Annotated in this window: 32 protein-coding genes and 1 pseudogene; 3 read left to right on the top strand and 30 right to left on the bottom strand. The window is 42.4% G+C overall.

Translation table 11 applies throughout. The features are described 5' to 3' along the window. Positions 1 to 804: a helix-turn-helix domain-containing protein gene (locus HUJ21_RS18050; RefSeq protein WP_291371962.1), complete on the top strand. Its 804-nt coding sequence runs from the start codon at positions 1 to 3 to the stop codon at positions 802 to 804. Between the two features lie 221 nt (positions 805 to 1,025). Then, the gene (locus tag HUJ21_RS18055; RefSeq protein ID WP_291371963.1) at positions 1,026 to 1,289 is read left to right on the top strand and encodes a hypothetical protein; all 264 of its coding nucleotides are present in this window, start codon (positions 1,026 to 1,028) and stop codon (positions 1,287 to 1,289) included. Positions 1,290 to 1,491: 202 nt separating this feature from the next. Here HUJ21_RS18055 and HUJ21_RS18060 read toward each other — a convergent pair whose 3' ends face one another. The 30 genes from HUJ21_RS18060 to HUJ21_RS18205 form a co-directional block, all read right to left on the bottom strand. Further along, positions 1,492 to 1,674: a hypothetical protein gene (locus tag HUJ21_RS18060; protein ID WP_291371964.1), complete on the bottom strand. Its 183-nt coding sequence runs from the start codon at positions 1,672 to 1,674 to the stop codon at positions 1,492 to 1,494. Positions 1,675 to 1,818: 144 nt separating this feature from the next. Continuing rightward, on the bottom strand, positions 1,819 to 2,322 hold the full coding sequence (locus HUJ21_RS18065; RefSeq protein WP_291371965.1) for a hypothetical protein: 504 nt from the start codon (positions 2,320 to 2,322) through the stop codon (positions 1,819 to 1,821). A gap of 284 nt (positions 2,323 to 2,606) precedes the next feature. After that, the gene (locus HUJ21_RS18070) at positions 2,607 to 4,196 is read right to left on the bottom strand and encodes a family 16 glycoside hydrolase (protein ID WP_291371966.1); all 1,590 of its coding nucleotides are present in this window, start codon (positions 4,194 to 4,196) and stop codon (positions 2,607 to 2,609) included. Between the two features lie 37 nt (positions 4,197 to 4,233). Beyond that, a complete protein-coding gene (locus tag HUJ21_RS18075) occupies positions 4,234 to 6,417 on the bottom strand; it encodes a PQQ-binding-like beta-propeller repeat protein (RefSeq protein WP_291371967.1) in 2,184 nt (727 codons plus the stop codon). Positions 6,418 to 6,686: 269 nt separating this feature from the next. Then, a complete protein-coding gene (locus HUJ21_RS18080) occupies positions 6,687 to 8,150 on the bottom strand; it encodes an AGE family epimerase/isomerase (protein ID WP_291371968.1) in 1,464 nt (487 codons plus the stop codon). Between the two features lie 270 nt (positions 8,151 to 8,420). Beyond that, positions 8,421 to 9,029, bottom strand: a complete 609-nt coding sequence (locus HUJ21_RS18085; RefSeq protein ID WP_291371969.1) for a Uma2 family endonuclease — start codon at positions 9,027 to 9,029, stop codon at positions 8,421 to 8,423. Between the two features lie 242 nt (positions 9,030 to 9,271). Next, a complete protein-coding gene (locus HUJ21_RS18090) occupies positions 9,272 to 9,880 on the bottom strand; it encodes a Uma2 family endonuclease (RefSeq protein WP_291371970.1) in 609 nt (202 codons plus the stop codon). Between the two features lie 88 nt (positions 9,881 to 9,968). Next, the gene (locus HUJ21_RS18095; protein WP_291371971.1) at positions 9,969 to 11,897 is read right to left on the bottom strand and encodes a sulfatase-like hydrolase/transferase; all 1,929 of its coding nucleotides are present in this window, start codon (positions 11,895 to 11,897) and stop codon (positions 9,969 to 9,971) included. Then, positions 11,894 to 13,528 (bottom strand): sulfatase, encoded by a 1,635-nt coding sequence (locus HUJ21_RS18100; RefSeq protein WP_291371972.1) that lies wholly within the window; start codon positions 13,526 to 13,528, stop codon positions 11,894 to 11,896. The genes HUJ21_RS18095 and HUJ21_RS18100 overlap by 4 nt, the downstream gene beginning before the upstream one ends. A gap of 280 nt (positions 13,529 to 13,808) precedes the next feature. After that, positions 13,809 to 15,440 carry a sulfatase gene (locus HUJ21_RS18105; protein WP_291371973.1) on the bottom strand — a complete coding sequence of 544 codons (1,632 nt, stop codon included), beginning with the start codon at positions 15,438 to 15,440 and terminating at the stop codon, positions 13,809 to 13,811. 90 nt (positions 15,441 to 15,530) lie between these two features. Beyond that, entirely contained in the window at positions 15,531 to 17,240 is a 1,710-nt protein-coding gene (locus HUJ21_RS18110) for a RagB/SusD family nutrient uptake outer membrane protein (protein ID WP_291371974.1), read from the bottom strand. A 19-nt stretch (positions 17,241 to 17,259) separates the two neighbouring features. Further along, positions 17,260 to 20,433, bottom strand: a complete 3,174-nt coding sequence (locus tag HUJ21_RS18115; RefSeq protein ID WP_291371975.1) for a SusC/RagA family TonB-linked outer membrane protein — start codon at positions 20,431 to 20,433, stop codon at positions 17,260 to 17,262. A gap of 346 nt (positions 20,434 to 20,779) precedes the next feature. Beyond that, positions 20,780 to 22,366 carry a sulfatase-like hydrolase/transferase gene (locus HUJ21_RS18120; RefSeq protein ID WP_291371976.1) on the bottom strand — a complete coding sequence of 529 codons (1,587 nt, stop codon included), beginning with the start codon at positions 22,364 to 22,366 and terminating at the stop codon, positions 20,780 to 20,782. Then, positions 22,353 to 24,176: an arylsulfatase gene (locus tag HUJ21_RS18125; protein WP_291371977.1), complete on the bottom strand. Its 1,824-nt coding sequence runs from the start codon at positions 24,174 to 24,176 to the stop codon at positions 22,353 to 22,355. Before HUJ21_RS18125 ends, HUJ21_RS18120 begins: the two co-directional genes overlap by 14 nt. 19 nt (positions 24,177 to 24,195) lie before the next feature. Further along, positions 24,196 to 25,692, bottom strand: a complete 1,497-nt coding sequence (locus tag HUJ21_RS18130; RefSeq protein WP_291371978.1) for a RagB/SusD family nutrient uptake outer membrane protein — start codon at positions 25,690 to 25,692, stop codon at positions 24,196 to 24,198. A 28-nt stretch (positions 25,693 to 25,720) separates the two neighbouring features. After that, positions 25,721 to 29,128: a TonB-dependent receptor gene (locus HUJ21_RS18135; RefSeq protein WP_291371979.1), complete on the bottom strand. Its 3,408-nt coding sequence runs from the start codon at positions 29,126 to 29,128 to the stop codon at positions 25,721 to 25,723. Positions 29,129 to 29,275: 147 nt separating this feature from the next. Then, positions 29,276 to 30,307, bottom strand: a complete 1,032-nt coding sequence (locus HUJ21_RS18140; protein ID WP_291371980.1) for a FecR family protein — start codon at positions 30,305 to 30,307, stop codon at positions 29,276 to 29,278. A gap of 15 nt (positions 30,308 to 30,322) precedes the next feature. Then, positions 30,323 to 30,979 carry an RNA polymerase sigma factor gene (locus HUJ21_RS18145; RefSeq protein WP_291371981.1) on the bottom strand — a complete coding sequence of 219 codons (657 nt, stop codon included), beginning with the start codon at positions 30,977 to 30,979 and terminating at the stop codon, positions 30,323 to 30,325. 289 nt (positions 30,980 to 31,268) lie between these two features. Then, entirely contained in the window at positions 31,269 to 31,877 is a 609-nt protein-coding gene (locus HUJ21_RS18150) for a Uma2 family endonuclease (protein ID WP_291371982.1), read from the bottom strand. A 21-nt stretch (positions 31,878 to 31,898) separates the two neighbouring features. Continuing rightward, positions 31,899 to 33,536 (bottom strand): sulfatase, encoded by a 1,638-nt coding sequence (locus HUJ21_RS18155; RefSeq protein ID WP_291371983.1) that lies wholly within the window; start codon positions 33,534 to 33,536, stop codon positions 31,899 to 31,901. A 133-nt stretch (positions 33,537 to 33,669) separates the two neighbouring features. Continuing rightward, positions 33,670 to 35,124, bottom strand: coding sequence for a RagB/SusD family nutrient uptake outer membrane protein (locus tag HUJ21_RS18160; RefSeq protein WP_291371984.1), 1,455 nt, complete (start codon positions 35,122 to 35,124; stop codon positions 33,670 to 33,672). 4 nt (positions 35,125 to 35,128) lie between these two features. Continuing rightward, a complete protein-coding gene (locus tag HUJ21_RS18165; protein WP_291371985.1) occupies positions 35,129 to 38,323 on the bottom strand; it encodes a TonB-dependent receptor in 3,195 nt (1,064 codons plus the stop codon). A gap of 876 nt (positions 38,324 to 39,199) precedes the next feature. Beyond that, positions 39,200 to 40,555: a Gfo/Idh/MocA family oxidoreductase gene (locus tag HUJ21_RS18170; protein WP_291371986.1), complete on the bottom strand. Its 1,356-nt coding sequence runs from the start codon at positions 40,553 to 40,555 to the stop codon at positions 39,200 to 39,202. A 622-nt stretch (positions 40,556 to 41,177) separates the two neighbouring features. Next, positions 41,178 to 42,590, bottom strand: a complete 1,413-nt coding sequence (locus HUJ21_RS18175) for a sulfatase (protein ID WP_291371987.1) — start codon at positions 42,588 to 42,590, stop codon at positions 41,178 to 41,180. A 52-nt stretch (positions 42,591 to 42,642) separates the two neighbouring features. Further along, the gene (locus HUJ21_RS18180) at positions 42,643 to 45,291 is read right to left on the bottom strand and encodes a DUF4962 domain-containing protein (RefSeq protein ID WP_291371988.1); all 2,649 of its coding nucleotides are present in this window, start codon (positions 45,289 to 45,291) and stop codon (positions 42,643 to 42,645) included. After that, positions 45,288 to 46,010, bottom strand: coding sequence for a DUF1961 family protein (locus HUJ21_RS18185; protein WP_291371989.1), 723 nt, complete (start codon positions 46,008 to 46,010; stop codon positions 45,288 to 45,290). Before HUJ21_RS18185 ends, HUJ21_RS18180 begins: the two co-directional genes overlap by 4 nt. Positions 46,011 to 46,269: 259 nt before the next feature. Continuing rightward, positions 46,270 to 48,072 (bottom strand): RagB/SusD family nutrient uptake outer membrane protein, encoded by a 1,803-nt coding sequence (locus HUJ21_RS18190; RefSeq protein ID WP_291371990.1) that lies wholly within the window; start codon positions 48,070 to 48,072, stop codon positions 46,270 to 46,272. 32 nt (positions 48,073 to 48,104) lie between these two features. After that, positions 48,105 to 51,395, bottom strand: a complete 3,291-nt coding sequence (locus HUJ21_RS18195; protein WP_291371991.1) for a TonB-dependent receptor — start codon at positions 51,393 to 51,395, stop codon at positions 48,105 to 48,107. Positions 51,396 to 51,584: 189 nt separating this feature from the next. Beyond that, entirely contained in the window at positions 51,585 to 52,679 is a 1,095-nt protein-coding gene (locus tag HUJ21_RS18200) for a FecR family protein (protein ID WP_291371992.1), read from the bottom strand. A 561-nt stretch (positions 52,680 to 53,240) separates the two neighbouring features. Continuing rightward, on the bottom strand, positions 53,241 to 53,840 hold the full coding sequence (locus HUJ21_RS18205) for a sigma-70 family RNA polymerase sigma factor (protein WP_291371993.1): 600 nt from the start codon (positions 53,838 to 53,840) through the stop codon (positions 53,241 to 53,243). A 393-nt stretch (positions 53,841 to 54,233) separates the two neighbouring features. Here HUJ21_RS18205 and HUJ21_RS18210 point away from each other — a divergent pair. Beyond that, positions 54,234 to 54,703 (top strand): annotated as a pseudogene (locus HUJ21_RS18210) (hypothetical protein); the annotation flags it as partial.

The following is a 54,703-nucleotide window of genomic DNA, read 5'->3' on the forward strand; positions in this document are numbered from 1 at the left end:
ATGAAAAAGTCAAAAAACTTTTTTCCAGGAAACCTGAAATTTCTCCGGGACCGGAGGGGGCTGACCCAGCAAGGGCTGGCAACAGACCTGGAACTGACCAGGTCCAAACTCAATGCGTTGGAATCCGGGCAGACCAAGGCGCCTGCTCCCGAGGATTTTCTGGCGATATCCAGCTATTTCGGTATCAGCATCGACAGCCTGATACGGGTAGACCTGCGCACACTGGGGGAACTAAAATTGCGGGAGCTGGAAGCGGGAAACGACGTTTACATGCGGGGCGGCAACCTGCGGGTGTTGGCCATCAGCGTGGATAAAGGTAACCAGGAAAATGTGGAATACGTACCCATCAAAGCCAAAGCAGGCTACCTTTCCGGGTACAACGACCCTGAGTTTATTGCCTCCCTACCCCGATTTTCCTTACCCAATCTACCGAGACAGGGTACCTACCGGATATTTCCTACTGTGGGGGATTCCATGTTGCCCATTCCGGGGGGCAGCGACATCATCACGAGGTACCAGGACGACTGGACGGCCCTAAAGCCGGATACCCCCTGTGTGGTGATCCTGAGTGGACAGCAGGACTTTGTTTTTAAATTGGTGACCTTACAGGCTGAAGGGCAGCTACTCCTTCGCTCCCTGAACCCCATCTTTGCCCCCTATACCGTGCCTGTGGACGAGGTAGCAGAGATCTGGAAGTTTCATGCCTATACCAGCAAAGAAATCCCCGAACCCGAAACCGACCTGCAGCAGCTGGTCCGGGCGGTCCGGGACATGCAATTGGAGCTTAAGGGGAAGAAGAGATAGGGAGTTCAATGAATTTTCATATATAATAACTGCAGCTGAAGCAGTAGGCAATTGACTATAAGGATCCAGGTTCTAAATGAATATTACCTCAACAGGAATCTGGCTTTAGCAAAAAGAATACCTTATATCTAACCTTCCATATAGCAGGCCCATTTGTATGCCGAATTGGAGGTTGACTTTTTAGCGATTGCTTATTAGATTTAATAAGTAATTGATATTGCATGTTGCAACTAATCGATCAAAAGAATGAAAGTTGCCTTCCAAATAATTCACCTTTGGGAAGAAGCCTCATTCCGAGTTTGGATAGCCCACTCAATCAAATCATGAACATTTCCTTTAAAATCAAAAAACTAAAAAACCGATTTATAATTGGGAGTGTAGCCATGGCCACTTTATTTATGGCATTTGGATCCTACGGGTCTTTTAATCCATTTGAGATCGGTTTTTACACCTCCATAGGGGCTGGGATAGGTGGTTCTATGTAAGCTATTATGGGTTTAAATGGCTGCTGGGTAGGAATAAAACCTAAATGATTTGTTTATTCACCTCCTGACAAAATACATTTCATCCGTAGGAGGTTCAAAATAGTGGACCTGCTATTTTTTTTTGCCGCTAAAGCCACCGACCTGATGGTAGTTAACCAAAATTTTAGTATTTGGTATTACCAATTTAGGACACAACCCTGAATTAACTTTGCTGCTTTTTCCTGTTTACAATAATAAACCAGTAAATCAAGGTACCTATAAAAACAAAGGCACTAAATAAAATTCCCCAACCGTACAGGTAATGATCAGAAAGGACTTTTAACGCAGCAAAAACAATGACTCCCAGCGCAGCTAATCCTAGAATAACTAATATCTCTTTCATCATCTATTTACTTATTTCTTTAATGGCACATCCTAATGCAGCTCCAACTACACAAAAGGGACTTAATACCCAACACCCAAACGTTCCAACCGGGTCATCATCCCAATCATCAAAAAGCTTATCTATAGCACTATCCATACAATTTCCCTATCCTTTCAAGCTCGGACGGTCTGAATTTAATCCCAACGCTTCTGAATTATAGATAAATTGATTTCCGCTATTCAAAGATTTGAATGAAATTGAAGGTCTACTTCTATCTTTAGCATTATATTCATTAAAATTAGCCAAAATAAAATCAGCTTCTTTTCCGGAATCCAAGACTTGTACGAACACTTCTTCATATTCATCTTGAAAGGTAAAAGAAACTGCTGACCTACCATTTTCAAATTCAAACAATCCAATATCTCCTAAATTATTTGAAACTCTCAATGATATATTAGGCGGTTTCTTATCATTTGATTTTTGATTTAAAGAACTTAATGCGCTAATAACTAAAGGGTCTTCTGGAGATAGATTTTTAAAATTCTTCACATGATTTTGAGCATCGCTTGAATTTTGAAAATTAGAATTAATATCTTCTTCCATAAAATCACCACAAAACCAAAACAACAACATAGGAAAAACTAAGATCAGTTTAACAGTAGGTTTCATGTTATTAAGAATAAAGTGATAACAAGACCAATCAGGCTCGTAAATTACCTGGCTACTCACTTGTTTAATGTCGTTTTTCACTTTCACATCGCCGACGTTGGGTGGCAAACCCTAAAAAACCCTTATATAATATGGTGAAATTGTTTATTATATTGACAAAATGATGAATTTAAAATAATAAAATAATAAATAATAATTAAATTTTTACATTGAAAAAAATTAAAGTCTTCACTTCTCTTTAAACTATGCTATAGTATTTTAAACACCCCAGAATACTAATTTTATTAGTTTCCTCCAAAAAAATCCTTCCAGGCCTCCGCCTTCAGGGCCTTGTCTTCGGGGCCGGTATAAATTAGCAGGCGGTAGCGGATGGTTTCCGATTCTCCGGCTGCCAGGCCCCAGTCACCCAGTATTTGCCGGGAAGGACCCAGGCCCATTTGGCTGTCTACACGCCAGGGTGTGGGGAAAGCCGCATTGTCCGGATGATCCAGGATGGCAATCCGGGCAAAATCCTCCCTCCCATCCAGCTTGATGCCTATATCGCTCCAGATGGCCCGCTGACCTTCCAGCTCCATCCCTTCCTGTCCGGAAGCACCCAGGATTTCACCTATGGTCTCGGGCACCCAGGGCATGCGTACAAACAGGCCTCCCACATAAAATTTACCCATTACCACCTCCTTTTTGGCTTCCCCCTGCCATTCCAGGTCCAGTACGTAGCGGTCGGCATAGGCCTGTAGGGACCAGTTTTGGGTTTCCACCATAAGAACCTCTCCTGCTTCATCAAGCATTTCGTATATGGTCTGCCAACGAACTTTCTCCCCGCTGTCCTGCTGCACACTTGCCGATATCCGCCGCCAATAATCCCGGTTCCAATTCATAAAGAAATCGCGCTCATTTACCCGCTTCAGGCCCCAGTAAATGCCGGTTTGGTGGGGATGGTGGTCCGGGCGGTATTCGGTCAGCTCTCCCTTTCCATCTGGTGCCAGAATGGGATGCAGGTAGGGCCGTTGGTCCGATATTGTCCGTTGGGTCAGGATGGGTGCTGTTTTGTCTGCTGCACGCACGGCGATACGACCGGCTTGCCGATCCTGTTCGATGCGAAGGGAAAGGGGGTTCTGTGCCCGGGGCTCCCCGGAGGAAGGCAGCAAGCTGACCACCAGAACCTGATCTTCCATTGGTCTGAGCGCCAGGCTTCCCTTTTGGATTCGGATATTGCGAAACCGGATGGAAAAACTACCCTGGGGATCGTTTTCATTGTTGGCATGCAGTTGCAGGCCAATAAATCCCCGGAGGTAGCGATCGTCTTCCAAATGGGCAACGGGCACCCCGTTTACCCAGGTTCGGATAATGGGACCGACCGCTTCAATGCGGTAATGGTTCCATTGAAAACCGTCTTTATCATCCCTTTTGAAGGCCCCTTTAGCTGCCGGACCCATTTTCTCGGGCGGGTAAATCCAGCCCCGGTCGGCTCCTTCTTCATAGATGGCCCCGCTCCATTGCTGGGGCTTGGGATCTACTTCCATCTGATAGCCATGCACCCGGCCGCTTTTGTATTCCGGGTAGCTCTGGGATCGAAATTGAATGCCCGAATTATTCATCAGCGTATCCACGGAGACTTCCAACTCGAGCACAAAATCACCGAATTGCTGCTCGGTGCACAAAAATCCGTTGGGCTGACCCGGAACGGTGCTCCCGACGATCATTCCGTCCCTTACCTCCCATTTATGGGCTCCATTCAATTCCTTCCAGCCGCTAAGGTCTTTGCCGTTGAATAGGGATTGCCAGACCGGTTCCTGAGCCGGCATTGTGAATGGTGCAAGGAAGCCTGTATAAAGAAGCAGTAAAAAGGAAGTAAGGGTTGGTGATTTCATCATTATTTTAGGTTTTTGTGAAAGTATACGCCTGGTTTCATCAATCGGGCAGGGCGAAGGCGATGACGGAATCTCCGTGAGGGGTACCGTTTTTCCCTCCCCCGCCGGCAGTAATGACCAGGTACTGTTTTCCAGCTACCTGGTAGACGCTGGGAGTGGCATAGCCTCCTGCGGGGAGTTGGTATTCCCACAGCACCTGTCCGGAGAAGGTATCAAAAGCCCGGATTTTTTCATCCGGAGTGCCGGCAATAAACACCAGGTTTCCGGCCGTCACCACCGGGCCGCCGAAGCTTTTGGCACCGGTATTCCGAATCCCTTTTTCCACCAGCTCAGGATACTCTCCTAAAGGAACCTTCCACAGGATCTCCCCTTTGTTCATGTCAACAGCGTTGAGGGTGCCCCAGGGAGGGGCAATGGCGGGATACCCATCCTGGTCCACGAAAAAGGGAGCCACATTTGCATAGCGTGGTACCTGGTTGGTATTGTCTGAAGTATTCGCAGCCCTGTCTTGCTCCCGGTCTCCTGCACTTTGGCGCAGGTAAGCCACAATGTCCTCGAGCTGCCGCTCTGAATACCTGGCAAACGCAGGCATCATGCCCCGGCCGTAAGTCAGAACGGCTTTGATGGAATCATCACTGATCTGCAGGTCTTGAAGTGGCGGATAGAGGGGAAGGTTGCCTTTTTTGTCGATCCCGTGGCAGGCGGTACAGGATGTATTGTACAATGCCTGACCTCGCAAAAGTTGTGAGGCAGAAGCGGTATCCGCCTCCTCATTCAGGGGAACCAGGCTGTGGATGGTGGGGGCTTCGTTGATATTGACATACAGTACGTTGGTAGTCGGATCAAATGCGGCGCCACCCCATTCGGCACCGCCCTGATGACCCGGCATGGTGATCACTCCTGCCCTGGAGGCCGGGGTGTACAGGGGACCGGTTTCGTGCTGCCTGAAGATCTCAAGCACATATTCCCGCGTTTCAGGCGTAATGTTGCTCAGATCTGCCTCACGAAGGCTGGTCCGGTTCAGCGGAGGTGGTTTTAAAGGAAAAGGCTGGCTGGGCCAGGCTTCCTCTCCAGGTACCTTGGAGGGAGGAACGGGCAGGTCAACCACCGGAAACACCGGTTCACCTGTCTCCCGATCCAGCACAAAGGTAAGCCCCTGCTTGGTGAGTTGTACCACGATATCCCGGGTCCCCCCGTCTGCAGTGACCGTAGCCAATACGGGAGCCGGAGGCAAGTCGTAATCCCAGATGTCGTGCCGCAGGGTCTGGTAATGCCAGATGCGCTTGCCGGTGCTGGCGTCCAGGGCAACTACACAATTGGCAAACAGGTTTTCTCCCTTGCGCATCCCGCCGTAAATAAAATCCGGTGCAGGAGAACCCGTCGCAAAAAACACCCAGCCCCTTTCTTCGTCCACTGTCAACCCACCCCAGGGATTGGTACCCCCATAGCTCACACCTTCTTCAAATTCCCAGGTATCGTAGCCAAATTCTCCGGGCTGGGGAATGGTATGAAATATCCATTTAAATTCCCCGGTTAGCGCATTGTATCCACGTACGTCCCCAGGTGTGGATGGTGCTCCCTCGGGGGTTCTTCCACCGATGATGAGCATGTCCTTATACACCATGCCTTGGGTAGTGGCCTCAAAGTCTACCTGCTCCGGATCCTGGGGCAGGTTTTTCCGCAAATCGATCCATCCGTTTTCTCCAAAGGAGGTAATCAGCTCACCGCTGAGGGCATCGATAGCGTAAACACGATCCTTCACAAAGTTCAGGATGCGTTTATTATCTCCCTTTTCATCTTCCCAGTAGGTGAGGCCGCGATTTCTACCTCGAAAAGGTCTTTCATCATTCCGGTAATCATCCGGTCGAAAAATCCACAATTCCTCTCCGGTGGTGGCATCCAGTGCGACGGCATTTACTTCCGGAGTAGTGAAATAAAGCCGACTATCGATAACGATTGGATTGGCATACATGCCAGGTCCCACGGGATTGCCATGGTGGTATTCCCAGACTTTTTTCAGTGACTGTACATTTCCGGTATGGATTTGGTTCAACTCGGAATATTGGATGCCGGATGAATGCCCGCGGTAAATCCCCCAGTCCGTATGGTTGTTGAGCCGGCTCTGGTAAGTCTGATCCGGCGAGGTATCCGGCTCCCCTGGGCTACAAGAGATAAAAAGCAGGGAGCAAAGAAGAGAATGTAGGTATTGGGTTTTTGGGTTCATTATTCTCATGCAGGTCTTTTCAACAACGAGTAGTTCGGGATGAATTCATTGGCCCGGTACGGCAATAATAACAAAAAATTTCCGGAATCAGAGGAAGAAGGCTTTCTCCGGGTAATTTTACGGTTTAATAAGAAAATTTTCCAAATTAGGCTGGAATAGCCCTCATATAAATGAATTGTTTTGGTTTTCACCCATTTGAAATTTCGCAGGCCTTTCGGTTAAGTAGAAACTACTCTCTACCGATTTTTCGAGCCATGCCTGTGGAATTTTCAAATGCCTTTTTTTTGCAAAACCACTTCCATCGTATAATTTTCTCGTTCTGGTAATCGAATGCTGCCATGATCTGGATCAATCTTCTTCCAAATCCTCCCGTCTATCCTTACCCTTTTTATCTCATAATTAAAATCCTCCAAAAGCAAGGGAAACAGCTTATCCGTATCCGCTGAGTTTATGTGATAATACAATGTAACAGGCTGCTCATTTACCCAATAATCCAGGTAAAGCATGTTCAAAAATCCGATTTCTACCGAGTGATAGGAGGTCTTGGTCACTACTGCTTTACTGCTGTTGATAGGGTTTCCTTCCTTATCTACACTCAAATAAGCACCTCCTTTTTGTTTATCAATAAAATTATCGTTCCAGAAAGAAGCCCCTGTTTTAAAGTTATTCAATGATTCCGTCCCCTCAGAAAAGGCATAAAGGTAAAGTTGAAACATATTCCCATAGGCTTGCACCCACCAGGGGCTGTCTTCACTATGAATTTCCGGATTATCAACTCGGACTTTATGGTACCAAATACCCGTTTCCTTGTCAAACGCATATTTTAAAAGTTGCTCATTCAATCTTAATGCCTGATCCCTGTAGTGTTCTTTACCCGTAATTGCATAAAGCCGCATAAGCATCCAGGCTACTTCCACATTGTGGCCTGTATTCATCATTTCATTCATTTGTTCAAGGGAATTCCAATTCCGGTCAAACCCCTCCATGATCCAGCCGCTTTTTTGATCCTCCATGAGGGCCAGGGTCATCTCCAGTATTTGCTCACTCTTTTGAAGGTATTTTTCCTCCCGTGTTGCGGCGTACAAGTAGAGCAAATAACCCGATATAGGTGCCAATTGTGGGGAAAACACCTTATCCGGGTTTGCGATACTGAAGTCTCGATTTAAGCTATGAAAATAACCTCCGCCATGAATATCATCCCAGGCATGATTTTCCATAACTTCAATACTCTTGTTCAGGTAATATTTCACCCCCTTATCCCGGGTTACGATATATAACATCGCCATTCCGGTAATGGCATAGGCGTTCATGAACATGTCTTTGTCCATAGACACGGCATTTCCAGAGCGATCCAATTCATAGAACCAGCCGCCGTATTGATGATCCCAGCCCTTATTGATCAAATAGTCAAAGGTTTCCTGAGCCAATCCAAGGTAATTTTCATCACCGGTCATGTGATAACCAAGCGCATAGGAAAAAAGATGCCTGGCGATCATTCCCGGGTATTTTTCCTGCTTTTCCCCTACTTTCCAGTCTTTATCCAGAATAGCATGAAATGATCCAAATTCCTTGTCCTGAGCAAATTCGGTCCAGGGTTCCAATACGTCAGACAATACTTGTTTTTTCCAAAAATTACCACGCATTATGTCCTGGGCCGGGAGCGATTGGTTGATGAAGATAAAAAGGGGGATAAATATTATTTTAGAATAGTGTTTAATAATCGGCTCCTCCATTTTTAAAAAATTATTGATAATTAAAATCATTTTACCTGTTGGATCAAATTAATTACAAATTCTTGTCGCACAAAACCCTGTATCGGGTTCATTTATCAAAACTATTTTTTTTTAAATTTTATTAACCAAAAACGTTCGGAATGTGTGGTTGGCACCAGCTTTTTCCAGGTGATATGCCAGGTTTTTTATCCATGTTCAACTAGTTAGCAACTTCCGCCGAATCCACTAGTTGCGTTTTTGGCCTTATCCGAATTAGGATTGGTATCTCCATTATTCGATATCCCCAAAAAACTCCTCTAAACCCAGTTTAAATCCCTGGATTACCCTGGACTCCACCACATCCCCTGAAGTAAAAAGCCGAGAAGGTTTATACTTTCCATTGATGAAGCTGTAAATGAGCAAATCCCGGGTTTCGGCATGAATGATCCAATATTCGCCGACTCCGTTAGACTCATACAACTCAAACTTATGCTTCAATTCGGTTTTGCTGTTACCCGGAGATAAAATTTCCACGATCAGGTCCGGTGCTCCGATGCAACCTCGCTCATCCAATTTCTCCGGATCACAAATCACACAAATATCCGGCTGTACCACATCATGTATTTTCTTATCTTCTTTGGATGACTTTGGAAAGCGCACATCGAAGGGCGCATTGTAAACTTGACAGGGTTTTTTCTCCAAAAAGTTATAGAGTTTAGCAGCTAACTTTATTGAAATCCGCTGATGGATGCGTTTGGGAGCAGCCGCAGCTTTCTTAAAAATCTTCCCTTTGATCAGCTCGACCACTTCCTCCATCTGCCAGGTCAGGTAGTCGGCATAGGAATGGTTACTGTATTCCAAATCCGGTTCTTTGAGAGTATCGGGCTTTTTGGTATTCATGATATAAATATACCGAAATGAGACCTATATTTCGAAAAATGCAACCGGATCTATCACAAAACAGTCAATCGTTGCCGTTTTTTGACAAAACGATGGAGTCGTCGTCTATTTTCCTGCAATTTCCGCTTTTCTCCATATTTACGAACTTTCACACTTTATCCTGGTTAAAATATTAACTAACTTCTACAGGATCAACCTGTTGTATACTTGTTCTTTATCGGATAATGCAATGATTTTAAGGACTAATCGATATCTTCAAAAAACGCTTCCAAATCCAACTCAAACCCTTTGATTACATTTGATTCCACTACATCTCCGGAGGTAAAAAGCCGCGAAGGCTCATACTTTCCTTTGATCAGGCTATAAATGAGCAAATCCCGGGTTTCCGCATGGATGATCCAATATTCCCGGACTCCGTTAGACTCATACAGCTCAAACTTATGCTTCAATTCGGTTTTACTATTGCCCGGAGATAAAATTTCCACGATCAGGTCTGGTGCTCCGATGCAACCTCGCTCATCCAGTTTTCCTGGATCGCAAATCACACAGATATCGGGCTGAACAACATCGTATATTTTTTTATCTTCTTGGGATGAGGTTGGAAACCGCACATCGAATGGGGCAGAATAAACCTGGCATTTTTTCCCTTTCAGAAAATTACCTAACCTTAAAAATAACTCGCCCGAAACTTTTTGATGAATCCTTTTCGGAGAAGCAGCTGCTTTTTTAAAAATTTTCCCTTTGATCAATTCGACCACTTCATCCATCTGCCAGGTAAGGTAGTCGGCATAGGAATAGCCCTGGTAATCAAAATCAGGTTCTTCGACTGTATCGGGTTTTTTGGTATCCATGATATAAATATACCGAATTGGGACCTATATTTCGAAACATGCAGCAATATTTCCATACCGACTCCAATTCCGCCCATATTTTTTGCGTTCAATAGACCTTTCTACGTTCCGGAAAAAGTGCGATCGCATCATCGATAATGCGCTGGGGGTAGCCCAAATCAGATCCGGGATCTCCTGATACAAATTCTTTTTCTTTAAAAGCTTTCCAATGATCCAGGCTAAGCCGGTCATCTGTATGGCTGTATTGAAAGGCATTGAGGGCCTGGAGTAAGACGTAGCCGTTATCTGTAACATTTGCTTCCTTCATGATCGCTTCAAAAGCTGCCTCCGGGTCTCCGCATAGCCCAAGTGCCTGTGCGGCCATGATTCTATTGGCTGCAGATTCATCTTCCCTGACCATGGCTTTCAAACTGTTTTGCAGAACATCGCTTTGATCCGGATTTAGAAAAATCCCATAAGCTCCCCAATACCGGATGATGGGGTTTTTATCCTTAAGGTACGGAAGTAAATTTTCAGTGCTTTCAACCGTTGCGGTTTTGGCTGCCTTCAGTATTTTCCGGATAGGATAATCTTTACTTTGGGCGAATTCATACAGTGTGGCATATTTTTTTTCGGCACCTGCGAGTTCATGAAACATGGGTTCCGGGATCAGCCCCACATCCCTGGTCTTCACCATCCAGCGATCCAGTTCTTTGGATAGTTTTTCCATCCGGATTTCCAGTGCTGCCTGATCCACAAGGTTTGTCACCTGCCAGGGATCATTTTTGGTATCAAAAAATTGCACCACAGGCTTTGGCTCGTAAAACTGAGACTGAACCTCATCGGTTTTACCCTCCTCATGAGCCGCCTCATAAGCCCTCCAATTGGCCTGTACCTGGTAGCCGTACCTTGAATCCCTGCCTCTGGGTCTGTGGGGCATAAAATTTCTGATAAAATAGTATTTTCCGTCCGTCACTGCTCTGGAGAAATCGTATCGCTCCGCCATTCTATCCCTGAAAAAATGGACAAATTCAGGTGATTTTTCGGAATCCTTTCCCAGAAATGATTTTCCCTGCATGATGGCAGGAATTTCATTTCCGGTGATGGAAAGTAAAGTGGGTGCCAAATCCACGAAACTAACCAATGACCCGTCCACCTCTCCCGCTGACACAGATGACAAGTGTTTCCATTTGTCGGGAAGGTGTACCATCATGGGCACCTGGGTGCCCACATTGTAGATATACCGCTTGGATCGGGAAAGCTGCCCTCCATGATCCGAGTAGAAAAAAACGATGGTGTTTTCAGTAAGTCCCGCATCCTCCAGTTCCTGTAGCAAGTCCCCCACCTGGCTGTCCATCAAAGTAATCAGGTCATGGAAACGGGCCCAGTCCTCCCTGATTTCAGGAAGATCCGGGTGATAAGGAGGAAGCTGAATGTCGGCTGGATCGATTCGCGGTTTCTCCGGAATCATTTCATTTTCCACATAATGGTCTATTCTCTGCTTACTAAGCTGGCTTTCGTGGGTAACTGTCAGATTAAAAACAGCAAAGAAGGGCTGATCCGCTGCCCTGTTTTTATAATGCGCTTCATTGCTGGATTCGTCCCATAGTTCAGGGTCATTGATAAAGTTGGAATTGTAATCTTTCTTGCTATTGTTTGTACAATAATAGCCTGCCTCCCTTAATATTTTGGGGTAGGCAGGGATCTGCTCCGGCAATTGCACCCTGGTTCTCATTTGGTGTGTACCAGTAGTGGAGGCATACATTCCAGACAGGATTGTGGCCCTTGCTACTGCACATACAGGTGCATTGGCATACGCATTACTGAATTGGATAGCCCTTTTTGCCAGCTTATCCAGGTTTGGCGTGTGCGCCTGTGCAAAGCCATAACTGCCCAGGTAGGGGCTGATATCCTCGCAGGTGATCCAGAGTACGTTTGGCCTGTCAGTGGGTGTTTCCTGGGCCATAATCCACCTGCTCAGCAGTAGTAGAAAAAGCAAAACGATTGAAGCCCGTCCGGACGGATGTAAAAAGTTCATTTTAGTGTACTTCCTTCGATTGGTTTTGGAAATTCCCTCATGGGGCTGTAACGCAGGTAAGAATCAAAAACTTCCGGATCGGGACCTACCACCCGCGGATCTTTTGTTTCCCTCAGCTCGGCCAACAGGGCCTGCCGCAATTCTTCTTTGATTTCGGCATATTCCGGATCATCGGCCAGGTTATTCATGCATTCGGGATCCGATTGGATATCATATAGTAGCACTTCCGGGTTTTTTTCGAAAGCTGCTTCAAAAAACGGTCGCACGTCTTCATCATCCCGGTTTTCGACAAGATAGGATTTTGTAGGCGCCGCATCCACATCCGTAAATGCCCAATCGGAATGATGCTCGCCATCTTCATCCATTCCATAAAGGGGAAGGAGCTCATCCTGGTTGTCGGGATTGATACGCTGAGGGGCACCTGCGGGCCAGCGATCAGGCTTGATGTTCCAGATCAGCAGGTGATCCTGACTGCGAATGACCCGCTGTGGATAGCCCCTATTTTCATAGCGGGAGGAAGAATGTCGCTCACGCCCCGAAAAGACATATTTCCTGGAGGGATCGATATCTCCATGTTCTTCTGATTCCAATAGGTGCCGGAGACTTTTTCCCGTGATGGGCAACATGCCCTCGTCACTGGTTTCTGTCAGATCCAGAATCGTAGGTGCCAAATCAATAAAATTAACGGGATCATTTACCATTCTGTCTCCTGGAAATGCCTTAGGATACCTGACAGCTAAGGGGACATGGATACCGTAGTCATAACCATTGGCTTTTGCTCTCGGGAAAGCCATGCCATTATCTGAAGTGACGATAATAATGGTGTTGTCCAGCTCTCCTGTTTCCTCCAGGTATTCCAGCATGTACTGCAGGTGCTGGTCAAACCATTCGATTTCCACAGCATAATCCAGGAGATCCCCCCTTACTATGGGGTGATCGGGTAGGAAGCCGGGAACTTCCGCATCGGAAAGTTTTTTATCGGTGCGTTTCCAGGAATCCTGCTCAAAGGCCCGGTGGGGTTCGGTGGCCCCATACCAAAAGAAGAAAGGATCGTCATTCTCTCTTACATTTTCCATGAAATATTTGAAATTTTCAAAATAATTCAGGGAATTGATTTGAGCGGCGGGCCGTTTATCGACCTCCGTACCAGTCTCATACCGTATATTGCTATGTGCTATGCCAGCGGCATCTGTCTCCCTCCATAGGGAATCATTTTCGTCCCGGGCATAGCGGAAAGGGGATACTCCTTTTCCGGTACGACCGGTGATATAGCCATTCTGGTCCAAAAGGTCCACGAAAGGTACATGCTTTTTGAGCCAGGGGGCTGCATGCTGGCCGGATTGTTCGTTTTGCCAGTGATGACGGCCGGTAATGATGCTGCTTCTGGAAGGCGCGCACCCGGGTGAACCGGCGATACAATTGGTAAAGTAAACTCCTTCCCTGGCCACCCGGTCAAAGGCCGGGGTATTTACAAATTTACTTCCGGCAAAGCTGGTATGGTAATAAGACTGGTCATCGCTGATGACAAAGAGGATATTGGGAGATTTAATTGCTGAATCCTGGTTGCTGGAAGAGCAGCCGTAGATCAACAGGATGGTTACTACAACAAGTAATTTCTGGGCATTTTTCATTTAATTGAGACTTTATTTTTCTGAACTTCTTGATTAAATACCAATGTTACAGCGTAAATCGATTATTCATCTGATTGTATTGGACATACCTTTCTGCCAGTTTTCCCAAATTTGGTAAAGACAACTGATCAAATCCATAAGTTCCTCTACATGAACTGATATCCTTGCGGGTTTTCTATGGTACATTGAGCCAACCATAATCAAATTTGGGACAGACCTGGCTTCCTCAAAACAGGCTTAATATAAAGATTATATACCCTCCTAAGGTAGGAAGAAGAAATCACTTTAATGTACTATTTTCGGTTGGTTTTGGAAAATCTCTCATGTTCATGTAACGCGGATAGGAATCAAAAACTTCCGTGTCAGGTCCCACCACTCGGGGATCTTCTGTCTCTCTTAGTTCGCTTATTAATACCTCTTTCATTTCTTCTTTGATCCTTTCATAGTCAGGGTCATCTGCCAGGTTGTTCATGCAATCTGGGTCCGATTGTATATTATAAAGGAGCACTTCGGGATTTTTTTCGAAGGCAGCTTCAAAAAATGGTCTAATCGCCTTATCTTCCCGATTTTCAATTATAAAGGATTTGGTAGGCGTCGCACCCACATCTGTAAATGCCCAATCGGAATGATGTATCCCGTTTTCATCGATGCCATATTGTGGAAGCAACTCGTTTTCATTTTCAGGATTTATGCGTTGAGGTGCACCTGCCGGCCAGCGATCGGGTTTCATATTCCAGATCAATAAATGTTCCTGGCTCCTGATCACTCGCTGGGGATACCCCCAGTTTTGGTAGCGTGATGAGGAATGGCGTTCGCGTCCCGAAAAAACATATTGTCTTGAAGGATCCACTGTGCCCTCTCTGGAAGATTCCAAAATATTCCGAATACTTTTGCCAGTAATAGGCAACATTCCCTCTGCACTGGTATTTGTCAGGTCAAGTATGGTGGGTGCCAGGTCAATAAAATTAACCGGATCGTCAACTATACGACCCCGGGGAAATGCGCGGGGATACCTGATAGCCAAAGGGACGTGAATTCCGTAATCATAGCCATTGGCCTTTGCTCTCGGAAAAGGCATGCCATTATCCGAGGTCACGATGATGATGGTATTTTCCAATTCACCGGTTCCTTCCAGGTATTTCAGCATGTACTGTAGGTGCTGGTCAAACCATTCGATTTCTACGGCATAATCCAGGAGATTACCCCTTACAACCGGGTGGTCGGGCAGAAAGGCGGGAACCTCCACATCCGATAATTTTTTTTTAGTTCTTTTCCAGAAATCCTGTTCGTAGGGTAGATGTGGTTCTGTGGAACCGTACCAGAAAAAGAAAGGAGCATCACCCCGAACATTCTCCATAAAAAACTTAAAATTTTCAAAGTAATCCACAGTACTGATGCCTGTAGAGGGCCTTACATCTCCTTCGGTTCCTGGTTCATACTGAATGTTACTATGAATTACTCCGGCCGCATCTGTTTCCCGCCACAGTGAGTCATTGTTATCCCGGGCGTACTGAAAAGGGGATACGCCCTTCCCGGTACGTCCGGTGATATAGCCATTCTGATCCAGCATATCTACAAAAGGCACGTGCTTTTTGAGCCATGGGGCCGCATGTTGGCCGGATTGCTCATTTTGCCAATGATGGCGGCCGGTAATGATGCTGCTTCTGGAAGGCGCACAACCTGGCGAACCTGCAATACAATTCGTAAAATATACCCCTTCCCTGGCTACCCTGTCAAAGGCAGGGGTATTTACAAAATCACTACCCGCAAAGCTGGTATGGTAATAAGACTGGTCATCACTGATAACAAATAAGATATTAGGACTGTGATTTACGGACTCTTCCTCCCCCGAAGAACAACTGTAGATCAACAAAATGGATAATACTCCGAGTAATTTAAGCTTTTTTCTCATTTATATTTGAAGTTTTGTTCTTCAATATACCTAAGCAAAACTGAGAAGAATACGCATATTTCAGCCCTGAAATAGTAACTATCTCCACTTTCACTCCGCAGCATAACCTGGATTTTGGGCTAGTGTTGCACCCGTATTCCGTTCAATTTCGGAAAAGGGAATGGGGAATAAATTATGATAAGGCTGTACATCCACGCCAAAATTGGTCACATCAGGTCTTCCTTCACAATACCTGTTTGTTCGATCAAAGAGTAATCCCAGTCGGTTAAGTGTAAGGCGTCGCTTCTCTTCCACTCCCAATTCCCGCATTCGTTCATCCAGGATAAAATCGATATCTACTTCTCCCGAACTTACCGGCATGGCATTGGCCCTGTCCCTGACCACATTGATATCACTGGCAGCTTCTGTCAATTGGTTATTGCCAAGATAGGCTTCTGCGCGGAGCAGATAGGTTTCTGCCAGGCGGATATGGTATTGGTCACTGTAAGTAGTTCCTGCAGTGGCCGCATTCAGCGTCATCAAGTTTGGATCTACAAAGAGTTCAGGTGGATGTTGACCAGGGGTAGTGACCTTGGACTGATAAGGATAGAAAAACCTAATGGTATCATTCAGAGATTGCCTGAACAAAGGCATGTGATCGGAAATATTTTGTCCATACCATTCAGATTCCGGGTTATTAAAGGCCACATCCCGGATAAAATTATGCTCGGAATTGCGCATATCCTCCCAATCATCCTCCCAGATTCCATAATTGAGATGGTTGGTACCTCTAAACCGACCAATGCCTCTCCCTCCCGTATTGTCCGATACACCAAGAGGTAGAAAGGGAGCGACCCCCGACGGATCTCTTACTATAAAACTCCAGGGTCTGGGGGCATGGTCTCTTTCCAATTGGGGACCTTGCCTACTTGAAGATGAAACAGCACCTCCAGGAACATCCACTTCGTATTGCCATACCCAAATCCCTTCGGTATTACCCACTCCTCTGTTTTGGTTGAATCTCCTGAATAAATCCCAGTAAACATCTCCTTCTTCATTGGCAAGAGATCCAAATCGCTCAGTCATCAATGCAGTATTTGGATCGTCAATTACCATGCTGGCTGCTGTGATTGCATCCGTCCACCTTTCCAAAGTCACATAAACTTCAGCCAATATATGATAGGCGGCCAGGTTATTGACTTCCCCATCCCTTACTGCGGTGATACCTGGAAGGTTGGCTGCAGCAAATTCCAAATCTTCGGCGGCCTGAAAGTATACTTCCTCCCGGCTTGCCCTGACATAATCGGTTTTGGGAGAACTTACCTCCTCCAGTTCCAGGGGCACTCCACCGAAAAGGTGGGCGAGGTTCCGATAAGCAAAACCACGAAATAATTTGGCCTGAGCTTCAATCAGGGATTTTTCCTGATCGCTCATGACTGAATTATCCATTCTGTTCAGTATGATATTGGCTCCAGATATTACCCGGTAATATTGTCGCCAATGGAATTCCACCATTTCGCTGGTGGGCAGTAAAGTGGCTAAATAAGAACCGAATCGCACATTGAGTTGATTGGCACCATTATAACCCAGATCGGTCCCATAGATATAATCCAAAGGCCTGTGCTCTCCATCGGATAAAATCACCCTGGATTGGTCATAAAGCGCATATACGGCAGCATTGAAATCCGAGAAGGTAATATAGGAATTTTCCGGGCTGGCAAAATCCAAAGGGACTTCCTCCAGAATCGCTGATTCATCACAACCTGAAATTCCAATTAGCAAAATTCCTGCGCAAAGTATGATATAGTTTAATATTTTCATGATTCTTTATTTTTGGTGATTAAAAACTGACATCCAAACCAGCTGAAAAACCTTTCATTACAGGCAATCCGGAAGGATCCAATCCACTTCCCGTTTCAGGATCCCAGCCTACCCAATTGGTCCAGGTAGCCAGGTTTTTTCCACTTACAAATAATTTCAACCCCTGGATTCCAAACTGCTGGATGAGGTTTTGATTAAACCTGTACGCCAGGGTAACGTCCTGAAGCCTTACGAAACTGCGATCGTTATAATAGCGGTAATTAATACCAGCCTCTTGTTCCTGATCTCTGAAAAGTGCATCGGGATTGGATGGGGTCCAATAATCATAATCCACGAATATATTATTTCTTCGGGCATTGTCCGATTGCCCAAAATTAGTTGTGTTAAGCCCTATATATCCATCTTTCCCGCCTTGGATAGAATTGATAAAGAACCTGAAGGTGAAATTTTTGTAGCTGAATTCATTCATCAATCCAAATCTAAAGGCCGGTTCGTTTCTACCAATGATCACCCGATCATTGGCATCCACTAGGCCATCATTATTTTGATCTACTATCTGATGGGTTCCTACAAAAAAGCCAGGAGTACCTTCCTCACCCAATTGGATGATTCCGGCTGATTCATATTCATAAATGGAATTGATGGATTCTCCAATAAACAAACCGCTGCCGATCAAATCGTCTTCTACCCCATCTCCATCAGTATCCAGGCCTAATAAAGAAACGATTCGGTTTCTATTAGAGGAAACATTAAAATTTGCATTCCAGTTAAATTCGCCTGAATTCATTACATCACCTTTCAAAACGAATTCCACTCCCCTATTGGCGATCTCACCAACGTTAGTAGAGATATTGTTAAAGCCAGTTATTTCTGGGATATTGATACTGTAGAGCAAATCATTGGTGGTATTTTGATAATAATCCAGGGTACCGGTTAATCGGCTATCGAATAAAGAAAAGTCAAAACCAAAATTATATCCTGTAGTGGTCTCCCAAGACAAATCTGCATTGGAAAGGGTGGTTACACGCTGACCAAAAATGGTGGATCCTCCTTCCCCAAATACATATGCGGGATAAAGAGAGACCCTTGCCAGAGAAGAATACCTGCTTGTCAGGTTACCATTCGTACCATATGAACCCCTGAATTTCAGGTAATTGAACATCGACTGGTCCATAAAGCCTTCTTCACTGAGCACCCAACCCACCCCCAATGATGGAAAAATACCGAATTTATTGTTTTCTGAAAATCCGGAAAAACCATCTCTACGGACCGTGGCGGTAATCAGGTATTTTTCACTGAAATCATAATTGATTCTAGCCGTTTGGTACAAGTAACTTTCATCCCAGGCACTGGACTGGATCAATTGAAGTTGTCCAAGGCTGAGGTCGTTGTACCCCAGGCCTAAATTGGTGTAATTGGTGCCATTTGCCTGGGTGCTTTCATTTTTCAGCTCTCTTCGACCTGCCACCATGGTCAGGTTGATGGTGTGGTCGTTGTTAAAGGTTCTGCGGTAGGTTAGAATATTATCCAAAGTCCAGTCATAGGCATGGTAATTACGCTTAAAAGCCAAGCCTGCCGCTCCTGCACCAAATTCATTGCTTCTGTAGTGCCTCCTCCAGGTATAATTGTTTCCAAAGTTTATTCGGAAGTTCAATCCTTCGATATACGGAATTTCAAGGTCCATATATACATTGGCAAATAGGTTATTTCTTTTGTCAAAATCATTTGACAAAGAACTCAGGAAAGGGTTGGATCTTAAAGATCCATCAGGATTCAAGATCACATTTCCGGCTTCATCTCTGGGACGAACCAAGGGAGACATCTGGGTAATACTTCCCAGCGAGGGAATTTCACCGGAATTGTCTGCAAAGGAGCCAAATGTCTGTACCCCAAATCGAAAACCCTCTAAAATTTGGTGATCCAAGTTTATTCTGGCCGTGATCCGCTCAAACTGGTCATTCATGATAAATCCTTCCTGCTTGGTATAGCCGCCGGAAAGAAAATAGGAAGTCGATTCTGAGGCTCCTCTAACACTTAAATTATGATTATTAATGAACCCTGTTTGTGTGGCGGCTTCCCACCAATCAAAATCATTTCCATTTTCAAACCCTTCATATAAAGCAGGTTCTAGTAATGCTCCTACATTATAATCGGGATTAGGTTGGGTATAATCTGGCGGAAGAAAGGATTCTCGCCAATCCTGATCCCTCACTTTATTCAGGAATCCCTCCCTGTCCAATAACTTGAGACTATTGGTGGGGGTTTGCGTGGTGTAGGTTCCGGTGTAATTGAATATGGGTTTTTGCTCTGCTTTACCACTTTTAGTGGTAATCATGATCACTCCATTGGCGGCCTGCGCACCAAAAATAGCCATGCTACTGGCATCCTTTAATACATCTATGGATTCAATATCATTGGGATTCAGATCGCTGAGGCTTCCGGTAAATATGATGCCATCTACTACTATTAATACACTCTGATTACCACTCAGTGTAGTCCTTCCCCGAACAGAAATGGATGGATTCTGGCCTGCCCGGTTGACCTGACCCACGTTTAATCCTGGCACGGAACCCTGCAAAGACTGGGCAATATTCACATTTGGCGATTCCCGGAAAGCGTCTATGTTGGCTCTCACCACGGACCCGGTAACATCTCTTTTCTTTTGGGTACCGTACCCGATCACCACCACTTCCTCCAGTGAGGAAGCATCCTGCAAAAGGGTGATGTTAATGGTCGTTTGAGACCCGATAGCTACTGTTTTGGATTCATACCCAATGTAAGAAAAAACCAGGGTGGCATCATCCGGAACAGACATGGAATAGTTGCCATCAATATTTGTCACGGTACCCGTAGTAGTTCCAAGCACGGTTATGGTTGCTCCCGGCAATGGCTCCCCGTTTTCATCGGTTACGATTCCGGAGATTTCGATGTCTGCATTTAAGGCCATCAGGTCCTTTACAGGACCTTTAAAGTTTATGAAATGTAGACTGATATTATTGGAGCCAGCATTTGTTCCGCCAATAAATTCACTTTCGTGTAGGGGTAGGCCAGCAGCCGCAAGTTGTCCAATAATAAGGAGGGATAAACAGCATCCAAAAAACACTTTTCTAACAGGTTTACATTTTTGCCTGATCTTTTTCGGATAGCAACAAAAATCAATTTCTTTGTTCCTGCAATTATTCTTTATTTTCATCACAGTGGGGTTTATTGTATAAAATTAAATTTACTCGGATAAATCCGGTCAAGTATCCATTATTTTACCCATCATGTGTAGTATGTTAGCTAAAGCATGAGAAAAAGTTTAGGTTTTTTGTGATGGAATCAGTTCTTAAAACAATTAAAATAGAATGTTAATTTTGAATCGATAGTGTTTTAAATATATTAGCTGAGAAAAATTTACCATTTTCAAGGGCCTAAAGCAATAGCACTGTAAGCAACTATTTTTCTTTGGTTGAGGCAGTTAAACTTCCTCATAATTGTAAACTGATATTGCCAGATTATTTAAAATTTACTTCATAATAACCTCCTTGCGCCACTGTTTAATTACTAAATTTAACATACTTTTTTTCAAAAATATTTAACATATCACGTAATTCATTAGCAATATCTACATAATTTGGATCATCTATGAGATTGTTTATTTCAAGAGGATCTTCTTCCATTTTATAAAGATATTCTACAACGGGATTATTCTCATGGTATCTGATGTATTTATAATTGGGTGTCCTGACAAATTTTGATCGAATGGATTGATAATGTTCTGTAGGAGGTACTTCAGAAGGAACAGGATAATTATCATCGTAATTATTTTCACCATAAACTGCATCATGTACCTTTTCTTTTTCCCCGAGAACAATTGGCATGAAACTATTCCCTGGATAATTTTTAGGAATGTCTATTCCTGCTATGTCCAGTAAGGTAGGTGCAATATCAACATGGGAAATAAGGCCCTTTTCTCTTCTTATGCCCTCCTTTTTTGATATAGTAGGATCATAAACAATCATGGGAGTTTTAACTGATTCTTCATAAAGTAGGGACTTCCCCATTAGTTGTCTAGAACCAGCAAAAAAACCGTTATCAGAAGTGTATATGATTACTGTATTTTTTTCTATTCCTAATTTTTTTAATTCACCTCTTATTCTACCTACAGTATGGTCGATTCCAGAAATAAGTGCATAATAGTTTTTGATATATTCTTGATATATACTGTCAACTTCAATATGCCAATCGTGCCTGTAGCTTATTTTCTGACCGTAATAATCTTCTACCCTTCCAAAATACCACCGGGCATTGCGGCTTTTTTCTTTAACTACTTCAGGTAGTTTTTCATAGTACTCGGGCTTATCATTCACCATTCGAGGAATAAAGGGTCCAATATACTTTTTACTGAATTCTTGATCAGGAGTAAAAGGAGCATGTGGAGCTTTAAAACTAATTGATAAGCAGAAAGATTTGCCAGATAGAGTGGCTTTTCGAAAAAAATCAATGGCTTGATTTCCAATAAATTCAGTCAAATGCGAAGCTTTCCCATTATTTTCATAACCATTGAATTTACCATCTTTTGGGAAGTAACTTCCCTGACCTGGAAAACCGTTCCAAATATCAAAATGATGAGAAGGCATATAAGCTTTTTCATCTTGGAAATTTTTGTTTTTGACCTTTTTCCCATCTCCTACCGCAAATCCGAACTTCCCAATAAATCCAGTAAAATATTCATTACTACGTAATAACACCGGGTAACTGGTTTTGAATTCATCCTCAGTAATGATGTAGTTTGTTGGTCGGTCAAATCCCGATCCATGAGTACCCAAAAATTGTCCTGTCATAATAGAGCTTCGGCTGGGCTGGCAAATTGGGGCTACGCAATATGCATTTTCAAAAACAATTCCATCATATGCCATATTATCTAAATTTGGAGTAAGGACATTACTGTTACCCATGAAACCAAACGCATCTGCTCGCTGGTCATCTGCCATCAAAAATAAAATATTTGGCCTTTTATTGTCTTTGAGTATTTTTTTTTGACATCCAGAAAATAAATTAAATACAAAAAAACAAAGTATTAAAAGCAAAAACCGCCTGCTATCTTTAACATTTCTGTTCATCTCATCTCTAATCTTGGTCATTCATTTTTTCAATGTAGACATAATAGGAAGGATACATCCGGCCTTGATCATCCTGTAAAAAGGCAGTCATGTCATATTTCCCGGCAGGAATAAATCCAACAAAATCTACCTCGGCTTCATTGTTTATAATCGGCTTTGTTGTACTGATATCTGCTAAATAAAGAGTGGCTTCTTTTATATTTATCTGATTATTGCTGTTAGGCATAGGTTCGTTAATTTCAATGCTCCCTTTTTTGGCTGGGACATTTTGGTTGAAGGAAAGCCCGCTTTCCCGAGGATATCGCCGAAGACTAATTTTATACCTACCCTCATTAGCTATTTCAACTTTTAGAATACCTTTACCTCCTACCGCTTCTAATGCTCCGTGCTGGTGCCATGCATTTTTGTAAGGATATATATGCATGTCATGTGAACTAATACGAACAGGGTTCTCATAAGGAGTACCAACCTTTATGTATGCATAACGTTCATTGACTTGTTGCTCCATTAATGTAGCCCACCATTTGTTATAACTTTCCTGCAATCCGACCACCACTTCCGGAAACTCTGCTGCCACATCTTCTGATTGACCTGGATCCTTTTTGATGTTGTATAGCTCCTGACCATTTATTAATCTCCAAGTATCATCCATTACAGCCGACTTCCGCCATTTGACAAGATTAAGTGTTCGCTGGGAATCTACAATCAAAGTGCGGGCCTCCCATTTGTCGGTTTCTTCGCGTAACAGCGGTGCAAAACTTATCCCATCGACCTGCTTACCTCCCATCCATGATAAGCCAGCCAAATCAACTAAAGTAGGCAGGAGATCGATATGAGCGAGTAGCTGACTAATCTCTTTATTTCCGTTTATATGACCTTTAGGCCAACGAATGGCAAACGGCACGCGATGCCCACCATCATATTCACTACCCTTGGTACCTCGAAAACCTGCATTATATCCATAAATTCGTGCATCTCTTTCAGCATACCCTGCTGCCGTACCATTGTCGGTCATATATATAATAATCGTATTATCTGCCAATCCCAATTTTTGTAATTGGTCTTCCAGCCGCTTCACGTTTCGGTCAATATTTGTAATCATCCCATAAAATCGTTTTTGACGCTCCAATAAACGGTCTTCGTCTTTATAAAGATTATAGTATTCTTCCGGTACATGGAAGGGGCCATGAGGAGCATTGGTGGAGATATAGGCAAAAAATGGATTATCTTGATTCGCCTCTATAAACTTCATGCTTTCAGTAAAAAACACATCTGTACAGTATCCTTCATATTCTTGAGGTTCTCCATTTTTCCAATAGGTATCATTAAAGTAATTATTACCCCAGTAGTCTGGACCTTGAGTGATGCCCCCTCCACCATGTCTGACAACTTCCTGAAATCCTCTGTCTTCAGGTCGAAATGGATAATTATCACCAAGGTGCCATTTACCGAACATGCCCGTTGCGTAGCCATTTTCAGCAAAAATTTGGGGAAGAACCCTTTCATCCTCAAATAGTAAGCTACGACCTGCAATTGTATGCCAGGTACCAACCCGGTTAGTATAACGCCCTGTCATTAACGCCCCCCTGGTCGGAGAACAGGTAGGAGATACATGAAAATTTGTTGCCCGAATCGACTCTCGAAAGAATTGATCTAACGAGGGCGTTTTAATGATTTCATTACCGTTGTAGCCCAAGTCACCATATCCCTGATCATCAGTAATAATCACAATGACATTAGGTTTTTGTTCTACTTCTGAGTGATTACTGTTTCCACCAAAAACTGCCGAAAAGCTAAGCGATAGAGCAAGTATTGAAAAGCATAATTTCATATATTATATAATTTTGAAGTTAATATCCTAGGTTTTGTTCAAGATTAGGGTTATTTCTAATTTCCGGCGTTGGAATTGGAAATATTAGATCTTTTTCTTCCAAGGATACACCATCAACAAATTTATGTCCGACATAGTCATTAAATTGACCATTTGTGAAATCGTATCCTTTTCTTGTCCGTACCATATCAAACCATATCTCACCTTCAAAATATTGTTCATGCCATCTTTCTTTCCAAACCGCTTCTCTAAACTCTGATTTACTTAGTCCTGCAAGTTCAGGAAGATTAGCTCGAATCCTAATATTATTAATGGCCTCGTATGCTTCCGGAGTTGGGCCTGATAATTCGTTGGAAGCTTCTGCATAATCAAAGAGTACATCAGCATATCTGATGATTTGCCAATTAAGGCCTGATTGTGCGGAATTAAGGTGAGCATTCTCATCAAAGAATTTATAATTATAATAGTCTCCAAATTCTATTGTATTGCTTCTATCTGACTCTGACGAATATCTTGAAAAAAAGTATACCCCTTCCTCTGCTCTTTTGTCTCCGTTTTCGTAAGACTCAACAAATTCACGTTGTGCAAATGTAAAACCTTGTTCAGAGGAATATGCCGAAACTCCCAGTTTAAATGGTGTCAGACCAATCTGCAAAGCATTTGATGGTTGTTCTAACTCATCAAATTGAACCATAAAAATATGTTCGCCTGTATTGTCCTTACTTTTATCACGAAAAGCATCGTAGGAATCAAACAAGATGTATTCTTGAGCATCAATAACTTCTTTGGCTTTTGCTCTGGCCATTTCATAATAATTATTCCCCAATTCCAGGGGATAGCCTGCCATAGTCAAATATACGTCGGCCAGGAGAGATTTAACAGCGCCTAAAGTTACTCTTCCACTCTCATCATTAAAAGGCAAGCCTGCATCTTCAGCTATGCTCAGATCCTGTACAATCAAATCATAAATATCTTCAACTCGTGAGCGGTTTGGGTTTAAGTCTTCGCTTCCCAAATCTACAGGTTGTAAAATTAACGGAACATCGCCAAAAATTCTAACTAAATTAAAATAATAGTACGCCCGCAAGAATCGAACTTCTCCTATTAATCTGCTTTTTTGAGCTTCGTCCATATTAATACCAGGTATTCTTAATATCGCCAAATTGGCATTTCCAATACCTCGATAATGACTATTCCAGATTTGCTCCACAGAAGGATGATCAGCACTCATATCAAGATTCCTCACGAGAAAAAAGCTCGGGAACCCCCCGTTTGCAGAAAAAGTAGAATTAGCAGCACCGGTTCGCAATTCTGTTATCAGCCATGATTGCGCTGTATGAATTGGATATAAGCTTTGATAGGTTGCAGTCACAATTGATTCTGCATGAGAAGGTTGAGTAAAGTAATTATCCGTATTAAAATTAGATGGATCAATTTCAGTGAGAAAAGCTTCACAACCTGTTCCAATTATTAGAATACTTAATAACCAAGGGCGAAAGAATTTTGAAATATTCATAGTATTATATTGTTTTTATTATTCAAAATTATAAAGTACAACTCAATCCTAATTGAAATACTCTTGGTTTCGGATAGCTATATAAATCTACACCTTGTGAGAAGTTTTCGGTTGAAGTAGAAACTTCTGGGTCATAACCAGGATAACCTGTTATTACGAAGAAATTCTGTACTGAAGCCTGCACTCTTAAGTTGCTTAATCCCCATTTACTAATTCTATTGGAAGGGAAATTATATGCCAATAAAATATTCCTACCTCTTAAAAAAGAGCCATCGTAGATTCTGCCAGATGAAGTTTGCCGGTCGCGATATGCCGAAGTCGGTCTTATCTCAGGAATGAATGTATCTTGGTTTTCCGGAGTCCAAGCATTTAATACTTCTGAAAAAACATTTGTTATACCTGTTCTATCTTGTGATGTAGACTTAGTACCATAGGAAATATCGTTACCATACATAAACTGCATATCTATCACCAACTCGAAATCCTTATATTTGAAATTATTTATCAATGCACCATATCCATCTGGCAAACCATTGCCTATGATCACCCTATCTTGATTATTGATTGCACCGTCATTGTTGATGTCATTGTACTTAATATCTCCCGGGAGACGATTATAAGATGAGGCTTGGTCTACTTCATCCGAATTCCAAGTACCCAATTGTATAAATCCGTAAAAAGAGTTAACAGGTTCTCCTTCTCTAATGATTCTATTTCCTGTAACAGGGTTACCTCCTTGTATAATATCTTGGCCTCCTGTTAGGCTTAGGACTTTGTTTTGGTTCATAGAGATATTAAATATAGTAGTCCAGTTGAAATTCGCATTCGTAACATTAGTTGCTCGAAGCGCAAATTCAATTCCACGATTTTCCATATCTCCAATATTTCGGATTACATTGTTATAGCCACTAGTAGCTGGTACTGGAGCATTTAACAACATGTCTTCCGTTTTTTTATAATAAAAATCACTTTCAAAAGTTATCCTATCCTCAAGGATTCCTAATTCAATTCCTATATCAAATTGACTGCTCTTTTCCCACCTGAGATCAGTGTTTGCCATTCTTGCAATACCTATACCAGGTAATCTTTGCCCATTTAAGATATAAGAATAGTTGCCTAGACCTGCCACCGTTTGATAATTTGGGATCTCAGAATTTCCTGTTAGTCCGTAACTAGAACGTAATTTTAGATTAGAAATAAGAGATAAGTTTTGCATGAAATTTTCTTCTGATATTCTCCAACCGAGAGCCCCGGAAGGAAAGAAAGCATACTTGTTTTCATCGGAAAACCGGGAAGAGCCATCCATACGGCCTGTCAGGGTAAATAAATATTTATTATTGATAATATAGTTCATTCTGGCAAAGTATGAGTTAAGACTATAAGCATTGCCATTAGAGGATGGAGGTCTGGGATTAGCAGCTACTCCCAAATTATTGAATTCAATATAATTATCTAAAAAATTCTCAGCCGAAACAGATTTTGAAAAATTTGTTACACGTTGCCACGATGCTCCTAGCAAACCATTAAAAGAATGATTATCGGTAATTTCTTTCTGATAAGTTAAGTAGTTTTCAGATTGCCAGGATGTATGTCTTTCATCTGATATTGAAGCGTCTCCATTTTCTGAAATGAACTGTAGTTCATCAGCAGCATAGTATTGAACCTCCTGTTCAATAAGATTGACTCCTATTGTACTTCTAAATATGAGACCTTCTACAAGTTCTATATTTGCATAAGCATTCCCGATTGTATTGACGGCATTTAAAAGACGTTTAACCTCATTTACCAATCTAACTGGTTGGGCACCACCTTCCATTCCTGGATAGTCTAATGTTCTTCCGAAAGTACCATCCGGATACCTGACAGGTATAATAGGAGGCGCTTGTAATATTGATCTGGTTGGAGAAATCCCCCCTGATCCTACTGCTCTTGGTTGACTTTCATTTTGAGCGCTGTAATTTAAAGATGCACCAATTGTTAACCAATCACGAACTTGAGTGTCCATTGTAAAACGACCAGAGTAACGTTTTAAGGATGATCTTCTAAGAATTCCCTCTTCATTCCTATAGCCTAAATTGAAAGCATAACTAGTTTTGCTATCTCCACCTGAGAAAGACAGATTATGACGATTACTAATAGCTGTTCGAAATCCTTCTTCCTGCCAATCAGTATCATACAAGGGATTACCCGAAGAATCAAAGAGACGCGGGTCAGTTCTTTTTGTTCTAGGATCTACGGCACTATTTCCCAAACCATATTTGCCTGCATTTTGATAAGCCAATTCCTCTAATCGTAAAAATTGCTCTGAATTCAATAGATCAATTTTAGATGGAAGCACGCCAGCACTAAAAGAACCATCATAAGTTAATCTTCCTCCTTCATTCCTTTTTCCTTTAGTTGTTGTAACCAAAATTACACCGTTTGCAGCTCGAGCCCCGTAAATTGCTGTTGCTGAGGCGTCTTTAAGTACCTCAATGGACTCAATATTTCCTGGGTCCAAAAAATCAATTGGCGAAGTACCATTGGATAGATTAACCACAGGTAATATAACTCCATCTATTACGTAAAGAGGCTCATTTGTTCCTGATATTGAAGAATTTCCCCGAATTCTAATTGTTGGCCGACCCCCTGGTCGTCCAGAATTTTGAGTTACATTCACTCCAGAAATCCTTCCTGCTAAGCCCTGTTGAATATTAGTAGGGGCGAGTTGTTGAATGACTTCTTTATCCAAAGATCCAACCGAGCCAGTCATGTCTGATTTCTGTTGTGTACCGTACCCGATCACCACCACTTCCTCCAATGAAGAAGCATCCTGCAACAGGGTGATGTTAATGGTCGTTTGAGACCCGATAGCTACTGTTTTGGATTCATAGCCAATGTAAGAAAAAACCAGGGTGGCATCATCCGGAACAGACATGGAATAGTTGCCATCAATATTTGTCACGGTACCCGTAGTAGTTCCAAGCACGGTTATGGTTGCTCCCGGCAATGGCTCCCCGTTTTCATCGGTAACGGTGCCGGAAATATCAATGGGGAGATCGTCAACATCAATGGTAACTGAACTATTCCCCCTTTCAGGGATCCCAACATGGATGTTGTCATTTACCTGGGTAAAGCTTAGGGAAACCTGTCCCCCAATGGTACTGAGCACCTGATACAAGGAAACCCTGCGTTCATTGATATTGATTGGTTTGTTTAAATCTAACTGATCATGGTTATAGGTAAACCTAAAATCCGTTTTGGATTCAATATCTCTAAAGAAACTGGATAAAGGTGCATCTTCCAGATGAATAGATACTTTTACCTGCTCTATATTTTTGCGTTGCGCATTTCCCGTATTGGCCAGTAGAACCGTACAAAAAAGCAACTGAATTAAGAAACCATGAAACATTCGCCTGGACAGCATAATAAGTTGTCTCCGTATATTTTTTTTCATAATATTGACTTGTTTAAGTGATTGTATACTTGAACACTTGCCTTTATTTCCTGAAAACTTGTGAAGGCAAGTTCTGGCAGGGCCCATTCTCCCCAGAAAGGGTCCTGTCTTTTGATTTATCCTGTATCCAATTTTTTCATAGGGCTATTAGTTTGGGTTGTATATTGTTATGTTTCTGTTTGCTATTTTGTACCGCAAGCCTGAGGTGATGCATATCCCTCGCAATACATTTTCAAGGTTTTCATCCTTATACATACCGGAATATTTCCAATTCTCTGACACCTTACCCATCAATTTCAGGTCGACCCCATACCAATTTTCAATTTTGACTTTAACATCTTCAAAAGAAGCCGACCTGAAAACCAATATTTTATCCTTCCATCCCGTTACTTCCAGGGGATCGAAACCTGTTTTGGAAAATTTACCATCCCCTTCTATTTCCAGCATTTCAGCTGGATTCAGCTGGACCTGATTCCCTTTTTGATCGTTTACCTGAACCTTCCCACTCAGCAGGGCGATGGATAAATTAGTTTTATCTTCTTTTACATTGAAAGAGGTGCCAAGTACCTTAATTTCCGTGCTTCTGGCAAAAACACTAAAGGAATGACCATTCTTCCTGACCTCAAAAAAAGCTTCTCCTTTCAATCTCACCCATCGAACCCCCTGACTGAATGCCTTGGGATATTCTATTTCACTACCTGAATTGAGGTAAACCCTGCTACTGTCTGCCAAAGTGATAACGGACCTTTTTCCAGGGGGAACGCTTCTAAAAACAGTAATTTCCTCCGTTAACACTGGTTTTACCGGTTCAACACCTACAATCATGTGGTAATGAACCATCCAGCCACAAAAACATAGGATGGCAATTGCTGCAATGTTTCTTAAAGGATAAAAGGAAAACCAGGATTCAATTTTCGGTTCATTGCCGCTTTTTTGATTACCGGCTTTAATAATGGTCTCAAAGGTTTCCACATACATTTCATCTGAAAGCCCAATGGAATGGGCATACTTTACGGATCTGATAATAGAAGCAGCCTCCAACACCGTCTCCCTTTTTTCAGGATGTTGCTGCATCCACTTTTCCCAGAAATGCCGGGTGTTCTTATCTGGCCTTTTCACCCATTGGATAAAAAATTCATCCGAAAGAAAATCGATGATATCGTAATCTGTATATCTCATTTCGCTATTGCCAATCTAAATAATAGGTTTGATCCTTCCGTATTTTTTTAAAGTGCCCTTTAAAGTAGCCAGGCCCCGGTAAATGATTTTCCTGGCCGATTTTACTTCGCTGAATTCCATGATATCGGCAATTTCCTTGTAACTCATTCCCTCTTCGTAAAGCAATAAAATGGCTTGTCTTTGCCTGGCCGTCAATGCTGTCAATGCCTTCCGGACTTCTTGTCTCATTTCTTCATCCTTTTCCCGCTGAATCAGGATTGACTCATGGGACAAGGTGATCGGAAAGTAGTTCTCTTTCTGATCCAGCCCATCCCTGCCAAATTTTGTTTCCTTTTTAAGTTTGCGGATGATTTCCCGCTGCAGGGATTTGAACAGATAGCCTTTAATATAGCTGACGGAACCCAGGCTACCTCTTTTGTCTCTCAATTGGATAAAAATATTTTGCACACAGTCTTTTATCAATCCGCTGTCACAGGTAATCTGAGACCCGTACCTGAACATGGCCTTCACATGAACCCTGTAGATGTAATTAAAAGCCAATTCATTCCCCTTATCAAAGGCATTCCAAATCTCCTCATCCGTATTGCTTTCAAACTTGATTAAGGATTCATTTTGGTTCAAAGGCAAAACCAAATGGCTGGCTGAGAGAATTTCCTTTTTTTCAGGTTTCATTGGGTTTAATTATTATTGGGCTTACTAATATGAAGAGGGAAGCAAGGCTGGAAATGACCCCATAATATCGAAAAAAAATATAAATATCTAAGAAATTAAAAAGGTCAGCTCCAATTATTACAGCATTTCTAATTGGTTAAATATGCCAAAATAACCAAATATTTGGCTTAAGGGTAGCGTTGCAAAATATGGAAACTTAAAGTTTTTGATGCTCCACAGCCCGGAGACAGGTGTTAATCCGCTGTATTTAGGACAGTAAAAACCACCAATGCCAGACATGGTTTTTTGCCTATTCTATATCTTCAAAAAACTCCTCCAAATCCAGTTTAAACCCTTTGATGACCTTTGACTCCACGACATCGCCTGAGGTAAACAGCCTGGAAGGAACATATGTGCCGCTATTAAGGCTATAAATAAGTAAATCCTGGGTTTCGGCATGGATGATCCAATATTCCTGTACCCCGTTTACTTCGTACAGTTCAAACTTATGCTTTAATTCAGTTTTACTATTGGAGGGAGAAAGTATCTCTACGATTAAATCCGGGGCTCCTATGCAGCCACGGTCATCCAATTTCTCCGGATCGCAAATCACACAAATGTCGGGCTGCACCACATCGTGTATTTTATGGTCTGCTGTGGAATTATCCGGAAACCTTACGTCAAAGGGTGCGGTATACACCTGGCATTTTTTCCCCTTCAGAAACCCGGTTAATCTGAAGGACAATTCGACAGACACTTTTTGATGGATACGCTTCGGTGCTGCCGCCGCTTTTTTAAAAATTTTGCCTTTGATGAGCTCTACCACTTCCTCCATTTGCCAGCTCAGATAGTCGGCATAGGAATGGTTGGTGTATTCCAAATCCGGTTCTTTGACTACATCGGGTTTTTTGGTTTCCATGTAGTAAATATACTGATTTTATTACCTGTTATTGCGCTCCATATGTTCCAAATAAGCATCCAGGTATTTTTGGTTCATTTCATCAGAATCTCCGTATTTGTCCCTGAGATCCTTAAGTTTTTGGTGCATTTCTTCCCTTACATCTGCGTATGAGGGATCGTCATAAATGTTGTTCATTTCGTTGGGGTCCTCTTCCAGATCGTACATTTCCCATTCATCAATGTCATAATAAAAATGCATCAGTTTATACCTTTCTGTGGCAACGCCATAATGCCTTTTGACCATGTGAACGGATGGATACTCATAGTAAGTATAATATACCGCATCGCGCCATTCTCCCGTCTCCCCACTCACCAGGGTTCTGAAGGATTCTCCCTGCATTTCAGGAGCAGCTTCCACCCCGGCATAATCGAGCAGCGTGGGCGCAAAATCCAGGTTTTGGACCAGTTTATCGATCTTAGTCCCCGGCTTTATTTCCTTAGGATACCGGACCAATAAGGGGGTCCGGAAAGACTGCTCGTACATAAATCGCTTGTCAAACCACCCATGCTCCCCAAGGTAAAAGCCCTGGTCCGAGGTATAGACTACAATGGTATTTTCGGCGAGGCCGTTTTCTTCCAGGTAATCCAGCACCTCTCCTACTCCATCATCTACAGACTTGATCGTTCTCAGGTAGTCCTTGATGTACCTGTTGAATTTCCAGATTGCGATCTCCTTTTCCTTTTCCTTATCCTCAAAAGCAATCTCTTCGGCCCGGGGATATGCATCCAGAAAAGCCTGGTTTTTGGGGTTGTAGGCCTCCCTCCATTGAGCCCTTTGTTCCTCTGACAAACGATTCAGTTCCCTGGCAAATCCGGTGCTGTCTCCATTAGGGTCCACTTCAAACTTAAAATCATGTCCCCACATAGCGTGCCCATCGATTTCCATTTCCTGCTCTTTGGCGGCAGTGCCCCGGCCTTCATAATTCGTAAGGTCGTCGAAATAATTGGCAGGCGGGTCAAAGGTTTTGTCATCGTACAGTGTCAGGTATTTGGGAGCAGGTTTCCAATTGCGATGGGGGGCTTTTTGGTTGTATATCAGGAGAAAGGGTTTTTCCTGATCCCTTCCTTCTTTAAGCCAATCCAGCGCAAATTGGGTAGTAAGTTCAGTAACATACCCTTCAAAGCGCTGCCTTTCCCCATTGACCAAAAAATCAGGGTTATAATAATGCCCCTGTCCGGGCAATACCATAGAATGGTCAAATCCCTGCGGCAAGCCATCCAGGTGAATCTTCCCCACCATGGCCGTATTGTACCCGGCTTCTTGCAGCATTTTGGCAAAATTGTTCTGGTCCCAGTCAAAGGGTTGAATATTGTCCACTTTCCCATTGAGAAAACTGTGTTTTCCAGTTAAAACCACTGCACGGCTGGGCGCACATATCGAATTGGTGACGGTGGCTCTGGTAAAAAGTGCACCTTCCTCCGCCAGCCGGTCAATCTGTGGCGTCTCATTAAGGCCATGACCGTAGGCACTGATGGCCTGGTAAGCATGGTCATCGCTCATGATAAAAACGATGTTGGGTGGAGCATCCTCTTGTTTTTCCTGCGTATTGCAACCAGCAGCAAGGACACTCATCAAAATGGTAAAAAATAGCAAGCTATTTCTGTAGGTTAATTTCATATCAGGTCTAAAGTTAAATCATACATTATGCAGCAGAATTAGAGCATTTTTCAAGTTCTCTGTTAGCAATTATCTATTACGTAATGGCAATAAACGAAAAGAAAGAAAACATGACAATTTAAAAGAAGTAAATCTAATATCCTTCATTTTGCGTTAAATTAGGATTTCTTTCAATTTCAGTTTGTGGAATAGGGTACCTAACCTGATGGTCCATAGCGGGTTTTCCACGCCCTTTTGCCATTTCTATAAATTTACCGTGACGTATCAGATCTTGTCTCCTTAATGCCTCGGTATGGAATTCCCTACCTCTTTCGTCTAATATAAAGTTCCTTAAATTTTCCTTGCCGGAAAAATCGTTTATGGTGAAAGAGGAAACCCCGGCTGCTTCCCTTACCATATTCAACAAATCTATGGATTCTTGATTCGGACCATTGATTTCGTTCAAAGCCTCCGATCGGGAAAGAAGGATATCTGCGTACCTTAAAAAAGGAAAATCATCAGACGAACGGCTGATCCCCTGACTCGGATATTCAGGAAATTTCATGCTTCGGGCGTTATCTTCACCCAACACAATTGTCTCCCCTTGCTCATTGACAAATTCAAATAAAAATGCATCTAGTCTTTCGTCTTCAGGTTCAAAAAGTTCTAAGAACGCAGACCATATCTTATACTCTGCGGCAAAAATGACCCGTGGAGGATATTGCCATTGATAGCCTCTGGGAACGACATGGCTAAGCCAGCCATCTCCGGTATTATCGTCCGGATTATCCGACATTACTGCCACAAAAATGAATTCATTGTCTCTTTGGTTATCGGGACTGAATAATTCGGTTCTATTGCCCTGGGTAAACAAATCATATAATCCTAAATCCATTACCTCCTGGGTCGCAGATGCAGCATCTTGCCATTTTTTTGTCATCATGTAAAACTTGGCCAGCGTACCCAAAGCGGCCCCTTTAGTGGCACGGCCATATTCGGCATTCCTCGGTTCCAAAGGCAATGCCTCAGCTGCGGAGATGAGTTCATTTTCAATGAAAGAAACGATTTCTTCTTCGGTAGCTCTTGCTGGCCGATCAGTAACTGTTGTTTGGCTTTGGGTGATTAGGGGGACAGGTCCAAAAAGATCGTACAGCAAATAATAGTTAAATGCACGCAGAAACCTGGCTTCAGCAATTGTTTCTCTTTTTCTGGTTTCGTTCATTTCAATACCTTCAGCATTGTCCAAAACTACGTTAGTTCTGAAAATCGTGCGGTAACGACGCTCCCACATACTCCTGATCCATTGGTGCGAACTTGTCCAGGTGAATTCTTCAATGGGTTCGTTGAAGGTAAATATCCCTCCGCCACGTTCCAATGCGATATCAGTGTTTACTTCCTGAAGTGTTACCCCGTCTCGCTTTATATCACTATACCTTAATTCACCATACACAGAATTAAGAACTACATCAAGATCATCGCCTGTGTTGAAAAAATCATTGGGACTAAGGACGGTAAAGGTTTCTTCTTCCAATAAGTCTTCGCATGAAATTAGCACTGAACAAATCATTGCCAACCAAATAAGGGGTTTAAGTGATTTTATCTTTGTCATATTTTCAAAAATTTACATTAATTCCGATTGCATATGTTCTGGCAAGAGGGTAAGCGCTATAATCAATCCTTAAATTTGAAGTTCCCAAAGAATTAATATCGGGATTATAACCACTGTAGTCGGTCCAGGTGACCAGGTTCTGACCTGAGGCAAATAGAAGCAATGATCCAATACCCTTAATATTTAAGTTTGGAAAGCTGTATGCTATCCTGGCACTTCTTAATCTTACAAAAGAAGCATCTTCTACTACCCTGCTATTGAAATCATAGGTTCGGGAAGGGTTAACAAAAGATGGATTCTCGTTTGTTGGGTTATCAGGAGTCCATCTATCCAAAACATAGGTTTGTCTGTTTCTTAAATCATCGATTGGATTTTCAGAATCAATTTTTGTGAAATTTGCCATTTCAAAACCAAATTTACCCTCCAGGAATACATCTAGTGTAAAACCTTTGTAAGATAACGTGTTGTTTAGTCCAACAGTGAAATTAGGAAATGGATCGCCTATAATGGTTCTATCCTGATCATTGATCACATTATCACCGTTCAAATCCTGGAATTTCCTACTGCCGACGGCACCGTTTGTCTGAGTGGGTGAATTGGCCAGTTCCTCTGCAGACTGAATAACTCCTTCAAACACATGACCATAATAAGCATTGACAGGGCTACCCACTTCCAAAATCGTATAATCTTGCATGAACCGGGTACCGCCTTGAAGAATCCTGGGTAGCAGGCCAAGATTAGTAACCTCGTTCTTTACTGTAGCCAGATTTATATCTGTTATCCAGGAAAAATTACCGACGAAGTTCCTTGACGATAATGAAAGTTCAAAACCACTATTTCTGGTATTCCCTACATTTTGCAAAGAATTACCAAAACCTGTAGTGGTAGGAATGGGTAAAAGCAATAATAAATCCCTGGTATTGTTCTGGAAGTATTCCACTGAACCGGTAATTCTCCCGAAAAGCATACCTAAATCAACTCCTAGATTAAAGGATTCTGTTGTTTCCCATTTTAGATCCGGATTTGCCAATTGATTAGGAGCGATAGATTGGTATTCATCACCATTAAAAACCGCAATTGGTCCTGAACCCAAAAGAACAAGCGATCTTCCATTATCAATTTCCTGGTTTCCGCTTACGCCATAGCTAGCCCTTAATTTGAAATCTGAAACAAGACCTTCTTTCGGGAAGAAAGACTCATTGGATATGTTCCATGCAAGTGCTCCTGAGGGAAAGTAGGCAAATTTGTTATTGGCTCCAAACCTGGAAGACCCGTCCGCCCTAAATGATGCCGTCATCAAAAAACGTTCATCATAAGAGTAGTTCGCCCTGCCAAAACCTGAAACAATATTGTTTTTCCCTTTAAATGACCCAACTTCATTTAGGAAAGGATCACCAGAACCCAAATTATTTGGTCCGAAAGATGTGGTGGGAAAACTCATAGCACTTGCATTAAACCCTGAATTCATGAATTCCTGGTAAGAATAACCACCAAGCAAATTCAACCTGTGCTGACCATTGATTACTTTGTTGTAATCCAATGTTAACTCAAAAACATAACTATTGTTTTCCCTCAGGCCCTGCGATGCCTGACCCTGTCTCAAAAGTCCAATTTGAGTCACCACATCATCAAAAGTATCACTTCTTGCAATGCTCTGATCTACACCCAAATTTAGTTTTGCTTTCAAATCACTGATGAGCTCATATTCCAAAAATCCATTACCAAAAAGACGTGTTCGTCTTTCAAATCGATCCATAGTTCGAGCCTGAGCAACCGGATTGCTCAAATCCTGCAAGCTGGTTGAGTAGGTTCCATCACTATTGAATACCGGTTCTGTAGGTGGTAATTGTAATGCCGCCGCAATGACACCAGCAGTAGCATTAACTCCAAGACCAAGTGGTACTTGATCCTCTTTAACATAGCTATTATTGAAATTGATCCCCACCTTTAACTTATCACCCACAGAATGAGTAAGATTTATCCGGCCGGAAAACCTTTTAAAACCAGAACTTATTACGATGCCATCCTGATCAAAAGCATTTAAGGATAAGAAATACTGGGTATCCTCAGATCCACCCGAAAAAGAAACACGATGTTCCTGAATGGGTGCCGAGCGAAAAATCTCAGCTTGCCAATCTGTACCTGCACCTATGCTGGCAAAGTCATTTTGACTAAAGATAGGTTCCCGACCTCTATCGAGGTACAAATCATTGTAAAATGACATGTATTGTTGGGCATTCATCATGTCTAATGTTTTCGTGGCAGCTTGAATACTGGTCGTTACATTATAATTGATAGTTAAAGGACTATTTTGCTTTCCATTTTTGGTGGTTATCAATACAACGCCGTTTGAACCCCTGGCTCCATAAATTGAGGTGGCAGAGGCATCCTTTAAAACTTCTATGGATTTTATATCGGACGGATTTAATGAGTTTTCCGGGTTTGCTCCGGGAAGTCCGTCTATCACATAAAGCGGTTCATTTCCTGCCGTTATGGAATTAGATCCTCTTATTCTAATGGAAAAATTTCCGCCTGGTCGGGCACTTGCTTGGGTAACCTGCACACCCGGAAGCCTTCCCTGGATGATCTGCTCTACCGATGCCTGGGAATCTGTATTCAATTTATCAGCTTGAATAGAACTGACTGAGCCAGTAAGGTCACTTTTTCTTACTGTTCCATATCCAACTACCACTACCTCATCCAGGGATGACTGGTCTTCGCTCAATGATACATTTATAATATTTTGCGTACCTACGACTACAGATTTGGATACATATCCTATATAGGAATAAACCAAAGTTGCATTCTCCGGAACGGTAAGGGAATATTTCCCGTCCAGATCTGTAGCAGTACCTATGCTGGATCCCGATACGGAAATAGTTGCCCCCGGTAAAGGCTCCCCGTTTTCATCGGTAACGGTTCCTGAGATTTGAATGTCTACAAGTAAGACCATCAGGTCCCTTTCAGGAACTGATGGGTCTATGACATGGGGATTGATATTATTGGAGCTAACCTTCGTTCCTCCAAGAAATTCGCTTTTATGTATGGGTAAACCAGCAGCAGCAAGTTGTCCGATAAAAAGCAGGGATAAAAAATATCCAGAAATCAACTTTAGAAAAGGTATCCCTTTTTGCCTAATTTTTCTCAGATAAAGACAAAAATTAGGGTTGTTACTGCTGCAATTATTTTTTATTTCCATTACAGTTGGGTTTAAATTAAAAATTAAATTTACCAGAATACAACTAGTCAAGTATCCATTATTTTAGCCATCATGTATAATATGTTAGCTATTATCGTTTAATTTATTAGTGATTAATCTAAGAAAAAACCATTCACTCCTGATTCAGAATCCTATAAATTTATCTTAAGGTTTTTTATTTATAATTTAAGATAGTTCCAAAAAGTAGTAATAATTTAAAATAAATCAAAGAATCAAAAAATGTTATTTTCAATTACAATAACATGTTCCGTGGCTTGATTTATTGGGAATATTATAAAATATGGACAAATAGAAAAAATACAAAATATTAAACCAACTTAGCCCTTTAGTAAATTAATATCCTATTAGTCAGTGTTTTAAAAAATACGTGGTACACTACATATTTTTTCACTGCCTTTTTGGTATCCTTTCAGCCGGCGGCCTGGTAGATCTGTTGGACTTCCTTGATTGGCTTTGAGGGTTTTCTTATGTGGATGTCCTTTTTATCGGTGGGAAGTTCTATGGTCTGGATGGACTGGTATTTATTGTTTTTTTCTTAAAACGGATTGCCGTGATTAGATACATAATTGATCGTTTCAATGGGATATAAGCAATAATCTATTTTTTCTGCGGATGAACCGGTATCATTTTGAGCAAAAAACACCTGATTGACTTTGGGTTACTCCATTAGATGAACATACAAATCCGGATCGATTCTTCATACCTTGGTAAACTATCGTCCAAGGCATGATTCTCCAATAATTATCCATTTTCTGACAAAAAAAGTCACCAAGGTATTTTTCAGGGGTCGACCGGCATCAAATCAAGGAATTGTCAATCCTTTCACCAATATTTTTCTTTATAAGGAGGTCTATTCTACCAAAGATCTTCTCCGTATGACCATCCTTCGCGAACAGGTTCCTTGATGTATGCATCTAGCTCTGGACGACCAACAGCCTTCATGTTCTTTTCGTCGTAATTAATGGTTCCGCCAAAACGTTGCGCTAGTACACCAACAAGTCCCATCTCTGTTAAGTCAGCACCATAATCGAAGTTTGAGCCCGGCAAGGTGTCGTTTTTGATGGCAGCCACCCATTCTTGTACCGGTTTTTCTTCTTCCACTCTTGGAATGGTTTCTGCTGGTTTATTCTTTTGGAAATCTATCCATTCTTCTTCAGGAACAAGTAACCGCGGATTGTTTGGACGGCCACCATGGTAAAGTGTCTTCTTAGAACCGATCATAATCATCCCATTATCCGGCATTTCTTCGAGCCCATACTCCTCTTTTAATTCCGGTTTGCCCATGCCTTCAATCCATTTCATGGTAACAGGTGGTTTATTACCGCGAGCTCCAAATTGCCAGGTGATGGTTGATTCCTGTGCAATCATGCTATGATCAGGAACTTCAGGGTTTGGCACCACTGCATCTACGGTGTGTGGCATTCCAAGATCCAATGACCAGAAAGGAGCGTCTAAGGTATGACAACACCAGTCGGCCATCGCTCCACTACCAAAATCGTAGAAGGTTCTCCACGATTTAGGTGCGTATTCATTATTAAAAGGAAGATCAGCTGCTGGACCTTTCCATAAATCCCAATCCAATCCCTTAGGAACTTCATGTACTGGAAATGGAAACGCTTCAGGCTTCGAGAAATATCCATCCGGACTAAACGTTGTCGGGCCTCCCCATCTAATTACTTCTTTTACATCCCCAAGAACACCTGCATCATACCATTCTTTTACTAATCTGATTCCATGGGTTGTATGTCCTTGATTTGCCATTTGCGAAACAATACCGTAATGTTTTGCTGCTTTTTTCATGGTTCGGCATTCCCAGATATTATGCACCAGTGGTTTTTCTACCAATACATGTTTCCCAAGCTGCATGGCAGCCATTGCCGCAGGGAAATGGGTGTGGTCAGGCGTAGCTATCATAACCGCATCAATTTCGTTGGCCATTTCGTCAAACATCCGCCTGAAATCTTTGTACTTTTTAGCATTAGGTACCGTTTTATAGGCATTTTTTGTCATCCTGTCGTCAACATCGCACATGGCCACAATATCCTCTACGGCAACCTGGCTCCAACTCGCACGACCTCTGGCGCCTACACCAATCATTGCAAAACGCAATTTTGTACTTGGTGGACGTTCAATAAAATTAGGAATAAATAATACTCCTAAACCTGCTGTTGACGCTGATTTTAAAAATGTTCTTCTATTTGTATTCATCATAATTTTATTAAGTGATCTGATATTTATCGATTATTTTCTTATTTCTTTAACCCAAAGATTAGATATTTTAATTTAAAAACGGGTGAGTAAAATTTCTAGTTACAGAATCATAAATATTAAGATAAAATCAAAGTAAATAGGTTAGAATTTGCCAGATTAATCCTTAAAATTTTAAAAATTCAAGTTTCTGAACTCACCTCTTCGTTATGCGCTGTCAAGTGAACCTTCCTTGCCCTTATTTACCTTGGAAAGTGATTTAACAAATGAAAAACCAAAAAATGGCATCAGGTAAAACACAACGGCATCAAAAGCTGCTGGAGTGAAATCGTAAGAATGGGAAAGACACAAAAAGTAATCACCAAATTAGGCACAAACACTTACGACAAAAAAGTCACTACCCAAAAATGTACCCTGCCAAATGAAACCCTGGAGCGAATTTACGATATCCTCCAAACCAAACACCAGCCTTTCACAAAACGGAAATCGAAAAAATTTAAATTTTTAAAAATCAGTCACTTATTATCGATAGCTGAAATGTGGGCTGAAGCTTTCAAACTCATTGGAAAAATGCGCGGCCTGCTAACATGCAAAGAACTAGTAATGGTATCAGCCTGGAAAAGTGTTAATAGGATAACAATTTTTTGGCTAACTCCGGGTTTACTTCCTGCAGGTAGGTCGCTAGCATGTTATCCAACTCCTCCGCCTTTGCGGTTTGAATAGGGTACAAATCACTCGTTTCGCCAAGATCGGTCGGCAGGTGGTACAATTCCAGCTTGCCGCTTTTCCAAAACCGAATAAGTTTAAACTCCCCCTGAATCAAGGCCGAGTGGGGATAGCCCTCGCTGTATCGGTGAAAGACCAGGAAATCGTTTTTTCTCAGAACCTCCCCTCTTCCTTCGGATCGCAAAATGCCGGCAAAACTGCCTCCATCCAGGTACTCCGGCAGGAGGTCAGTATTCCCAGCTAGTATGGCGATAGTTGGCAAAATGTCCCAACCTCCTACCGGTTCATGACTCATGGTACCGGGTTTAATCCCGGGACCTTTTACCATAAATGGAACCCGTATCCCCCCTTCGTAGAGCGTCCATTTGCCTGCCCGGAGGGGTGCATTGCGCAGGGGTTGATCGAATGTATCGGGGTGTTGCAACTTTTGCAGCGAAGGCACGGGGGGCAACAATTCCACAGAACCGTTGTCCGCCATCAGTATGATGTAGGTGTTACCGGCAATACCCAGGGATGCTACCTTGTCCAATACCTGGCCAATGGTAAAATCCATATCTTCCAACATCCCCGCCCAAGCAGGATTGTTGTGCCTGGCACCTTTTGGTTTGTTCCGGTATTTCTCCAGGCTGGCTTCACGGGTCTGCATGTCTACATGTGGAGCATAATGCGATAGCTGCAGGTAAAAGGGATTGCCCTGACTCACCTGCCTTTCCATAAAGTTGATTCCCCTTCGGGTAATGGAGGAGCTTCGCTTAGGGTCGTTGGTTAAAAACACTGTCTCCCATTTATTGTCTTTTGCTGTCATTAAATTACCGTGTGCATTCCGGGTATCGCCGTCACTTTCGTCGAAACCCAGGTCTTCGGGAAAGATCTCCGCCCGTAAGTCCCATTTACCGAAATGTGCGGCCTTGTAACTGCTATCAATACCTTTCAACAAACCTGGTATGGTCAGCTGAGAGGAATTCGACCGGGGATGATGGGTATCGGGAAAGGTCTCGTCCCCGAGCCTTGCAGGAGTCTGTCCAAACAAAATGCTTCTTCGGGTGGGAGAGCAAATGGCAGCTGGCGCATAGGCATTGGTAAAGCGCATCCCTTCTCTTGCCAGACGGTCGATGGATGGCGTTTCAAAAAAATCGCTTTTGGATGCGGCAAAGCGGTCGTCCATTCCGATGGAAGTGCTACTCCAACCCTGGTCATCGGTAAGGATAAAAATAAAATTGGGAGGGACAGTCTTTTCCTGCGCAAAAGAGCTGCTGCTACCCAATGCACACAATAACCATAAAAACGGCGAAATTAAGCGGGTTCTTTTCATGATGGCTAAGGCTATTTTTAGTCTGGTGATAGTCTTCGGAAAGATTATTAATTTACTGGTTATTGTTTTGTACGTACTGCATTCTAGCTTGCATTTCGTAGGGTACCTGGTCCTTAACCTCTTTAAATAAAGGAAAACCACTTTCATTAATTACCCCCAGTCTGCTACTCCCAGGATACTTTCCTGCATAGGATTGATTCTTCAGGCGCAGCATTTTTCCATGGGAAGAAAAAACCGTTTCTGAAACATGATTTTGAATAAAAAGGTCTGGTGCTGTCTCTAAATCCAGGTTGGCACTGATTGTCCAGTTTCCTATTTTAATTTCTACTTTTCCATTTTCGCTCCATCCTTCAGACAATTCGGAATCGTTCAGGTCCTCCCCTACCTGAATGATGGTGAAAAACCGCATTTTTAAAGATTTTTTAGAGGTACTTGCTTTTAAATGGAATTGGTTATTTTCGTAGGATTTTAATTTCCCATCTTCCCCAAGCGTCCCTCGCCAATTTACAGCATCAACATCAAAGGTATCTTGCAGGTGTAAAAGCAGTTTTTCTGAGGCCCATATTCGCCCCGCTCCAATAGCCGTTTCCTGTTGAACGGCAAAGGTTTGGTTTTCCCTGTTGATTTTCATTTCATCCAGGCTGTGGATAAGCCAGGACCATTCTACCGGATTACCTGCCTCCAGTTCATCATATACAAGAAGCAGGTTCGGTTTTAACAAAATCAGGTGCCTGTAATTTTTCAGAACCGAATAGTCTTCTCCGGTTTCCTTACTCTTATAGGCCATAGATGCATCCCCCTTGGCATATGCCAATTCATCGGCATGCAAAAATCTGGCTATCCATCCAAAAGCCTCCGTACTATATGGCTGGCCCATCCCATCTACCAATATCCCATTCTGGCTTTTGGTGTGCTGGTACCAACCTGTTCTGTGAGGATCGCTCATAGAAACCTTATATCCAGTTCTGTAAAAAAGCTTTTTCCCTCCATACAGCACATTGAAAACGTTCTGATCTGAGAGCATGTGCCCATATGAGCCAAAGGGACTTGAACGCATGGCTACCATCAGGTTTCCCTTTGTATTGCTAATGTCCCTATGCATGGATACCACACCTATGTCATGAAAAGACCTTCCGGTCGGCAAGTCTAAACTGGGTTTAGGATCAGGAATGGATAAATCCCTGGTCTTTGTTAGCCGTATCCACCTGAGAGTAGCATGACCTGATAAATCAGATTTTTCGTATTCTAAACATTTATTGGCATACCAGGAAGCTTTGGAATTATTGGTAAGTTTGGCTAGTTCGAGAGCAAAAGCAACATACTCCGTACCTGGCATATCCATTTCTTCTGAATTATCTGCAAAACCATCCGATGCAGATCCTGGAGGAATATGGTAGATCATCCAATCCACCTGGTTTACATACCAGGGATGTGCATTGATGAAATCAAATCCTGTGAATTTTTTGATATACAATGGTATATCTATCATAGTTTCCATATTCATTCGAAAATAGGAAACCCCTTCTGCCCATCCCCCATCCATTCCTCCCAGGACAGGAGCTTTTGCCAAAAACAATTCATAGGCATATGCCAGCCACTTTGCTGCATCCGGTTCAGCACCGTATACCGCCATACCAGTTTGGAAAAAATAATGAAGGATATGCTGCCAAACATGTCCGCTCAAAACCCTGGACTCAATATTATTGATCCAGTTGGAATAAAAATGAGCTGCCCTGGGCTTAATAGATTGCAGTAAGCCGGCTTTTTGAGTCTCACTGAGTCTGTCAAAAAACGTGTCAAATACCAATGCCATGGATAACATACATCGCGCATCTCCAAAGTCATTGATACTTGAAACCCCTCTTGGTTCCCAGCTGGCTACTTCAAAGGCTATTTGAATGGCTTTTTCAGCATACTCCTCCTTACCGCTTAAAATATAGCCTTCTGATAAGGCCAGAATTGATTCGTAAACCTGGGTCCCCAGTTCCTTGCTGGCATCAAGTCTAAGCTTTTTATTCTGTTCCTCACCTTTACCTTTTTTTAGAGGTTGGCCTTCATTTTCCTCAGGGATGCTGGTCTCAAGGGCTTTTTCCGCATTCAGTAAAATGGCCCGGATATCGCTATTTGGGTCCAGGTGACGAACTTGAGCAAGATCGGCTTGGGTGACAAGTACTCTTGGATGCGATAAAGGCAATGCCTCCAAAAACTGCTCAGCAGTGGGGGACACTATTGACCTTACACTATCAGCTACCCTAAAATGTTGTGTTTCTGACCATTTTCCTCCGGATTTCCTAAATTGCCAGTACCAGGTACCTGTTCCCAACTTCTGATGCGGGTTAAAAATCGCCCAGGGGCTGTCCTTTAATTCGAGTATCTTTTCCGGGTTAGAAAAAATACTATCCGATGATAAACGGGCTTCATACCTGATATTTTCACCTTTTTCAACTGGCCATTTTAAAACCGGTGGATTGGTGAGTGCTACCATGCCTGAAGAAGGTTTTGGATAGTCCAGGTACCTTGGATATACCACTTCCAATTGGTATAGATCTTCAATAGCACCACTCTTATTGTTGGTTTTTCCCCGGCCAAAAAGAATAAAACCTATAAAAATAAATATACCAATGGCAATAAAGACAAAACCTTTAAAACCCATTTTTGTTGATCCAAAAAATCCGTTTGTATTTTCTTTATGATTTCTCATTTAGAGAGTTCCCAAACTTTAAAGTTTCTGTATCGGAAATGCGTCCATTTCATTTGTCGAAAGCCAATTTTACCTTCCTGCAAAACAGGTCCCAGGTCCTTTTCATCAACCCAATCAATGATTTTTCGATTGTCTATATACATCAAAATCCGGGAATCGTTTTTCACCAATTTGAGCTTATGGACTTTTTCAGAGCTTATTGGAATTCCAGGTTCCAATTGCTGAACCAGGTGAAACCCACTGTTTTTCCTCAAGTGTGAAATCTCCCTCCCCGGATTATCTATTCCATTGGCATAATAGGAAATGTGGTAAGCATTTATATGTTCACTTTTGGTATAGTGTCTAAAGGTACCATCCCTTTCGGGAAAAGAAGTATCGAAAATACCGGCACCATTATTCCCCTTGGCGGAAAAGAATATTATACACAAACCGGCTTCAATATTCAGGTTTTGGGCTTCCCATTCAGCAATAAAACTCCCTGGAAAATCCTCCGGACACCAAAATACATGGTGGAATTTTTCTTCCGGAGAATACATCTCCATCCAGCCATCCTGAAACCTGACCCGTCCGGGACCTTCCATTATCCAATCATCCACAGCTCCCTCAGAATCCATATTATTTTGATAGACAAGTTCGCCTTTTTGAATTCCCTGTATTTGACAAAAGCATTCATGATAGGACAATAGCACAGTCAGAAAAAAGAAAACTACCGTTCTCATGTACAAATCGGCTTCATTTTTATTGCAATCTCAGTATTTTAACCAATTACCTGACCCGGTTATCCACACCCTGAGTCTCAGTCAATAGATCAAGAAATGATAACTAACCCCTTGAATCCGGTTACGATTTTGACAGGAAACGATCAGCGTTCGGATAGAGATTGCTAATTAATTTTTAACTAAAAGATGAACCGCGAATTAAAACGGGAAAACAAAAGTCTCCCGTTTTAATCCCAATTCACCCATTCAATTTCGCGGTTCAGTACCCGGGGTTTTGCTGCAAGGGCGGCTGGGTCCTGTCAATTTCGTGTTGAGGAATAGGTCGAAGCAAATGCATTTCTGATAATGCACCATTGGATTTTGTCCAAAAATTATACTTTTGAGTTCTCTCAATTAATTTATTCGTTCTTTTCAGATCAAACCACCTATTGAATTCACCCATTAACTCTCTTGCACTTTCATCCAAAATCATATCAATTGAAATATTGGCAGCGGTGGCTCTGTAGGACTCTGTTTCCAATGAACTTAGAATTTCAGGAAATTTTGCTTTTTGCGGATCCACTCCCTGACCTACTGCCCGATCCAACACTTTATTGTAATAGACCTCTGCACCACCCAAAGAGCCGCCTGTAGCACCTTTCACGATAGCTTCAGCGGCTAAAAGATATGCCTCGGCAGATCGGAACAAAGCAAAATCAAAGGTTCCATGACCATCTCCATAGGGGATGTTTGGTTCCCAAAATTTCCACATGGTGGGTCTGAAAGCAGTAAGCCTTGAAATGGCCTCTCCACTAATGATCTGCTCATGATTCATAACAGCATAATTCTTGGATCCTCCCTCGTCAATTCCCTTGTCAGCACCGGAAGCCGGCCTATTCCATGGAGTCCAATAAGCAACGGTATCTCCTACTTCATAGCTTACCGTCAAGCTTGGATCATCAAAACTATAGGCATAATCATTAACGGGTTGAAGCGCATAAATGATCCGTAGAAAATTATGGGAATAGCGGCTATCGACCTGCGGATCAAATAACCGATACAGAGCGGGTGTGGGTTCATTTTGGTTCAAGTGTCGGTTGTAATCACTGGTTCTACCCCTGCTACCCACCAACTCTGTGTTTCCCGGAAAAATAGAATGGTAATAATTGCCCGGTTCCCGGCCATTTCCTTCCATGGCATTGGTTAGCACATCGTTATTGTATTGAATTGCAAAAACCACCTCACTGTTTTTCGGATCCTGTGAACCTGAATATTGGGTCAACGGATTTTCAGAACGTATGGGAAATAGCGTGTTGTAGGATTCCACCAATGGATAGGCTTCTATCACTTTATCCGCATACTCCAGCGCTTTGTCGAAATCATCTGGATTCCCACCTAGAGAGTTGTTAAAATTCCAGCCACGGGTCAAATATACCTTTGACAGAAGAAACTGTGCCGCCCCTTTGGTCGCCCTGCCATAATCGGTAGCAATCTCTGGAAGGTCGGCCTCTGCTTCTGTTAAGTCTTTGATGATTTGAGAATAAATAGTAGCTGAGGCTATTCTTTCTACCCCGGTATTTGCCGTTATGGTTTCCTCAAGGGGCATGGGTACATCCCCCCAGGTCTGCACCAGGTAAAAATAAGTAAGCGCGCGTAGAAATTTGGCCTCTCCTACTCTTGCCGCTTTGAGGGCCGGATTGGCATAAGTAATGTCTTCGGCCCTACTGATGGCTGCATTGGTCCTGCCAATCTCCCGGTAAAATATATCCCAGGGCCCGATAAATGTTTCCGATGTGATATTTACGTAGGTGTCGAGGGCAGGTCCCTGCCCTACTGCTTTTTCAGTCCAAAGACCATTTTGGAAAAGATCAGTCCCTGGTAAGGCTATGGGATACTGAAGAATAAAATCCCGCAGTAGTGGGTAACATGATTTAATTAAATCCTCGTACCCTGCTTCTGTGGTAACATAAGAATCTGTCGTGATATTTGAAATGGATTCTTCTTTAAGAAAATCCTGGCATCCTGTACCACTCAACATGAGAAGAAAAAACAGGAGCACATTTTGAAAGCTATATTTTTTCATTTTGTAACTATTTTAAATAACAGGAAGAGAAATTAGAAAGATGCACTTACACCAAACTGGAAAATGGAATGGGGAACATCATCTTGGTAAGTACCGGAATTGAATTCAGGATCCATCCAAATATTTTTTTCCTTGGTAAAAACAAACACATTATTGGCCTGACCATAAAGTCTCAGATTACTGAATTTAATGGTATTGAGCAGGCCTGGTGGTAAGGTATACCCTAGCGTAATGTTAGATATTCTCCAAAAGCTGGCATCCTTGTATTGAATGGCCTCCCGGAAAGGGTTATTTTGCCATACACCATAGTAATCATTGGTAGGATTATTTTCGGTCCAATAATTGAGGTTCAATCTATTGTAGCGATTACTACCGAGATCTCCCATGGTACCCTGTAGCAAGCTATTCCTGAACTGCACACCCTGCCGTGTGTACACAAAAATTGACAAATCCCAATCTTTATAGGTAAACATGTTGTTAATTCCAGCCATCCATTTGGGCAACTGATTTCCCAAAATAACCCGGTCATCGATCCCTTCAGAAGAAGAAATCAATCCGTCATTATTCTGGTCAACTACCTTTACCGATCCTGGAACCTGCCCATAAGATAAGGCTTCTTCTGCTTCATCCAACTGCCAGATTCCATCAAATTCATAGTAATAATTGGATCTTAGGGAGTGTCCTACAAAAAGCCTGTTGGCAATATCTTCCTGGACGGTTCCACCGTATAATTCTAATATTTCATTGTGATTGGAAGAAAAATTAACTGTAGTATTCCACCTGAAATTTTGAGTTTGAACATTAACTGAATTTATGGTAACCTCAATTCCCCTATTGAGCAACTTCCCCACATTGGATGTTATCGCTCCAAAACCAAGGGAGGTAGGAATTGCTACATTTTGGATCAGATCATTTGTTTTTTTATTGTAAAGTTCAATTTCCGTATTAACCCGGTTTTCAAGAAAGCCCATGTTGATTCCCAGGTTAAATTCCTCACTATTTTCCCATCTCAATTCAGAATTTCCAATATTCCTTGGGGCATAACCATAAGCAGGGTTACCGTCAAAGTCATATGCTGTCCTGTTCAGATACGCCTGAGTGCTGTAAGGTGCTACAACATCATTCCCTACCCGACCATAGCTTAACCTGATTTTTAAATCTGAAAACAAATTTAAATTTTGAATGAACGCTTCATCTCCGATCCTGTAAGCAATTGCTGCCGAAGGAAAAAATGCCCATTGGTTGCCTTCTGCTAAAACTGAGGAGCCATCATATCTTCCTGTAAGTGTAACCAGGTACTTTTCATTGAAAATATAATTGAACCTTCCCATATAGGACATGATAGACCTTTCTACCAAATCACTCCCTACACCATTGATCTGGGCGGCGGTATTTAGGGCATAAAAACTCGAGTTATATGCCAGGTTTTCTACCCTTATCATGGAGCTTTCAAATCTTTCCTGAAGCGCACTCTGTACAGCTGTAAAATTCAGATCATGTAATCCAGTCTTAAATTTATAATTTAAAATATTATCCCAGGTATAGGAACCATTAAATTGGAAGTCATTTCCGGCGCTGGGCAGTCTGTTTAGCCTGCTTTTGGAATCTGCTCCCCGGAATTCACCTCTTCTGCTGTTAAACACTGAAGCCGACAATGAGGACTTGAATGTTAATCCCTCAAAAGGAGTCAACTCTACATATCCATTGCCTAAGAAACTGGAAACTCTTGTTTCATCCTGAAAATTTTTGGCTGCTACCTCTGTTAAAGGATTATTGACCTGAGTATCCTTAATTCCCATCCAAAAAGCATATCCATCGACATTTTTGTCGTTGGTTTCAGTGGGATTACTTAAATCGTCGTAATAGATGGTACCTGTTGGTCTTGCCCTATATGCATTCCTCAAGGTTTCAAAGGAACCGGTACTTAAAATACTATGGGTATAGTACGTATTAAATCCAACTTTTACTACATTATTCAATTTGCTGTCTGCACTTCCTTTCAGATTGAATCTTTCAAAACCTGTGTGCAAAACATTTCCTCTCTCATTCAAATATCCCGCTGAAAAATAATGAGTGGTATTTTCGTTCCCCCCGGAAAGTGCGATCACGTGACTGGTTTGAAGGGATGGATCTGTAACTTCATCCACCCAATTAACAGATCTTCCATTTTGAACATTCTCCAATTGGGCAGTAGTCCAAATTACCTGAGCATTGGGATTTTCGGCAAGGACCACATCATTGTAGGCTCCGTAAAACTCCTGTGCATTCATTAGGTCCGGCAAAAAAGCAGGTGTTTTGACCCCCGCATAACCCTCATAAGTCACTTTTGTTTTACCCTGCACCCCTTTTTTGGTGGTGATGATTATTACCCCATTGGCACCACGGGCACCATAAATGGCAGAGGATGAAGCATCTTTCAGCACATCCATGGAAGCTATATCACTGGGATTCAAAGTATTTAATTTTCCTCCCATTACTCCGTCAATCACAATCAATGGTTCATTGCTAAAACCAATAGATTGAAGTCCCCTGATATCAATGGTATAATCTGATCCCGGCCGGGAATTGATTTTGTTGACATTTACCCCGGCTACCTGACCTTGAAGTGCCCTGGCTGCCTGTACTGGGTTTTGCCTGATAATATCTTCTGAATCTATTGAACCTACTGCACCTGTCAAATCACTCTTTTTGATTTCTCCATATCCCACTACCACGACTTCCTCCAGAGCTGATGCATCAGGTTCCAAACTAATGTTTAAACTGGATTGGTTGCTAATCGTGACGTTTTGGGCAATGTATCCAATATAAGAAAATACCAAAGTGGCCCCCTCTTCAACCGTCAGGGAATAATTACCATCTAAATCAGTAACGGTACCTGAGGTGGTGCCAAGCACTGTAACCGTAGCCCCTGGTAATGGCTCTCCGTTTTCATCCGTAACTTTACCCGAAATAGTGATGTCATCATATTCCACCAACTCAACCAAACTTTTCTGGTCTGATTTCTTGACATGGATGGTCTCGTTGACTTGCTTGAACCGGAGGTTGGTTTGGGTCGCAATGGATACCAACAAGTCATACAGGCTTTCTCCATTGCTTTCTATGGTCACCAATGGACTGTTCTGGACTTCCCTGCCGGCAAAAACAAAATTGAAATCCGTTATCTTCTCCAGTTCTTTAAAGGCTGTTTCTACCTTTACCTGATTGAGTGAAAGGTTTACGTTTACTTCTTCTATACTTTTCACCTGCGCATTGCCATTCCAGGCAAGCAGCAAACTCATGCTGAGGCATTGTAGGGTGAAAGCCAGGGTAAATAATTTGCTCATGTAAATTACATGCTTAAGTAGGCATTTTTTCATATCTTTACATTGTTTGTTTAGGCTATTCGGTTAAATAAACATTTAACGGAACAGGGATGGCCGTCCCGGTTTCCGCTTACATTGGGGTCATAGGTGTTGACGCACTTGTGGCCCTTTTTCCTTTTTGTTCGTCAGGTTTTGTCCATAGGCGTGTTTTTATTTAAAGTTTAAGGTTACCTGGTCTTCATCTATCCTAAAATCAAATCGGGCAGAATAACTCAGCCCTTCCAATACGTTCTCCAATGTTTGGTTGTGAAATCTCCCCGATAATTCCAAATCATTTCTGGGACGGTTTGCAAAATTTATTTTAACCCCATACCAATTTTCCAAAACCCGTTTAATTTCGATCATAGGGGTATGTTCAAAGACAATGGTCTTTTTGGTCCAGGCCAGCACCTTTTGCGCATCAAAGGCTACTTGTTTTACTTCCTCTCTGTCCAGATTGATTTGCAGGCCCTGCCCCTTATCAAGCCGTGTATTTTGAGAGGGCATCAATTCAAAATCCACTGCCACCAATCCAGTGAACAAGGAAATATCCAAAGGCTCATTTTCAAAGGCTTTGATATTAAAGGATGTACCCAGGGCGGTGGTGGTGACCGGACCGGTTTTGACTTTAAAGGGTCGGCTTTTGTCTTCCGCCACCTCAAAAAAGGCTTCGCCCTGCAACTCCAATACCCGCTGATGGGGCTCGAAATTTTTAATGTACCGAAGGGAACTTCCCGAGTTAAGGATTACCCGGGAACCATCTTGCAAGGTCAGGTTGGACTTCACGCCAGGAGGAGCTAAATGTTCTTCAAATTTGAGGGGCTGCTCTACCAGCTGCGGTGAAGGCTGTGGAAAAAACAAACTGGCCATAAAAGAAAGGGAAAAAGCAAGGGCAAGGATGCCCACCAGCCTGTAAAATTGCATGGACTTGTTGTACTCCCCTCCAGTCCCCTTTTCAAATCTCCTGAGGGTACCCGATGAGTCCAGGGGTATAATTTTTTTGTCCCTGCCATCTACTTGAATTTTATCAAGGGCCTGGTCAATGGTCTTCCAGGTATCCTCTATGCGCTCCTGGCCCACCTTCCTGTCATTTCTGGACATGTTCAATACCAGCTTTCTGGCCTGAACCATATCTTTGTGCTTTCCGGGATTTTCAGCCACATAGGCTTCCCAATAGGTTTTGGTGCCTGTATCGGGATGCAGCACCCATTTTTGGAATTCAGCATCCAAAACAAAATCTTCTACGGTATAATCTCTTTTGCACATGCTATTGGTATTCATACAAAGGAGGCAAGGAAGGGATAAAGTTATCCTTCTAAAAGAAAAAATATTTTAATTTTTTTTAAAAGCCCGATTAAAAGCGGAATGAAACAGAATGAACGAAAAAATCCCCCTCCGCCCTACGCCGCGGCGGAGGGATTAGTTTACGTTCGGATTTACACTATATCAAAAGCCTTGCTTTCCACAGCCGGATTACATTGCCCAATTTTAGCGACAAGCCAGAATTTCAGCAACTCCCCCTTTCCCAAAAGGGCTGGGGGATTTAAAGACGAAAATAGCTCCGTCCTGAAAAAAGTTTACAGATTTAAATTTTATTTATCGTTAGCCATAACGGAAATTTACGGAAATCAGTAAGCGTATAAATGGTATGGGCACAAAAAATGCCCCTTGCCCCTTGATAAGGGGGATCTGTGCACGTTCGGGCTTACCGAATTTAAAAAACCTTGGGGTTTATTAGCCCAATTACATTACCCAATTTCAGGAAAAAATCTCCTTTTCAGCAAATCTCCCTTTCCCAAAGGGGGCTGGGGGATTTTTCCAGACACTTCAAATTAAAAAAAATAACCCTAACAGCAGTGAAACCACATACTTTTTCAGGCTACCAATGGCTTTCCAGGCAAGTGTATATACGGATCGAAGGTTAATGCCCATCATTTTTGATACTTCCTCATAGGAAAACCGCTCAAAATACAGCAACTGTATCGCCTGCTTTTGTCGAAGGGGCAATTTTTCCAACCCTGCCGCCAATTTGATTTGAAGGCTTCTTTCTTGTTGCATCCCAATGAGTTCCCCTTCTTTGGATTCCAAGGATAGCTGCCGGGTCCCCTCATCTCCCAGTTCTTCCCATTTCCATTTGGATCGCTTCTTACTTTCACGGTATATTTTATGGGAGAGGGACCTGAAAAGGTAAACTTTTACATTATCCGCTTTTTGAAGGTTTTGGTGATACTTCCACAGGTCAATAAAAACTTCTTGAATACAGTCCTGCACAAAATCGGCATCATTCACCAAGGCCAGGCCATACTTAAAAAGTTCATGGGCAAATAATCGGTATAAGCCTTCCAAACCATCTCGTTTTCCATTCCGTAACAATAGCCAAAGCTCATTGCGGTCATTAAAGGAAATAGGGTTTTCCTGGTATTTCACGATGGTTATTTTGGGTAAATATTTAATTCAATTCCTAATAATCGGTATAAATTTAAAAATTAGCAAATATTGTTAAGAAAAACCCTCTTATTTAGTAAGTGACGTAAAATCAAACGAAGGAATGGTCATTTTACCATCGAAAAAATCCTTTCACTTCTGCTTTTTTTGCAGAATAGTATTTTTGACAAACTGATCCAGTTTCCTCATTTTGCGCCGGAAACAGCATACCTTGTAGCAGGGCTAACGCAACAATCTCCTCGTAAATGAGTGCCACCCTTTTTTTAAACCTAAAAATTCTTTAAAATTATACCAAACCAGGGATAAAACTCCTCATCCAATCTTACAGGAAAGGGGCCAGAACCGAAAAAAAATTACCACATTCCTTCGAAAACCATGAAAATAATGACCAAAATAGGCGAACCATTTGTTTTTTCTTTCTGTCTTTCCACCCTCGTGTTTTGCTGTCAATCACCGAAAAGCAATAATGTAACGCCTGAAATTGTGGAAGAAAGCTACTATTCCCTGGAAGATTTTGACCGTATAGAAAAAATCGATGCCCATGTGCACCTGAGAACGGATTTCGATACCGTTTTTATACGTCAGGCAGCCCGGGATAAGTTTAGACTGCTGAACGTAAGTGTGTATACCTCTCCAAACCTGACACCGGAAGCACAGGAAAATTTTTCGTTGAAACTCATCAGCGAATTTCCGGATATCGTTACCTATGGTACGACCTTTTCCCTGGAGGGATTTACCAACAACGATTGGGAAAGTAAAACCCTGGACTATTTGGAAAAATCCATTTCCAGGGGGGCCAAAACGGTAAAGGTCTGGAAAAATATTGGCATGGAGTTGAAAAATGA

Source organism: Cyclobacterium sp. (genome assembly GCF_014762705.1).
Taxonomy (GTDB): domain Bacteria; phylum Bacteroidota; class Bacteroidia; order Cytophagales; family Cyclobacteriaceae; genus Cyclobacterium.

What these genes read in the sequence shown, in the direction of transcription:
- HUJ21_RS18050 (WP_291371962.1), top strand. Translation starts at nt 1, where the DNA reads ATGAAAAAGTCAAAAAACTTTTTTCCAGGAAACCTGAAATTTCTCCGG.
- HUJ21_RS18055 (WP_291371963.1), top strand. Translation starts at nt 1,026, where the DNA reads ATGTTGCAACTAATCGATCAAAAGAATGAAAGTTGCCTTCCAAATAAT.
- HUJ21_RS18060 (WP_291371964.1), bottom strand. Translation starts at nt 1,674, where the DNA reads ATGATGAAAGAGATATTAGTTATTCTAGGATTAGCTGCGCTGGGAGTC.
- HUJ21_RS18065 (WP_291371965.1), bottom strand. Translation starts at nt 2,322, where the DNA reads ATGAAACCTACTGTTAAACTGATCTTAGTTTTTCCTATGTTGTTGTTT.
- HUJ21_RS18070 (WP_291371966.1), bottom strand. Translation starts at nt 4,196, where the DNA reads ATGATGAAATCACCAACCCTTACTTCCTTTTTACTGCTTCTTTATACA.
- HUJ21_RS18075 (WP_291371967.1), bottom strand. Translation starts at nt 6,417, where the DNA reads ATGAACCCAAAAACCCAATACCTACATTCTCTTCTTTGCTCCCTGCTT.
- HUJ21_RS18080 (WP_291371968.1), bottom strand. Translation starts at nt 8,150, where the DNA reads ATGGAGGAGCCGATTATTAAACACTATTCTAAAATAATATTTATCCCC.
- HUJ21_RS18085 (WP_291371969.1), bottom strand. Translation starts at nt 9,029, where the DNA reads ATGAATACCAAAAAGCCCGATACTCTCAAAGAACCGGATTTGGAATAC.
- HUJ21_RS18090 (WP_291371970.1), bottom strand. Translation starts at nt 9,880, where the DNA reads ATGGATACCAAAAAACCCGATACAGTCGAAGAACCTGATTTTGATTAC.
- HUJ21_RS18095 (WP_291371971.1), bottom strand. Translation starts at nt 11,897, where the DNA reads ATGAACTTTTTACATCCGTCCGGACGGGCTTCAATCGTTTTGCTTTTT.
- HUJ21_RS18100 (WP_291371972.1), bottom strand. Translation starts at nt 13,528, where the DNA reads ATGAAAAATGCCCAGAAATTACTTGTTGTAGTAACCATCCTGTTGATC.
- HUJ21_RS18105 (WP_291371973.1), bottom strand. Translation starts at nt 15,440, where the DNA reads ATGAGAAAAAAGCTTAAATTACTCGGAGTATTATCCATTTTGTTGATC.
- HUJ21_RS18110 (WP_291371974.1), bottom strand. Translation starts at nt 17,240, where the DNA reads ATGAAAATATTAAACTATATCATACTTTGCGCAGGAATTTTGCTAATT.
- HUJ21_RS18115 (WP_291371975.1), bottom strand. Translation starts at nt 20,433, where the DNA reads ATGAAAATAAAGAATAATTGCAGGAACAAAGAAATTGATTTTTGTTGC.
- HUJ21_RS18120 (WP_291371976.1), bottom strand. Translation starts at nt 22,366, where the DNA reads ATGACCAAGATTAGAGATGAGATGAACAGAAATGTTAAAGATAGCAGG.
- HUJ21_RS18125 (WP_291371977.1), bottom strand. Translation starts at nt 24,176, where the DNA reads ATGAAATTATGCTTTTCAATACTTGCTCTATCGCTTAGCTTTTCGGCA.
- HUJ21_RS18130 (WP_291371978.1), bottom strand. Translation starts at nt 25,692, where the DNA reads ATGAATATTTCAAAATTCTTTCGCCCTTGGTTATTAAGTATTCTAATA.
- HUJ21_RS18135 (WP_291371979.1), bottom strand. Translation starts at nt 29,128, where the DNA reads ATGAAAAAAAATATACGGAGACAACTTATTATGCTGTCCAGGCGAATG.
- HUJ21_RS18140 (WP_291371980.1), bottom strand. Translation starts at nt 30,307, where the DNA reads ATGAGATATACAGATTACGATATCATCGATTTTCTTTCGGATGAATTT.
- HUJ21_RS18145 (WP_291371981.1), bottom strand. Translation starts at nt 30,979, where the DNA reads ATGAAACCTGAAAAAAAGGAAATTCTCTCAGCCAGCCATTTGGTTTTG.
- HUJ21_RS18150 (WP_291371982.1), bottom strand. Translation starts at nt 31,877, where the DNA reads ATGGAAACCAAAAAACCCGATGTAGTCAAAGAACCGGATTTGGAATAC.
- HUJ21_RS18155 (WP_291371983.1), bottom strand. Translation starts at nt 33,536, where the DNA reads ATGAAATTAACCTACAGAAATAGCTTGCTATTTTTTACCATTTTGATG.
- HUJ21_RS18160 (WP_291371984.1), bottom strand. Translation starts at nt 35,124, where the DNA reads ATGACAAAGATAAAATCACTTAAACCCCTTATTTGGTTGGCAATGATT.
- HUJ21_RS18165 (WP_291371985.1), bottom strand. Translation starts at nt 38,323, where the DNA reads ATGGAAATAAAAAATAATTGCAGCAGTAACAACCCTAATTTTTGTCTT.
- HUJ21_RS18170 (WP_291371986.1), bottom strand. Translation starts at nt 40,555, where the DNA reads ATGATGAATACAAATAGAAGAACATTTTTAAAATCAGCGTCAACAGCA.
- HUJ21_RS18175 (WP_291371987.1), bottom strand. Translation starts at nt 42,590, where the DNA reads ATGAAAAGAACCCGCTTAATTTCGCCGTTTTTATGGTTATTGTGTGCA.
- HUJ21_RS18180 (WP_291371988.1), bottom strand. Translation starts at nt 45,291, where the DNA reads ATGAGAAATCATAAAGAAAATACAAACGGATTTTTTGGATCAACAAAA.
- HUJ21_RS18185 (WP_291371989.1), bottom strand. Translation starts at nt 46,010, where the DNA reads ATGAGAACGGTAGTTTTCTTTTTTCTGACTGTGCTATTGTCCTATCAT.
- HUJ21_RS18190 (WP_291371990.1), bottom strand. Translation starts at nt 48,072, where the DNA reads ATGAAAAAATATAGCTTTCAAAATGTGCTCCTGTTTTTTCTTCTCATG.
- HUJ21_RS18195 (WP_291371991.1), bottom strand. Translation starts at nt 51,395, where the DNA reads ATGAGCAAATTATTTACCCTGGCTTTCACCCTACAATGCCTCAGCATG.
- HUJ21_RS18200 (WP_291371992.1), bottom strand. Translation starts at nt 52,679, where the DNA reads ATGTGCAAAAGAGATTATACCGTAGAAGATTTTGTTTTGGATGCTGAA.